Genomic DNA, 43,857 nt, shown 5'->3' with positions numbered 1-43,857 from the left:
TGAGACTCTAATTTTTTTGCGTCACTTCAATCTAAGAAAGAAGGTTCGCTGTTAGAACTCAATCTGTACGAGTGCCCACACAGATGATTGCTTCATATTTTTAAAGAACGTTGCGATGATTAAGCGCTTTGCTTTATCTCGCTAGGGCTGCGCATGTTACGCTTTCCTATTTTTTTGTCAACACTTAATTTTAAATAATTTTTTAAAGCTAAGTTTTACTTGACGCTGACTCGTTTCAGTTTGCTTTTCAGCGTGTTGCTCCGTGTCAGTGGGGTCGCATTATAGGGAGATCCTTTTTTTGATCAAGCCTTTTTTTGATCTTTTTGTTTGTTCGAATAAAAAAGCAGCAAAACTCGCATTATTTGTTATTTTTGTTTATTTTTAATGCTGTATTCTTCGTTATTTGCTGTTTTATTATTGCGAAGTTTATATATATCGCTAATATAGCCACTCGTTTTGTTAAATTAATGTTTATCCCCTGTTTATTGGTAGATCAATTATGAAATCATCAGATCAAAAGCCTTTTATAATCACCATTGCACTTGCTGTGATTGGTTTTCTTATATTGCAATTTGTATTATCTAACATTGCATTAAGCGCCCCTATCCTTTTTGCCGCAGGTATTCTTGTAGGTGGTTTTGCTGTCATTTTTACTTCTGGCGAGGCACAAGAAGCTAAACAAGAAGTAAAAACTAAAACTCTGTACGTAGGTAACTTACCTTATAAAGCCAATGAAGGCGTAGTACGAGAGTTATTCTCTGAACAAGGACAGGTTTTTAGTGTTCGACTATTAAAGGATAAAAATACAGGCAAACGTCGTGGGTTTGGGTTTGTTGAAATGGCAGAACTCGATGCTGATAAAGCAATCTCTGCTTTAAATGATCAAGAGTTCCAGCAGCGCACACTGAAAGTAAGAGCTGCAAAACAAAAGCAATACGACAATGAGGAAGAAATCGCTAGTCACTAAAACTGTTAAGGCTTATTAATTTAATGCTATGCTCATTAGGGCTAATTTTATCTGGAGCCGTTGCATAAAACTGCAACGGCTTTTCTATTAGTAAATCATTTGCATCTAGCATAGCAGGGCACTTGTTTACTTGAACTAATAACGATCTCACTCTCCTTGCAATCGCTTCTCCAGAATCAACAAATGTAACCCCTGAGCCATAAAAGCTTTTGAGATAAGGTGTGAGTATAGGAAAGTGCGTACACCCTAATACAATGGTATCAACCTTAGTCGCGATCCCTATACGTCGTAATTCAGTAGCGACCTCTTCCTCATTGATAGGCCTATTCCAATAAAGTGCTTCAGCAAACTTAACCAAGGAAGTAGAGTGATGACGGTCAACACGCGACCCTTGTGCAAACTGCTCTATCAAACCATGTGTATAAGCATTATTTGATGTGGCTGGGGTTGCTAACAAAGCAATGTGATTGGTGCAGCTAAAACGCACCGCAGGTTTAATCGCAGGCACGACCCCAACAATCGGTATCGTAGTTAAATGTCGCGTGGCGGCAAGTGCTGAGGTAGAGGCGGTATTACAGGCAATAACAATAATATCAACCTTGAGCTCTTGCGCTTCGATATACTGTACTAATGACGCTAACCGTGACCGAATCGTTTGTTCAGACTGCAAGCCATAGGGTAAAAGCGCATTATCCATGACATAGCTAAAATGTGCACTCGGTATGCTTGCTTTTATATGCTCCAGAACACTGGTTCCGCCAATCCCTGAATCAAATACGAGTATATGTGGTGACACGCTTGCGCTCCGCCGCTATCTATTAAGCGAAGTGTGCCACGCACGCAGCAGAAAATGAATCTCTAATTATTGTGCGCTATCTTCTTGCTTATTTAATTGATCAAAAAAGCCCTGCGCATAATCTAAGAATTCATTGAGTCTTGATTGACCTTGGTTCATCCATTCTAAAATATCAGGTAACTGACTCTCTATTCCAAATGCCTTACCACTTTCATTAATACTCTCAAGTTGCTTATCAAGCGGTTGTAGTGCTTTTTCTAAATCTTTCAGTGGATTACTTTGCTGATATTGGCTAATAGCTGCTGTGGTCTTCGTCTGCCTGAGGTCCATAGTGAAGTTTGCTATTTGATCGTTACCTATATTCAGCTCTTTCGCCTTTTCAAATGCATCATCATATTCACCACTGAAAAATGAATCACTGACATTACGAATGTCCTTCATCATTTCATTAATGGCTTTTTGTTCATCTTCATTTAAATCGCCATTCACACTAATGGAGAAGCTCACTTCTTGCTTGTTTTCTTCTGCATAAGCAAAGCCTTCGTTATTGCCTTCTTTGCTGTAGCTTGCTCCTTTATTCTGCGAGTAAGCATCACTGAACGAGATCACAACTTCATCACCTTCTGCAGTCGTGAAGCTATAATCTGCTTGATTTGATAAACTCGCATACTGCGCTGAAGTAACCGACATTTTATCTGGCTGAGGTTCAAATAATGACTTTCCAAATTCATCAAGTCCGCTAAAAATACCCTCTCTAGACTTTTCGATGCCTTCTTCAATCTCATTATTAAAAACACTGCTCTCTTTAAGTGCATCAGTGGCTTCATCAATCCCCATCGTTACACCCTTTCGAGCCTCACCTAGCATATTTCTGAGTTCATCATCATCTTTGCCGTCAGCTTTGGCCTTATTTACAGCACCTTTTACGAAATCTAAAACATTTTTTACGATAGATTCAAAATCAAACAGCGGCTTTTCTTTTTCTGGCTTCTTCTCAATACCCAACGCTTCAGCAAGTTTGTCATCTAAAAATTTCGCGGCCAATTTACTTTTATCGCCGGAATAACTATCTGCATTATTCTGAATAGTCGGCATAAATGGTTTGTTATTACCTGCTTTAAAGGAATTTGCAGGGTTAAGTAATTGATTGAGTTGTCCTATTTTCATAACGTGGCTCCACACGGTGAGACAAGTAGGCTGAAAAGCCAACCGTAATGACTTCGTTATCGGCCAGTTTATATAAACCTAAAGACTTTTAGTATAGAAAGTAAGCGCATTTTTTGCGATTCACTGGACAAATCGGCAACGACGCCTAAAATAGCGCGTCTCTATTTAGTAAGGTAATTCTGATCATGGCCGTCATAACAATTGATACTTCCACTTATGCCCAGCAGCTTGAAGAAAAGCAGCAACGCATTTCTCAACAATTCGCGCGTTTTGATACACCTGAATTAGAAGTATACGACTCACCAAAAACACAGTATCGACAACGTGCTGAGTTTAGAGTTTGGCATGAAGGTGACGATTTATACCACATCATGTTTGACCAAGCGACAAAGCAGAAAATCCGCGTTGATCAATTTGACCCCGCAGCCCCGCTTATCAGTGAGTTAATGGCGGTCATGATGGATAAATTACGCGACAATGAAATACTACGTCGCAAACTGTTTCAAATTGATTATCTATCGACACTGAGCGGTGAGATTCTTATTAGCTTACTTTACCACAAACCACTTGATGAACAGTGGCAAGCAGCAATGGAGACACTGCGCACTGAGTTAAAGCAAACTTATAAAGTTGATTTTATTGGTCGAGCTAGAAAGCAAAAAGTGATTTTCGAACATGACTATGTCACCGAACAATTGAACGTCAATGGGCAGACTTATACGTATCAGCAAGTAGAGAATAGCTTTACCCAACCAAATGCCGTCGTAAATGAAAAAATGCTTACCTGGGCACAATCACTGTGCGCACCATTAGAAAACGATTTACTCGAGCTTTATTGTGGAAACGGAAACTTTTCAATTGCGCTAGCAGGCAGCTTTGATAAAGTGCTCGCCACAGAAATATCTAAACCGTCCGTTCATTCTGCACAATTTAATATTGCCGCGAATAAAGTAGACAATTTAGACATCTTACGTATGTCTAGTGAAGAGTTTACCCAAGCAATGAAAGGCGAACGTAGCTTCTCACGATTAAATGGCATTGACCTTAAAGAATATAATTGCCAAACAATTCTTGTTGATCCACCCCGTGCTGGCATGGATGAACTGACCTGTCGCCTCGTCGCAAATTACGACAATGTTATTTATATCTCATGTAACCCAGACACGCTAGAACGTGATCTAGACTTACTCTGCGAAACGCACAAAGTGTCTCGCATCGCTATTTTCGATCAGTTTCCGTACACCCATCATGTAGAGTCTGGTGTATTTTTACAGCGCAAGTAAATCTGCTTTACCCCAGTACTTTGTTAAGTACTGGGAGTTGTTCTTCACTAAACACACGAATACCATTTTGCTCTAGAAGTTGAGCTGTCCAACCCATCCCTGTCACTTTGCGACCACTATGTGTCCCATCATAAATAATATTTCTGCCACAAGATGGACTCGACTCTTTCAACAAAGCAAACCGTATATTATTGGCTTGGCATTGAGCCAAAGCCAATTTAGCCCCTCGTGCAAATTCAGCTGATACATCAAGGCCGTTATTCGTGACTATGCGCGATTCAACAATCTCAGCTGGCTCTCTAGGAATTGGTAAGCCACCAGCCACTTCAGGACAAAATGACACCACTCTTTGCTGCGCAATAAGCTGAGAGATTAATGGGTGCCTCAACGTCTGTGTTTTGCCATCGTACCGCACTGGTTGGCCGAGCAAGCAGCTAGACACAAGCACTTTATCCAAAATTAATACTCCTAAAACAAAAAGCCCCGCTTATGCGGGGCTTTTTGAGTCTAACAAATTATTACTTCGCAGCAAGATAATTAATTAACTCACTAATTTGTTCTGGTGTCGTCGTTTTAGACTCACGCAAACGTAGTTTGTACTTACCATTAACCACAAAAGTTGGCACGCCAGTCAAAGCGCGCTTATCTTGCATTTGCTTTTGCATGCGCACCATTTTCGAAGCTTTAGTACGAACAGAAAAGCTCTTATAAAGCTTATCAAACTTGTCGCCATCTACCCCTTGAGCAACAAAAATATCTTTCATATCAGCCAGCTCATTAATCTTACCGCGTGTACCATGTAAATGAGTAAAAATAGCACTCACTATCTGATCTTTTTGTGGCAACACTTCTGCGGTAGCTAATGCATTGCTCATGATTTTTTGTACTTTTTCGTCTCGAGTCCCAACAAAATCTACATGGCTTTTCTTAAACTTTACACCATCATCTAATTTAGGCTTCACTTTCGCAATCAACGGCTCAAATGCATTACAAGCCGGGCAATAAAATGAAAAGTACTCAGTTACTTCTGGCTTCTTCGTGCCACGTTCGGAGATCACTTCATAGTGAACGCCTTCTTCAAATACTGCTGCATTGGCCAATAGTGGCATCATCATAGCAACCGCAGCCGCTTTAATTACCTTTAACATTCTTTACTCCAATTCTTATTTTTTCAGCAGGTGCTTTACAAGCTCATTAAGTTCTTCTTGGCTTTGTAGCTCACTCACGTTGATTTTGTATTTATCATTAACAATAAAAGTAGGAACACCTTTAAGTGCGCCTGCTTTTGAAAACTTCTCTTGCGCATCTTGCATCGCCGCTTCCTCGCTTATAATTGGCATTGTCGCCAGTGCCGCATCAAATTGCGCACCTGTAATACCATTAACTTCAAGCAATGTTTTTAGATCAGCAATATTATCTAAAGGTGCTTTTTTAACATGGATGCTATCAAATAACTTTGCTGCAATCTCATCACCTTTACCGACGCTTTTGGCGACAATATAGGCGTAGCTCAAATTACTTTGTACTTCGGCGGGTAAACCACCTAAAAAGTTAACATGGCTTTTTTCAAATACCGCACCTTTAGGTAAGTTATCCGCCAGAGCTTTCGCTATTGGTTCAAATTTAAAACAGTGTGGGCAGTAAAAAGAAAAGAACTCTGTCACCTTAGGAGATGCGCTTTTTTCAGTCGTCAATGTTTGGTAGTGCTTACCGTCAGTAAAATCTGCTGCCATCGCAAATAATGGTAAACAAAATAATAGGATGGATAGTTGTATCTTTTTTAACATCGGTCTCTCTCAAATTTATGGAATTAGTTTCAAAGCGGGTTCATTTAATGCCGCATATTGTTCTTTTAGTGCCAAGACCTGTTGCTCCCAATATTTGTCTGTCGCAAACCACGAAAAGTTCCGTGGGAACGCAGGATCTTGCCACCTTGTTGCCAACCAGCCCATATAATGCACCATTCTCATAGCCCTTAATGGTTCAATCAACCCTAACTGGCGCTGGTCAAAGCTGTGAAATTCTTCGTATCCACACAACATAGTATCTAATTGCATGGCTTTTTCTTGCCTATCACCATTGAGCATCATCCAAAGGTCTTGAATCGCAGGCCCTTGTCGACAATCATCTAAGTCAACAAGCAGTAATTTATCATTTGACCATAAGATATTGCCAGCATGACAGTCTCCATGCAAACGTATTTGTGCCGTATCATAATACGCATTCTGCGTTTTTTCTATGAGCTGATCTAAGATGGTTAAAAATGGCGTTTCCATATACGTCGACAGCAACTGGCTGGACAAAATTGCCTCGCGTGCACGCTCTAAATAATCTTGTGTGTTGATGGTCGGCCGGTGTGTAAACGTCTGACTTCCCGCCACACTGTGTAAACGACCAATATAACGACCTAACATCTCGAGTTGATCTAAATTATCCATTTCAAATTGGCGCCCACCCACACTTGGAAATAAGGTAAAGCGATAGCCCTGATACTCGAATAAAGTTTGCCCATCTCGCTGAATAGGGGCAACCACAGGTACTTCAGCCTCAATGAGACTCAGTGAAAATTGATGTTCTTCCTGTATTTGTTTATCACTCCAGCGCTGCGGCCGATAAAACTTCACCACATATCGACAATTGTCATCTGCTCTAAATTGATAAACGCGGTTTTCATAACTATTCAGTGCTAATAGACCCGACTCTGGATAAATCCCAATGCTCTCAATGGCATCTAAAATTAAGTCTGGTGTTAAGTTGGCAAAGCTAAATTCACTCATACTTCTCTCAAATATTAAAAAAGCGGGGTAAGCCCCGCTTTTATCTTATCACTATAGTGTACTGAATTATCGTCCTTTAAAGAAGTTTGTCTGCTGCGATAACTGTTGCTGAGGGTTATCAACTGGTGCAATAACAAATTCAAACTCTGTCACTGGCTTTTTCAGATCATATGGGTCAATGATCACCGATAAAGGCAGATTCATAGAACGACCCGCCTCAACCTGCAACACCAATTTGCCAATGACCTCATAGTTACTGAGCCCTTTTATCGACACAGAGTATGTTTGAGATGCTTGCGCTTTATTAATGACTTTCAGCGTATAAGTATTTTCTATCAGGCCCTCATAATTCACTCGATATAATTGGTTCCTGTCTCTAATAATATCGAGCTCCATCGGCTTACGCATCGTGATGTTTGCCACTAATGCGACGCACAACACCACTAAAATGAGTAAATAGCCCACCAGCTTACCTCGAACAGCTTTGGTTTGCTCAGATGAGTTTTCAAGATTACGTTCTGTGGTGTATGAGATGAGCCCCGATGCATAATTCATCTTTTCCATCACGCCATCACAAGCATCGATACATGCGCCGCAATTAATACATTCATATTGTAAGCCATTGCGAATATCGATACCTGTTGGGCATACTTGAACACATAGATTACAGTCAATACAATCACCTAACTCCAGCTCTTTGGGATCTTGCTTGCGAGAACGAGGTCCACGAGATTCGCCGCGTTTTTCATCATAGCTGACAGTAAAGGTATCTTTATCAAACATTGCAGATTGAAAACGTGAATACGGGCATATATGTAAGCACATGATCTCCCGCATCCAACCAGCATTACCATAGGTACATACGGTAAAAACAGCAATGCTCCATAGGGCATAACTACTTGCCGAGAGTGTTAACAGCTCAGGCAAGAGTGTACGAATAGGGGTAAAATAGCCTGCAAATGTGATCGCCGTGTACAGTGAAAAGAGCACCCAACAACTGTGTTTGGCCGTTTTTCGCCATAGCTTGTCAAAATTCATCTCGCGTTGATCGAGCTTTTTACGTTGATTTGCCTTGCCTTCGCACTTCTCTTCAAACCATATAAAAATAAAAGTCCAAACTGTTTGTGGACAGGTATAGCCGCACCATACTCGACCATAAAACGTGGTCACAAAAAACAGCGCAAATGCTGCAATCATTAAAATAAAAGCAAGAATAGTTAAGTCTTGTGGTAATAAAGTAAGGCCAAATATGTTGAACTTTTGCTCAAACAAATCAAATAATACCGCTTGCTGCCCATGAAAATTGATCCATGGCAGTAGCATAAACGCCAACATGCCAATAAACCCTATCCTCTGTCGTAGTAATTGGTGCAGACCTTTAACAGCACGAACATAAATACGATTACGAGGATTAAACCTATCCGGTTGGAGGTTATCCGGTTTTTGTATCTTAACCTCACTCGGGATATTCTTTACTTTGATTTCATTGTCCATCTCAGCTCCTTAAGCCGCTACGATCGACAGGCTACTTGCTACAGTGACCCTATTAATAATATGGATATTATAAGCAAGCTTAGTAAGTTATGGATATAAATTCACATAAGAATCACTAAACTAATCAGTAAAACTAACCAAAGGTAACGCTTTAGCCATTTACCCATAAACCTAAAGGCATTATTTTAATAAAGGAAATGTCTACTTCACTTGCTTTTAAAACACGCATTTTATTACACTGGTACCTGTTGTCATGTTACCGAGATCAAAGTTGCCATCGTTATGAAGAAATTTTTAATATTAGTCATTGTGATACTGGGCTTATTTACCATTGATCACCCGATGATCAAAGAACCCAGAGAGGCATTGCTAAATCAAGGGGTTGATATACTCAGTGAATCGAGCAAAGTGCAACGTAGCCCAGCAGCAAAACAAGCCAGAGATGTCATTAGTCGAACCTTATCACTCAGTGCAGAAGAGCAAAGCTATGTTGATAATGCATTGGCAACCGATGATAAGCTCAGAGCATTTCATTTACGCTACTGTAAAGAAAGTGATATGAACCTCTATCTGTATGGCCCTACGTTAATGCAAGTGTGTGATATCACCACGGATGCACTTCATCAAGCGAAGGGGATGTAATGGATTTTAGTCAGCTTAACAAAGCCCGAGCAGCTTCGTTTAACCAGCAAAAAGCACTGTTAAAAAAGTTAGGTCAGGGGAAGACAATTTTATGCGAAACATGTAGTAAACCCTTGTCTCTAGACTTGGCCACACAGGGCATCAAACAAGGTGTTGTGTGCTGCGCTAAAGGCTGCACACATATTGAATTAGAAATAGGCTAGAAGTCGCTCTCTGCATCATATAAACCACAGCTTAATGCGGCGGCTTCAATTAATTGTGCATAGCCATTGGCAAACTCACTTGCGAGTTCAGCCTGCTGCGCAATAAACTCCATCGGCACCGCCCCCGTTTTTTGGCAATATTCTCTTACCTGAGACTCCGCCAAGGAGAAAAAGCTTAACTGCTCTGTTGCCATTTGTAGCGCTTGTTTCAATTCATCGGGCAAGGTCTGTGCATTGAGTAACTTTTCATAATAAGGTTCCGCACCAACTAAGAACCCTTGGCTCCAATGTTGACGACATGTATAACTGCTTTTCTTATCCCACTCTAAGCGGTATTGCTCAGTGTAAACACGTTCACTAATATCATGATGAAATGCCATAAATGCAAACATGACATCCTCCGCTAATGCATTATCATCAGCGGTAATAATGGCTACCCATTGCTCTACTTCCACCGCATCAGGGGAACAAATCTGAGCGAATAAATAACCCGATACCTGCGCTAAATTAAAAGCGCCCTCTCGCATCGACAAATACTCAGTGAGTAATCGTTGATGTGCCTCAGTGTAATTGAATTCAAGCTCATTCATCATTATAAGTTCACCGGGTAACGGCCTTCAGCATCTGGCCGACCTAAAAACTTCACGGCATCATGCACTTCTTTTGGTAATGACGCTTGTGGCTTTATATTACCCGCAACTCTAAATTGAAAATGTTCGGCAAGCACAGCATCAGCTTGTAACCCTAAGTTATTATCAGGGTCCACAAGTACTGCAATATCACCTGATTTACAACTCAGCTCTCCACCTAATGCACCAATATCAAACCACCCACTTAACCCTTGTACGCTAATACCTGGACTACGTATTTCACCTGTTAGTGCCTGACAATACGGCATACCGGTACTAAACGTATCAATGTCTAATAACACGCGTCCTTTAGCTTGAACAGGCAAAGGCAATGTTACCTGTGACATCGCTTGCTCAACACTAAATCTGACTGTGGTATCCGCTAACGTGACAGATTCATTCATCAGACTGACAACAAATAGACCTTTTCCTGAAATCTCACTTTTATCTCTGGCATTACCAAAGTTGATATTGCCTTTTACATCGCCAAGGATCAGCGCACTGGCTTGCAGATCCCAACGCACATTATTCAGTTGGATATTATTTACACGTACTTCACTGACCTTCCCTTGCCACACAGTTCCCGTGATCACCCCCAATTTTAATGAAGGAGGAAGCTGCTTATCTACCAATTGGATAAACACAGCAGCAGGCATGCTGTACAGTGTAAACGCCAAAAATGCCACGACTAAGGTCAACGCTAAGCTAATTATTCTCTTCATCTTTTACTTCTCTAATACTAAGCGACTGACACGCACATACCCAGGCAAATCTCCCTGCGCAATATCCAGGTTCTCTACTTTTAAACCATGCTTATTCGTTAACTCATCAACCCACGCTATCAATTGGTTAAACTCAACAGAATCAATATTGACTCTCAACGCGCCATCACTTGGTTGCATTTTGCTGATGTTGATACTGTATTTACCACGGGTGCGATTCACCAATTGAGATAGGTTTACACGGCTGGTATTTTTAATAGAGGCGCTTGATTTTAATGTCCCAACGCTACTATTCACCCATGCCACCAACTCTTGCTGACGCTGTTTATCTTTGTATGCTTTATCAACACCTTCAGTTAATGGCCGAAAGACTCCCATCACTAAAATAAAAATGATAAAAATACCGCCAGCTAACAGCAATAAACGCTGCTCTTGCTCTTTAAGTGACTGCCACTGTTTTATAATTTGCTGCTTCATGACTCACCTCGTAAGCGGATCTCACCGATGACCACATCACCGTCATTGTTTAATGAGCCCTGCTGAACATTTAAACCACGCTGCTCTAGAATCGCTTTCACTTGGCCAAACGTTTGAAAACCACCTGCTTGAGCGCGAATACGTAATTCATTACGACGACGGTCATAGCGTAATGTCTCAGGCGTAAAGTCCTTCACTTCCCCATATACAGCCACAAAATGGTTTGTTAACTCTAAGAAGCCACCTTGTTCTGCGCCACTCAAGCCTGCTAATTCATTTTTTATTTGCTGACGTAATAAATGGGGGCGAACCACTTTACCTGGAAAAGCTTTTTTGTAAACATCAACAGCCTGAGCTCGGTAATCATCAGCCTGCGACTGATAAATTGCTAACTGCGTACTCTTCACAGCGACGAAAGACAGTACAGCAACCCCTGCTGCTATCACACCACTACGCCAATCACGCCACCATTGGGGCTGTTTTTTCGCGGCAGCAAAAACCCCTTGCTGTAAATTAAAGCTCTGATTTTTCATCTCTTTTGCAAAGATGGCCAAAGGCAAGTCATAGTCACTTTGTTTCGCCGTCTTCGGGGCTACATCAGGCACTGATTCTGCTGGACTATAGTGCTCAATATTATCAGGGGCTAATGCATGTAAGTAATCAGCGCCCCAATTTTTTTCTATTGCACTAATATGCCATTGACCAAAGCGACACAACCACTGATCCGCTAATTCCACCATCGCTAATGTTTTATGCTCTGGTTCAGGGAGCAATAAGGCATCTGGCGTAATACGATGCAGTTCAATATCAAAGTCAGCAAATAGCGAGATCCAGGCCTGTAACCAAGCTTGATCACACAAAGCAATTTGTATGCTGTGTTGCTCATCTTCTTGAACAGGCTTACCGATTGCAATAAACACATCATCGACATCACATGCCAGTTGCTCTTCAAGCATAAAGGGCAAAGCTTGCTCTAATTTACGGTTCCATTTGGTTGGTAATGCCACAGCTTTTAATTGCACTTGAGAGCTTGGCAGTAACAGCGCGGTTTCACGTGTTGCCGCTTTCTCTGTTAACTGAGATAACTCACCACCATTTGTTAATTCACCACTGGCAATTATCTGCTCATCGTGAGCCGAAAATATTAACCAATGTACCGAGTTTTGCTGAGACTGACCAACTCGGATCACCAATTTTTCTGTCACTGTACGCCTCCAAATTTGCGCGCTAAGATAGTCGCTTGACCTTGATTTATTTGTATAATTGAGGTCATAGTAAAAAGCCTTTCATCAAATTCAGCTTTCGCGCGTAACTTAAAATAATTACTATCTACGGTAAATAGCTTACTGGGTTTAGAGCCTTTGCCTGAACCTTGATTCGCCACTTCCGCATAGAATTCATCCACTGTATCAAATCCTTTTTCTGGACGTGCTGAAATAACTGCCTCAGCGCCAGATTCAGATAAACCATCAACTAATGCGCTTAGCAACAACGCTTGCTCCGATTTAACGGTATTCACATTAATATTTAACTCTGTATTACCCGGGATAACGCATACATAGGGCAATAGCTTTTTCATTACAAGCGGGTTAAACCCTTTAATGACTCTCAGTTCCGATACTGACGCTAATAAGTTATTAGCGGTTAAATAAGGGGTTTGTCGAGACATATATTCATCTTCTTCGGCCCCAGAGCCAGTCGTCATACTGTCTTTATCTAACCAGTCATACAGGCTATCGGCTAATGCATCTTCACTTTCTTCAAGCGGTAAATCTTCTATATTCTTCAATAGCTCTAATAGTGCAACATGTGCCGCGTTCGTTTTTACTGTGCTCCCTGACTGATTATCGTCTTTGGGCGCAGCCAATGCATTTAAGTTTAAGCAGGCTTGCAAGTCAGTAACTTCACCACTTAAAGTACCGTCATCAACAGGGTAAGGTACTTCTTCACGCGCCCACGCTTGGCCTAAATGTACTTTATCTGGGTCTTCTTTTTTTGTTTCAATCAGCACTTTTTTTATTAATTCTTCTGCACCATAGCTGTACCACTTGGCTTGCTGGTGTGACTGAATATTTTGTGCTCTTTGTACTTGCACCATTAAATTTGATGCCATTTCAGCGGCAATCGTGGCAGCCAAGGCGACAATAAAAAGCACAATAATTAATGCGGCACCACGCTGCTCTCTCATGAACGGTCTCCCGGTGTCCGCTGCCCATTATTTGAATTAGGGTCATTATTCGGGTTATTTCGACCGTTACCCGAAGCACTGCTGGCCTGTTGCTCTTTGCCATCACCCGGTGTTAGAAATAAGCGACGAATTGGCTCGGCATCTTTAAATTGAATAGTCACCGCGACGGCTAAAGGCAGTGCTTTTTTCTTCCAGTCTTCTTGCCATTTTTGTTTGTCATCTAAGAACTCAAATTTAAGCTCTTCAATATTTTTTAATACCACCTGCACTCGTGGTTCTGAACCATCAAGTTCATCCACATAAATTCGATAAATACGCTCTAAGTTATCATCGACAACGCGATAACCCACCGCTTGCAGCTCTGAGCGAGGTAATAAATTAATAGGGTTAGTCCAACCATCACGCACGAAAACAATCCCGTCGTATTGGCTATTCACCGCATAACGTCCGTGAATAATATAACTCTCGTTGTTATCGCCAGCTTCATTGCGTACTTCGCGCTTTGTCATTTGATTAAAATCTTGGTCCATCAAACGAAATGCTGTTTGCAACGATTCGAGCTCTCCGATGACTTCTTCTGAGGCTTCTTTGGCTCTAAGCGTTGAATTCAATATCTGATGAGTCGCTAAAATAACAAACGCTAAAATCCCCAGCGCCACCATCACTTCTAATAAGGTAAAACCGCGTTGACGCATTGTTATTTACCTTTCAACATAAAAGTCGTCAAATCATAAATGGAGTGTTTTAACTCTTCATCTTGATAAACCGTTACCGTCACTTTCACAAAGCTGGCATCTTCGGTCTTGGTTACTGACTGCTGCCAATACCACTTTTGCCCCGCGAGCTCTTCTTCGCCTTTTTTACCATTCTTGCCGCTCCACTTTTCACCGCTTGAACGCATCATCACCATTTGATTTTCGGCGACCCAAGACGCATAAGTTTGCTCTTCTAAAGAGCCAACATGGGTGATGTGTTCACCGGTGACTTGCATTGCAGCAATACCAGCCATCGCACAAATGCTCAGAGCAACCATCACTTCTAACAGCGTAAAGCCTGCTGATTTTTGCTTCATTCTGGTTCTCGGCGTAAGTTAACTGGTGCGATAAATTCACCTTCAATGAAATAATCACTTTCAGGGTCTTCATCTAACGTCAGGCTCAGCTGAAACGCACTGACCTCACCTGAAGATAAAAGTAATACTTGTGGCACTTTTAGCTTTTTAAGCTCCAGTAAACTGGCTTCATCGCCGGTGCCCATTAACTCCCGCCAGTTTGATTGTTCTAATAAATTATCTTGTGCCCAGTCGAGTCCTTCAATGGTTAAGTTAACTTTGTAATCATCTTCGAACTTGATGGGTTTATATAAGTCTTCCCCATCAAAGGTAACCCATTTATCCCCATCAAAAACCAAAAACTCGAGTGTTTTTTTGTCTAAATGAAACCCCAATTCAACCTGGTTTAAAACCGCAAACTCCGATGCCAAGTTGATCACACCATGCGTTCGAAGCGCCTTTTTTTCAAGCGCCTCTTCCATATTGCCATCCAAGTTATAGGTGACTAACTTGGTGGCAAATGCAATGATCGTCAGCACAACAAGGATTTCAATTAAGCTAAACCCTTGCTGACGTTTCATCGGTGTAAGGTGGTTTTTATTCATCATAATATGACAAGCACTTAAGACTGCTCTTCAGGATCCCAGTTACCGATGTCATCTTCAGTCCCCACTTCACCATCTGGACCCATTGAAAATATATCAATTTTACCCATCTCACCTGGGCTCAATAATTGATAAGGGTTACCCCATGGATCTTCTGGTAATTCAGAAATATATCCGCCTTCAGGGAAACGCTTTGGCACTGGATCTATGGTTGTTTCATTTACCAGCGCTTCTAGCCCTTGCTCAGTGGTTGGGTACTTTTTATTTTTCAACTTATACATGCTCATGGCATCTTCAAGTTGTTGAATATCTAAGTGCGCTTTATCTATTTGCGCTTCTTCTTGTTGACCCATAATATTAGGTGCAACAATCGACATGATCATTCCAATGATCACCAGTACTACCATCACTTCTAACAGTGAGAAACCACCTTGTTTTTTCACAATATATACCTCAATTAATTATTAGTTCTCTTATGTACTAAACGACATAACCACTATTTTTGACTACAAACCAATCGCTTGGTTCATTGCCATAATAGGTTGTAAAATTGCCATCACGATAAACAATACAATTATCGCCATGCTGGCTATCATGGCAGGCTCTAGCAACGCTAACGACACACTGACCATACTTTCAAATTCTCTGTCTTGGTTATTTGCAGCACGTTCTAACATTTGCTCTAGCTCACCAGACTTTTCACCACTGGCAATCATATGTAGCATCATCGGTGGAAACAATTTCGTTTGCTGCAAAGCTGCGCGTAGGCTCGCACCTTCACTTACTCGCGTGGCCGCTTCCGCGACTGCAAACTTTATTTTTTGATTCTCAAGGACCTTACCCGCAATCTTCATACCCTCTAACAAGGGCACCGAGCTTGATGATAAAATACTGAGTGTTCGTGCAAAACGTGCGGTATTAATACTTCGGCTGATCTTACCAATACCGGGTAAAATCATTATCTGACTGTCATACCAAAACCGAACTTTAGGGCGTTTTAGCGCTTGCTTTATACCAAATGTCCCGCCCACTATCACCACAAGACTTATCATCCAATAAGACTGAACAAAGTTACTTGCCGCCATAACCCACTCGGTCGTCCAAGGTAGTACTTGTTTTGACTTTTCAAAAGTTTTTAAAATTTGTGGTACCACAGTGCCCAACAAAACAGACACGATGGCGATTGCAAAAATAACCAAAATAGTTGGGTAGACCATCGCTTGGGTAATTTGACTGCGCATATGTTGGCGCTGCTCGGTATAATCAGCAAGACGATTGAGTACTTGGTCTAAGTGACCCGACTTCTCACCCGCAGCAACCATCGCGCGATACAAGTTATCAAATACATGGGGAAACTCAGACATACCATCGGCGAGGGTATATCCCTCAACCACTTTAGAACGAACTGACATGAGCATGCGTTTAAGGCGTGGCTTTTCACACTGCTCAGCCACCGCCATCACTGCGGCTTCAACTGGCAAAGATGACTGGATCAACGTCGCTAATTGACGTGTAACCAAAGCCAAATCCGCAACCGACGGCTTATAACCTTTAAATAACTGAAAGCCATCTGACGACTGTTGCTTATCTTTTTCTGCAGCAGGTGCGACTTCCAAAGGCATCAGCGCCTTTTCACGTAGCATCTGTCGCACTTGTTTTGCCGTATCGGCTTCTAGTATGCCTTTTTTTTCTTTGCCTTTGCCATCCAAAGCGCGGTATTCAAATGCAGCCATGCTTAACCTTCCTCGCGAGTCACTCGCAATACTTCTTCTAGCGTTGTCTTACCCGCTAATACGCGCGAACAACCATCTTGGCGAATACTTGGGCTATGTGTACGGATATATTTCTCTACCGCTTGTTCACCCTTACCATTATGGATCAGCTCTCGAATATGCTCATCGACAATCAATAACTCATGGATACCCGTTCGGCCTTTGTAGCCGTTGTAATTACACTCTTCACAACCAACCGCACGATAAATGGTAGTGTTCTCTCCCTTTGGAATGCCAAGTAATTCACATTCCCCATCATCCGCATAGTGCCCTTCTTTACAGTTAGGGCACAAGGTTCTCACTAAGCGCTGTGATAACACACCGAGTAAAGATGATGAAAGTAGGAAAGGCTCAACGCCCATATCTTCCATTCGGGTAATCGCACCTGAAGCGGTATTTGTGTGTAATGTTGACATCACTAAGTGACCAGTCAAAGATGCCTGAACTGCAATCTGACCTGTTTCTAAATCTCGAATCTCACCGACCATGACCACATCCGGATCTTGACGCAGTATCGCCCGTAAACCCCGAGCAAATGTCATATCAACTTTTGCATTAACTTGGGTTTGACCAATACCGGGGATCTCATATTCAATCGGATCCTCGACTGTGAGAATGTTACGGTCTTTGGAGTTTATTTGGCTCATACCTGCATATAACGTGGTACTTTTACCTGAACCCGTCGGGCCTGTAACCAAAATAATACCGTGTGGCTTAGCAATAATACCGGCAAACAATTCACGGTTTCGCTCAGTCATCCCTAAATCTTCGAGGTTTAAACGCGCATTATTTTTATCTAATAGACGTAAAACAACACGCTCGCCAAAGCTTGAAGGCATCGTTGATACCCGTACATCAACTGCTCGACCAGCTATACGTAAGCTGATCCGGCCGTCTTGAGGAATACGCTTTTCAGCGATATCCAGCTTCGCCATAACTTTAATACGCGATACTAACAACGAGGCCAATTTACGATTGGGTTTTAATACCTCTTTAAGCACACCATCAACCCTAAAGCGGATCACTAATGCTTGTTCAAAGGTTTCAATGTGAATATCTGACGCACCTTCTTTGATCGCTTCACTGAGCATCGCATTGATCAGTTTAATGATTGGTGCATCATCATCTGCCGCTAATAAGTCTTCCGTTTGTGGAAGCTCTTCCGCCAGAGAAAATAAATCAACTTCGTTGCCAATGTCTTCCATCATTTGCTGTGTTTCAGAACTATCACGTTGATAAGACTCTTCCAACAACAGTTCAAACTTATCATCATCTAGCTGTATTAGCTTAAAGCCACCACCAGCGACACGACGAACTTCCAATAATGTATTGACTGAAAGCTCACCCCGATAAAATACATTCAGCTCGTCAGGCGTTTCACTGAGTAAAACCCCTTCTCTTCGTGCATACGCAAACGGTAAACGCAAACGTCCACCTTGTTCGCTCTCATCTTGCACTGGCACCTCTGCACTTACTTCAGCCAGCGTATCAAGTTGGCCATCAGTCATTGCTTTCTTGCTCTTTCTTGTTCTTACCACTTAAGAATTCTTCGTACGTCGGTGGTAATACTAATGCGTCATCCCACTCAGGTAAAATAGGCGTATCTTCCGATGGCATCAATTGAATACCCGCTTCATTACGCTTGACTTGTTCGCTGCGAATAAAGTTATATTTAGCGTGGCTCAATTCATTCATGCTACGGCTATCACGTACAATCGTTGGCCGAATAAAGACTAATAAGTTACGTTTGCTCTTTTTCGTATTAGTTGATTTAAACAAGTGACCTATAAACGGAATATCTCCTAACAACGGCACTTTAGAAACACTTTCTTGAACATCTTCATCAATCAAGCCACCTAAAATAACCATGCCACCATCATCAGCAATCACCGTGGTATTAATCGCACGTTTATTGACGGAAATATCAACCGCTGTTGCCCCGCTAACACTCGATACTTCTTGTTCGATGGTCAACTGCACTGCACTGCCATCATTAATTTGCGGAGTTACTTTAAGTTTAATACCCACTTCTTGACGGTCTACGGTTTGGAATGGGTTAGAATTATTTTCACCCGGAGTTGAACCAGTAATGATAGGAACTTCTTGGCCCACAATCATCGATGCTTCTTCGTTGTCCATGGTGGTAATAGACGGAGTAGCTAGAATATTAGATTTCGTATCCGTTGAGATAGCTTGAACAATCGCGCCCCAGTCATTTTTAACAATACCCATAGCCAAGCCATTAACACCACCAAGCAATTGACCCAAAGGACCTAAGTCACCCTCTTCTGTTCGCACAGTGTTAGAAACCGCATTATCATCAGTACCAACAATGGTTCCTTTAACTTCTTTGTCTTGCGCCAACTTCGCAGCAACAGCTAAAGACCCCACAGGCACTGTGCTACCGTTATTAAATTGCAGCATACCGCCTTTTTCTGAGATCCACTGTAAGCCAAAGTTAACACCGTCACCTTCTTGTACTTCAACAACGATGGCTTCAACTAACACTTGCGCACGGCGAATATCTAGCTTTTCGATAACGGAAGTTAAAGAGCGCATGGTGTCTGGTTGCGCCGTGATAACCAGTGAATTTGAATCAGCATGCGCTTCAATACTGGTATCATTTCTATTATTACGAGAACGAGACGATTTATTATTACCGGCTTTATTCTCTTCTTGCAGAGTTTTACTCACCCCTTGTAGCACTTTAACTAAGTCTTCAGCAGTCGCATAATTTAGATAAAATACCTTGGTATTACCTTGGCTTTCTAGCTCGCCGTCTAAACGCTTGATCAAATCAGTCGCACGGCTACGCGCTTGAGATTCACCACTGACAATCACACTGTTGGTTCTGCTATCTGCAACCACTTTTGGGATCAAAAACTCAGGCACACTGTTTTTGCCCGTGCCTTTATAAATACTTTCAACTACTTTGACGACATCATCTGCCGTTGCATGCTTAAGATTAATGATCTCAACACGCTTATCACCTGCCTGGTCAACCGACCGGATAATATCTACTAGCCGATTCACCGATGCAGCGTGGCCAGTTAACATCATGACATTCGCAGAGCTAAAGTTTGTAACATGCCCACCGTCTTTTTGGTCACTAAATTGCCTGATCAACGGGCCTAACTCTTGAACGCTGACATTTTTAACACGAATAACGCGTGTTACCATGACATCGCCATTACCAAACTCTTGACCTTTAACAAGAGGCACGTTGCCCTTTTTGCCATCAGAGCTACGTACGACTTTAAGCACACCGCTGTCCATCTCCATGACAGAGTAGCCATATACTTCTAATACATTAAGGAAAAATTGATAATAGATGGTTTCATCCATCAACTCATAGCTGCGCACGTTTATATTGCCACGCACATTCGGGTCGATAATGATGGTTTTGTTTAAGTTTTTGCTGATAATGTAAATGAATTCATTGATGTCAGTCCCCTTAAAGTTTGCTGCATATTCAACAGCAGAAACTGACAGAGATATACCAGCGGCAAACATCAGAGCTGCATACTTAGCTAACCCTTTTTTGATTGTTGTGAGGTGTAGCTTATTACCCATTCTTTTAAACTCCAAAATTAGTATCTTTACAGGCTAAATTGCACCGACATAGTTTGTCCATCTCGTTCAACCGTTATGCTTGCATCTGAGCTATTCCGTAGCTCATTCATAGCAGACATAGCCTGTTTCATATCCGTGAGTTGATAGCCGTTTATTGAAACCGCTAAATCATTATTTTTGAGCCCCATTTCGCGAAAAAGTTCAGGGTCTTTTCCTGGACTTAATCGGTATCCTATGAGCTTACCGTCCTTCATTGCCCGAGAAATTCTTATATAATCAAATAATTTACCGGGCTCTTTTAATAATTCATCACGACGCTCTGCTAACTGTGATGCAGCACGTTCGCTAATTTGTCTATTTACAGGCGGTGTTTTATTTGCTTTTGATGCGACGGGCATCGCTACATTTTTTGAATACTCTATACCGTCTAACATCAATGTCTCAAATCGACCACTCACATCTAAAATGACACGATCTGGCAATACCCGAGACAGCTTGGCACGCGTACCTTGAATCGCTTCTTTCACTTCATAAGTAGATTGTCGACCTTGAGATTCAATAATCGCTAAGCCTGCGCCATCATCCAAACTCACCGCAACAATACCGGTCAACCGCACATTTAACGTTGTCTCAGGTGCATCGGAGATAATCGGTTCTGGCTTTGCTTGTGCTTTAGCATCCGCTCGGCCAAACAAATGCTGACCTATAATGCTTTGTGTATTGACCGTTTTATTGCCCGCAGCATAAACAGATGATTGGTTTGGGAGAGGCTGATTTACAGGCTGTGGCCATAACAACCAGAACATTTGTGATAACAGATAAGCAATATACACAACAACTAGCAGCACGACTGCACGACTCAGCTTAGCGTGGGGTAATGCCAATAAAGCTTTCTGTAACTGTTGTAGTTGTAATTCCATATGCGACTTTTTCTTATTCTACGGTAGCAGCCCAGTGTACCCTTTAAGCAAAAATTCAACAAGCATCCAAATATGACACTTTAAGTTACTCAGAATACACACTCAATGATGCAACTCAGACCCATCGTAAGACCTGCTTTGCAAACTTTTGTTCAATGCCAAAATATGTTAGATTTCGGCTATTAATTCACACTCTACATGGTTAATAAATTGTGACTAAAAATTCATCTGTATCAGACGAAAAAAACGTGGGAGTTAGACTCGACAAATGGCTTTGGGCCACTCGCTTCTATAAAACTAGAGCGCTCGCACGTGAAATGATACAGGGGGGTAAAGTACACTATAACGGCCAGCGCTGTAAACCCAGTAAAATCACAGAGGTAGGCGCTACGGTAAAGCTGGCACAGGGATTTGATGAAAAAGAAGTGACTATTTTAGTGCTTTTTGACAAGCGCCAAGCCGCGCCAATCGCCCACACGGCGTACCTAGAGTCGGAATCTAGTATCCGTAAACGCGAAGAAAATGCCATCGCAAGAAAAAACAATAGTTTTTTTGCTCCACATCCTGTTAACAAACCGGATAAAAAGCAAAGACGCGAACTGTTAAAACTGAAATCAAGCTAGGATTTAATCAATGCAACCCGATTTACTACATCGCTATATTTTTGACGAACTTGATGTTCGTGGCGAACTTGTCCAAATTTCACAGACCTTCAATGACATTCTCGCAGGTCATGACTACCCAGAGCCCGTGAAGCACTTATTAGGGGAATTGTTAGTCGCGACCAGTTTACTGACCGCAACGTTAAAATTTGAAGGCGACATTGCTGTGCAGCTACAAGGCGATGGTCCGGTAAAGTATGCTGTTATTAATGGTGACCACCAACAAAACATGCGTGGCATTGCACGTATGCAAAGTGAAGTAACCGGTAGCAGAATCTCCGACTTAATTGGTCATGGCCATATGGTCATCACAATTACACCGGTTAAAGGCGAACGTTACCAAGGCATTGTTCCGCTGACAAAAGAAACATTGGCAGAGTGTATTGAAGACTACTTCACCCAATCAGAGCAGCTCACGACTCGATTATGGTTTGCCACTCAAACCGCTACTGACGATGTGAAAGCCGCAGGTCTATTTTTGCAGGTTTTGCCTGTTAATAAAGAAAAATCTCAACAGGATTTTACCCATTTAGAGGCGTTAAGCCACACGGTAAAAGATGAAGAGTTATTAGAGCTAGATGCACAGACAGTGTTAACTCGTCTATATCATGAAGATAACCCACAATTGTTTGAGCCACAGGAAATCAACTTTGTTTGTGGTTGTAGCCGAGATAAAACCATTGCCGCATTAGTGAATGTTGGCCAAGAAGCGTTATTAGAAGATGTTCAAGCTCAAGGCGAAGTGGTCATTAGCTGCCACTACTGTCTGACAGATTACCGTTTCAATGAACAAGATATTCGCAATATTTTTAACTAAATATACGGTTGCACCTAAATTGAATACCAAGCCGTCAAAATGACGGCTTTTTTGTGTTCAAAAAATGATACCGGTGTCATTTAAATGTGACTTTCAATGACACCGGTATCATTGAAATTATTCAAGTTTTTTGGCAAATTAATGTGATTTCAGGCCCTACAAAGGCTCGAATATCTCAATATCATCTGTTACTATCAATTCAGCTTAAGGTTAGTAAGAACTCAGAGCTATCCCGTTCAATTCTCACATTTTAGGTAATAACATGACTTCAAGCGCTACTCGTTTTGTCGATTTAACTGCAGCTGAACTTGTCGAACTCGCCATCTCTCGCGGCGAAGGAACTTTGGCCGCAAACGGAGCATTCGTTGCAAAAACTGGTCGTCGCACTGGCCGCTCTCCAAATGACCGTTTTATCGTTAAAGAGCAAAGCACTGAAAATGATATCCAATGGGGAAAAGTAAACCGCCCATTCGATGCTGATAAATTTGACGCTCTTTGGACACGTGTTGAAGCACATGTACAAAGCGGTGACCACTTCGTCTCTCACCTTGAAGTGGGTGCTGATCCTGAGCACTATTTACCAGTTGTGGTTACCACTGAAACTGCGTGGCACCACATCTTTGCAAAAAACATGTTTATTGAACCTAACAAGTACAACAGTGCTGACTTACCACAATGGCAAGTTATGAATGTTCCTTCATTTGTTTGTGACCCTGAGCGTGATGGGACCAACAGTGATGGCACTGTGATCATTAACTTTGCCGAACGCAAAGTGCTGCTTGCTGGCATGCACTACGCAGGTGAAATGAAGAAGTCGATGTTCTCTGTACAAAACTTCTTGCTTCCTGCTAAAGGCGTGTTACCAATGCACTGCAGTGCAAACGTTGGTGAAGCAGGCGACACCGCGTTATTTTTCGGTTTGTCTGGTACGGGCAAAACCACATTATCAGCCGATCCAACTCGCTTCTTGATCGGTGATGATGAGCATGGCTGGGCACCGGGCAGCGTATTTAATATTGAAGGCGGCTGTTACGCCAAATGTATCGACTTATCGCAGAAAAATGAGCCGGTAATTTGGAACGCAATTAAATTTGGCACCATCTTAGAAAATGTTGTGTTAGATGAGAATCGTACACCTGATTTCAACGATACCAGCTTAACGCAAAACACGCGTGCAGCTTACCCGCTTGAGCATGTTGAAAAGCGTAAAGTTGAAAACCGTGCTGGCGAGCCAAAAGCAGTGGTATTCTTAACGTGTGACGTGAGTGGTGTTTTACCGCCAGTTTCTGTTTTATCTGAAGAAGCCGCTGCATATCATTTCTTAAGTGGTTATACCGCAAAGGTAGGCTCAACTGAGATTGGTTCAACGTCTGATATTGAGTCAACGTTCTCTACGTGCTTCGGCGCGCCTTTCTTCCCACGTCCTGCTGGCGTATATGCAGAGCTACTTATGAAGCGTGTACGTGAATTTGATGCAAAAGTATACCTTGTGAATACAGGCTGGACTGGTGGCCCTTACGGCATTGGTAAACGTTTTGATATTCCGACGACACGTGCTGTCATTGATGCGATTGTATCAGGTACTTTGGCCGGTGTTGAAACAACACACATTGAATCACTAAACCTAGACGTGCCAGTGGCAGTACCAGGTGTTGATACTAATTTGCTTAACCCAATTAATACGTGGGAAGACAAAGCCAAGTATGCTGAGTATGCTGCAAAATTAGCAGCAGATTTCCAAGAAAACTTTACCAAGTATGACGTCTCAGACGCCATCAAACAGGCCGGCCCTCGTAGCTAACTTGTTATAGAGTTTTACTAAAAACGCCCTCAGTGGGCGTTTTTTCGTTTATATACTAAACCTATTCTACACTCATCAGTCGTTAGTATTTCGCAATAAATAATTACAAGTGTGAATAAATACTGACATATCATCCGCGCTATTATTTGTTATCTGTGCCTAAAAAGTGGTAAAGCACGCGGAGTTATGGTTTGATTAAGCTTTGCTCAATCCTAATAAAAAGAATATGTCATGCTTGAAAACTTATCTTTGAGGAAAAAGATCCTCTTACTTATTGGCGGCACCATCTCCGTTTTACTTATCATCGCCTCAAGTTACTTTGTTAACCATATCGCTTCATTATCACGCAATAGTATTGAAAGAGAGGCGCAAAGCCATCTGTATTCAGAAAAGCTCTCTATGGAAGCATTTTTTGCACAATACGGTAAGTTAGTCACGACTTTTGCTAATAACACCAGCTTGGTTAATTTCTTCAGCCAATATGACCAAAGAGAAAGTAAGCTTGAAACTCAACCTGGTTACCTTGAAGTCAATAAAGACTTCGTTAACCTGACAGTGAACGATGATAATATTTTATCAACCTTCTTTGCCTCCGCCATCACAGGGGAATACTTTAAAGAAAACGAGCGGACCTCTCGTTTTTCTGATGGCCGTGAGTATTACGCATATAAACGTGGTTGGTGGCCAGAAGCCATGAAAATGGGTGGCTTACATGTTAGCCCTGTCTCAGTGGATGCCAATACGGGTGACGTCTCTGCGGTGATAAAAGAGCCTATCTATAATGATCAACGTCAACTCATTGGTATTGCCGGTATTGATTTGCAAATGGCCAACGTCAACGCGCTGGTAGAAGACATTCGATTTAATGATCAAGGATACGGATTTTTACTAGATAGTGATTTAAAAGTTGTGCATTTATCAGAGCAAACAGGCCATCAATTATCTATTACTGATGAAGGCCCCAATGGCAAAGAAGGATTGGATGGGTTAGAAAAGCAATTCAATAATACCTCTGGCTTTAATGCGCTCAATAGTGCAATAAAAAATAACGCTTCGGGCACCGCATATGTCATGTTTAAGGGAAATGAATACTACGTAATTTTTAATAGTGTGCAATTAGATAGCCCTATTCTCGATTGGCATGTTGGACTCATGATCCCTGTCAGCTTAATTAACGCGCCAGTAGAAGAAGCGGTCATGACCACGACTGTTTCGGTCATCGTTATTATCTTTATTATTGTATTAATGATTTTATGGGCCACACAGTTAATTACCAAACCCATTACCACATTAACAGAGACAATGAGAGAGATAGCCTCTGGTGATGGCGATTTAACACGCCGTATCAATATCGCCAGTAAGGATGAAGTGGGGCAATTAGCTCAGCACATGAATACCTTTATTGATAAATTACGTGCCATGATGCTAGATACCGCAGCTCAAGCCTCGCAGCTAGGCAACGCATCAGAACAACTCAGTGCCGTCTCATCCAGTACCAATCATGAAATTCAACAAGAAAAAGAGCAAGTTGATAGTGTAAGTGCGGCCGTGACACAAATGGCTGCGACTGTCACCGAAATATCACGCAATGCGCAAGAGACCAATCAAGCAGCTGAACTGGTGCAACGTATGACCAATGACGGCACCACTCGCTCAACTCAAGCACAGGCTGATATGACTAATCTAGCAACTCATATTGGTGAAGCTGCCAAAGTTGTCGCGGGGCTTGAGCAAGAGACCAGTAATATCGGTGCGGTGATTGATGTGATAAATAGCATCGCAGAACAAACGAACTTACTCGCGCTTAATGCAGCTATTGAAGCGGCAAGAGCCGGTGAACAAGGTCGTGGTTTTGCGGTCGTGGCTGACGAAGTACGTTCTTTGGCAAGTCGTACACAGGAATCGACTGACGACATTCAAAAGATGATCTCTAAGTTACAGCAAATAGCGCAACAAGCATCCACCATGATGCAACAAGGACAGCAGCAGGCTGAGGGGTCAGTATCGCAAACACAAGATGTACTCGACTCGTTGCAAGACATTTCAGGCTCAGTAACCACAGTACAAGATCAAAGCCATCAAATTGCCACCTCGACAGAGCAGCAAACCGTGGTTGCAGAAGACATTAACAGCAGCTTAAATGCCATCAACGATCTAGTAAATAGTACCGCTCATCACGCCCACACCTTGGCTGATGAAGCAAAGGACTTAAATGACTTAGCACGTGCTTTAAACAGCACGGTGAATCAATTTAAGCTTTAAATCCCCCCCACAACACATGCCAGCTTTTGGCATGTGTTGATTTGCGATAGATCAACACGCAGCCTCCACTTCTCTTTTACACTATTCATTTTTAGTAATAGTGAGTGCCGTCGTCATGAATACACCTACCTGGGATGATACCCTGATCAATAAATATAATGTATCAGGACCAAGATACACCTCTTATCCCACCGCATTATCTTTGCAAAGTGGATCCCAGCAAAGCGATTTACTCACTGCCATTGAGCGTTCGAGCAGCCATTCACTCTCACTGTACATTCATATCCCTTTTTGTCACCAGCTCTGTTATTACTGTGGTTGTAATAAAATAGTCACTCGTCATCAATCAAAAGCCGATGTCTATTTAGATCACCTAGAAAAAGAAATTCAATCGCAAGCACCTCTTTTTAAAGCGTATAAAATAGAGCAACTGCATCTCGGGGGAGGAACACCGACATTTTTAACTGCCACACAAATGACACGGTTAATATCGATATTAGAGCAACATTTTTACTTTCAAGATGATGCACAGCGGGGGATTGAGATAGACCCACGCTCTTTAGAGCAAAATATGTTGAAGACCTTACACAGGCTTAAATTCAACAGAGTGTCTTTTGGCATTCAAGACTTTAACGATGAAGTACAAGCTGCGGTCAATCGTCCGCAGCATGTTGATGATGTGATTGCCTTAGTACGTCAAGCGCGTGAACTCGGTTTCGCTTCAATTAATACCGATATGATTTATGGTTTACCTCACCAAACACCTGAAAGCTTTGCTGACAGCATCAAGCAACTCATTGCCCTGAGTCCTGATCGTGTCTCGGTTTTTAACTATGCGCATTTACCAGAGCGATTTGCTGCGCAACGTAAACTGAAAGACTCTGACATGCCAACCCCTCAGCAAAAGTTGGACATATTTAAAAATACCCTACTGCAAATGAATGAGGCGGGATATCAATTTATTGGCATGGACCATTTTGCCAAAAAAACGGATGAACTCGCCATTGCGCAAAACACGGGTAAACTGCATCGCAACTTCCAAGGCTACACAACACATGGAGAGTGTGACTTACTGGGTTTAGGCGTCTCGTCAATTTCACAAATTGGCAACGCCATACTACAAAACCATAAAGCACTAAAAAGCTATTATCAAGCGGTCTCTGAAACAGGCTGCGCACTGAGCAAAGGCATGATACTCAATGCCGATGATGTACTCAGAGCTGATATCATCAAACAACTTATTTGCCATTTTTCATTGCGTATTGCAGACATTGAACATGCCCATTCAATTCATTTTTTTGAGTATTTCGAACGGGAACTCAAAAGCTTACAACCCTTGGTAGATGATGGGTTAGTAATGCTGTCTGAGTCTCACATTACCATTACCCGCAAAGGTAACTTGTTCATTCGCATTATCTGTATGTGCTTTGATGTCTATTTACAAAACCAACTAAAAAGCAGCCGTTTTTCTCGTGTGATTTAAAAATGAAGTAAAAAAAAGCCCGTGTACATTACGCGGGCTTTTTGTTGTATTACTTCCTATTAAGCAATACTTTGCGTGTTCTTCATCACAGATGGTTCTGTTAATTTACCATTTTCCATCTTCAACAACCTATCAGCCAAATGGAAGTACTTGTCATCATGGGTGATCACCAATACCGTTTTGCCTCTGGCCGTGAGCTCTGGCAACAATTCCTTATAGAATACGTCTTTGAATAACGGATCTTGGTCGGCCGCCCATTCGTCAAATAAGTAAAATGCACGATCTTCCAAATAAGCAACAACTAACGCTAAACGCTTTCTTTGCCCCTGAGATAAGTCCCTGGTGGTAAACGCACCATCCTTAATAGCCACTTTATGATGTAAGTTTAACTTTTTAATAAGTGCATTACCTTTATCTTCTAATGCTTGATTAGCAACGCCCAATAAACGGTCAAATAAATAAAAATCCGTAAACACTGTGCTAAATAGTTGGCGGTAATTGTCTAAGCTTGGCGCCTCTATTATGGTGTTATCAACAGTAATATGCCCATTGTTAGCGGCATACAAACCACTAAACACTTTCGCAAAGGTAGTTTTTCCACTGCCATTGCCTCCGACTAAATAAATTAACTCTCCGGCATTAATCGTCAGATTTATAGGAGAAAGCGCAAAGACTTCATCACTTTGTTCATGGTAATAACTGTGGCTTAATTCTTTAACATGTAGCTGAGTGAAGCTGGTTATTTTTTGATTTGAATGCTGCTCTATTTGTTCAAGATCATCTTGAAACTCCGCAATCGTCTTGGCAGATGCTTTCGCTTCAAAAGCGCGCGGGATCGCTTCGAGCATAACCTCTAATGGGGTAAGCATGTATAAAAATAACAGCGCAAATCCTGACATGATCTTGCCACTATCAGATTCGATACCTGACAAGTAGTAAAGCGTCCCACCAATAAAAGCAAAAATACTAAACCCGCCCCAAGACGCGGCTAAATGGTAAATACTCGCCCCCGCGACTCGACGCGTTTTTAATTTATCAATGGCTTGGCCTAAGACTTCCTTTAAAAATACTTGCCGTTTGCTCTGATTCAATTTAAGTTCTTTTGCACCCTCGACAATCGCATCAAAGTGTACAAAAAGCTCATCTTGCAACCTTGCTGCTTCTGACACCTTTTTATACGCCTTCGCATTTGCCAAACTGTAACCTGCAGAGCCCAAAAATAAGGTTAATAAAGCAAATAAAAACACCTGCCAATCTAACCAAGCCATATAACCAAGACTACCCAGAACAATCATGGCATTCGTGAGTATGTTAGGTAGACTCTTGAAGAAGGTGGCCACTTTTAAACTATGCTCCGTGAGGCATGATTTAATTTTTGCGCCCCCTTGCCTTTCCATACTCTCTAATTTGGCAGAAATAACCAGCTCTGCAACCTGGCTTCTTATCACGGCCTGACTTTGTTCACTCAATTGTTCTGCAATGAGTTTAGAAAACAATTGCAAAGCCACTCCAGATATCGCCAAAATTGCAAAGTAGATAAACTTTTGATCTAGCTGGTCACTTTCACTATTAATAATCTCATTGATCAGTGCGACAAGCGATACACTGATCAACCCAAACAGCACACTACTCGCTGCGGTAGCGAAAAAGCGCCAACGCGTTTTCTTTATTAAATGCCCTAACACAATAAACCCTAACTTAGTTCAATTAAATACAAGACGAGGATCCAGTAAAAAAATTCAGTGTCAATTCGTCTTTGTCGTAGGAAGTTCAAGAATACATTTAAACTAAAGGCTCAATACCGTCATATGCTGCCCATTCTATCCCCTTATTTAAGCGGTCCTTTTGCCAATTATGGTAAAGGGGTTGGCTTACACACTGGACATACTGCGTTCACGCTTGATGAGCAAATGAAAAATGGTATGTTACATCATGAAATCAACAGTTTTGCGCAAAAAAAAGGGGTGATCAAATCAAGAAGCCAAGCCTCCGTTTGGCATATGCATTACACTTTGCAAATACTTCCCAGTATTATTGTCGCCCACAGTGTTTTACAGCAACCGCTGACGTTATCGTTAAAAAGCGTCTTTTGGCATACACAGTTACAACAACTGCAACTGCCAGATCAAGGGATAAGTTTATATGGGACAAATACAGAAACCCGCTACTCAGACCTAATTTTCAATCATTTAGCCCCGCTTCATGAGTGGTTAGAGCAGCATTTTTCGATCTCAAATAAAGTGCTTTGGAGTAATTGTACTTTTCGGTTCAACCAATTCTTACATGCCATTGAGCACGCACTCGGTCACTCAGAACACTTAGCAAACGAAAAGCGTATGTTGCTGAGTGAGCGTCATATCAATGGCCAGATTAATCCTCTTTGCAGTAAACCCATTATGCTTACAAACTCTCTCAGCACCTATCGGATCCGTAACCACTGCTGCTTATTACATGATGTCCCAAATAAATCTCACTGTAATGACTGCCCTAAATTACCACAGCATATTGCACACTACAGTGCTAATCGCGAGTAAGAGACTAAATCTTTTGCAATGACCCTCGTCTTGAAAAAATAATGTTTGCGTCAGATTACACCGTTAATCTGCGCACAGCTGTACCATCACGACAAGGTGACTTATGTATATGAAGCATGCTTTTGAAATGCCAGACCCCAACAAAACACTAAACTTTCAAAGTCAACGCGACTGTTTATTTATGTCTGGGGAACAATGTATTGTTACCCAAGGGATCAAAAGTCGTTTTACATCACCTATCAACAATACTCAGCAATTAGTTGAAACCGTGCAGCAGCAGCTCACCAAGCAACCAGAGGGTACTTTGGCGTTTGGTGTTCTCCCTTTTTGCAAAACACAACAAGCCCACTTCATCATCCCAAATAAAACCACACGCTGGGAAAGGCCGGCCATCAGCAGCTGGTTGAAGGCAGAGCTGAGCACCTTAAATAAAAAAGTAAATCACATAGAAGCTGTGACATATTTACAAAATCAAGCGCAATTCAAGTCATCAGTCAATGCTGCAAAACAGCTATTTTCCGAAACAACATTAGAAAAAATAGTCCTGAGTAAACAAGTCGATCTCACGTTTAAAGACCCAATAAACAAAGAGCTTGTTTTATCACAGCTGCTACAACAAAGCCGCAGTGGTTACCACTTTTCATTTCCTGTCAATGATCATACAACACTCATGGGGGTCAGCCCCGAATTGCTATTAGCCAAGCATGGCCCACATGTTTTAAGCAACCCATTAGCTGGATCAATCCCCAGAGCAGCATCAGCGCAGCAAGAGGCCAAGCATAAAAAAGCACTTTTTAACTCCCATAAAGATCGCTTTGAACACGCAGTCGTGATTGAAGATATGGAAAAGGTGCTTACCCCTTTTTGTAACACATTAGATGTGCCACTCGAACCCTCGCTATTAAGCACTGCAACTATGTGGCATTTATCTACCGAATTAAAAGGTGAATTACAAAACCAGCATACGCACATTCTTGATATCGCCAATAAATTACACCCATCGCCGGCTTTATGTGGCAAACCAACTCAAGCAGCCTACTCACACATTTTAGACCTTGAAAAACATAGTCGAGATTTATTCTCCGGCATTATTGGTTGGTGTGATCAACATGGCAATGGCGAATGGGTGGTGGTGATCCGCTGTGCCCAACTTGAGAAATACCAAGCTCGTTTATTTGCAGGTGCAGGTATCGTGTCGGCCTCAGAGCCAACTCTCGAATGGCAAGAAACAGATGCTAAATTAAAAACAATGCTGAATGCATTAGGCTTAACGCTTCAAGATATTCAGCAATTATCCAACCCTAAAGAGAACGCTGAATTATGAGCATTGAATACACTCCGTGGCCAACCGATTTAGCACAGCTATATCGTGAAAAAGGTTATTGGCAGGACAAGCCGTTAACTTGCTTACTTGATGAACAGCTCGTAACCAATGGTAATGGTATCGCACTCGCTGATGGTAAGCGCTCAATTAGTTACCAGCAGTTATCGCAGTATAGCAGCAACTTAGCCGCTAATTTGGCGCAAAAAGGCTTAAAACAGCACGATACGGCACTTATTCAGCTACCCAATTGTATTGAGTTTTATATTAGCTACTTTGCGCTACTTAAACTCGGTGTTGCACCGGTGTGCGCACTCTTTAATCATCAAAAAACTGAATTACAAAGCTACTGCGAGATTTTACAACCAGCCCTTATTATTGCCTCTTCAATGCATGAGTTATTTAACGATGATCAGTTCACTCATGAATTATTTAATCGCTTTAATTGCTTGAACACTGTGATAGTAGATCATCACAAAGGCAATAGTGAATTAAAACAGGCCTACTTACTAGATCAGCAATTCAATGCTCCCGCGTTAAACCCCAGTGACGTCGCTTTCTTTCAACTGAGTGGTGGCAGTACCGGTACGCCAAAGTTAATACCTCGCACCCACAATGACTACTTATACAGTGTGGTTGCCAGTGCTGAGATCTGCCAACTTGATGGCGAAACGCGCTATTTATGTGCCTTACCCGCGCCGCATAACTTTCCGTTAAGCTCACCTGGTGCACTTGGCGTATTCCACGCAGGGGGAAGCGTGGTACTCGCAGCGGACCCCAGTCCAACGAGCTGTTTTTCATTAATTGAGCACTACCAAATAACCCACACGGCATTAGTGCCGCCAGCGCTCCAGTTATGGCTGAGTCATGCGGTGCAAGCAGGGTATGACTTAACCAGTTTGCAGCTTATCCAAGTAGGTGGCGCAAAGCTGAGTATTAGCGTTGCTGAGCAAGTCGAACCAATTCTAGGTTGTCAATTACAGCAAGTATTTGGCATGGCTGAAGGTCTAGTCAATTACACACGCCATGATGACGACATATGGTCTGTCATAAATACTCAAGGCAAGCCCATTAGCCCGGATGACGAAATTAAAATTGTTGATGAACAAGGGAATGACGTTCCGCCAGGTACCGTTGGTAGATTGCTTACACGCGGCCCATACACCTTTAGAGGGTACTATAAATCTCCGCTTCATAATGCTGACGCGTTTGATGAAGAAGGGTTTTATAGCTCCGGCGATTTGATTAAACAGCTGCCATCAGGTCATTTAGTTGTAGAAGGTAGAGACAAAGACCAAATAAATCGCGGTGGTGAAAAAATTGCTGCCGAAGAGGTCGAAAACTTACTATTAGGTCATGATGACATTGCCCATGTGGCAATCGTGTCGATGCCAGACAGCACCCTTGGTGAGAAAAGCTGCGCATTTGTCGTGCTGCAAGAAAACCCAACAACCAAACTGTCTGCCTTAGTGCTGCGAAAGTACTTACGCCAATTAGGTATCGCTGATTTTAAAGTACCGGATAAGTTCCAATTCGTTGCAGCGCTGCCATTAACCGCAGTCGGTAAGGTCAATAAAAAAGCACTGCGTGCTACATTTGAACAACAATAAGATTAATTATGAGTATTCCAAAGTTAAGCCATTATCCATTACCACGAGAAGCACAACTGCCAGACAATCGCGTTGATTGGCAAGTTGATCCGCAACGCGCTGCGTTACTTATCCATGATATGCAGCATTATTTCATTAATTTTTACGGTGAAAATAACCCTCTAATCGATGCCGTTATCGCCAATATTCAAGCATTAAAACATTATTGCTATGAGCATGATATTCCTGTTTATTACACCGCTCAGCCTATTAAGCAAGGCACTCAGGAACGCGGTTTATTACGTGATATGTGGGGGGATGGCCTACAAGACCCAACGCAGCAGCCTGTCATTGATGCACTTGCCCCAACGGACAAAGACATTGTGTTAACCAAATGGCGTTACAGTGCATTTCAAAAGTGTGATTTTGAAGAACGCTTAATAAACTCAGGCCGTGACCAATTACTCATCGTTGGCATTTATGCGCATATTGGTGTGATGACCACCGCCGTTGATGCCTTTATGCGTGATATTAAACCATTTGTCATAGCCGATGCCGTTGCTGACTTTAGCTATGATGAACACCAAATGGCGCTGAATTTCGTTGCACAGCGCTGCGGAAAAGTCGTCAATACTGCGCAAGTATTAGGTGAAGAAACATTAGATTTAACCTCTCTTGACGGGCTTAAAGCGCATATCCTGCCACTTATCGACTGTGAACCAGATGAATTTGATGAATTCGAAAGCCTGATTGACTATGGGTTAGATTCAGTGCAAGTCATGAACCTCATTGCATTATGGCAACAACAAGGTATTGAGACTAACTTTATCGAACTGGCGCAAATTCCAACCCTTTCTGCATGGGTTGAATTGCTGGAAGAACGCAAGGACGACTAATGACCCATACAATAGCAAACCCTCTGCCACTGACGACATCTCAGCATGCCATGTGGTTACTCCACACCATTAGTGGCCGAGGTGAGTTATTTAATGTTGCTGAATGTATGGTGTTCAAAGGTAAAGTTGCAGCAACGACGCTGCAACATGCTTTCAATCATGTTTGGCAAGCCAGTAATACCTTAAGTTGTCGCTTTCCCCATGATGCAGATTACACACCCTCGCTACAACCAACACATAACCCCCCTGTTATCGAGATCATTCAACTTGAACATGATATTGAACACATTGCTGAATATGCTCAACAATTTATGGCTCCAAAGCTCTCTCAGTCATTTGATTTATCATCGCAGCCACTAATGCAGTTGCAACTCCTTAGAGGAGAATCTCAAGATTATTTGATGATTTTAGCGCACCATTTATTACTAGACGGCTATGGATTTGGCCTATTTAGCCAGGCATTGAGTCGCAGCTATAACGCACTCATGAAAAATAAAGCGCTGCCAAATTTACGCTTTTCTGATCAACAAACCTTGCTTGAGGCACAGCAACAAACCGCCTATTTAGCAACGGTTGATTCGGCACGCGAAACATTAAACCAATGGCTTGATAATATAGGCGAAGTTCACAGCTTTAGCGACAGTAAAGCCGACGTCACTACCGCAAATAAACGAACCAGTCAGCAATTTACGCGCACTCAATGGCAAACCATTCAATCAGCCGCCTCGTTAATTAATTCAAGTAGCTCAGAAATACTATTAGCTGCGATCGCGGCCGCACTAATTGCTAAAACTCAGCATTATCATGTCACACTCGGCCTTATTATGATGAACCGCCAATCAATGGCGGAGCTCTCAGCCCCTTGCGTGCAAAGCAATGTATTACCTTTACCACTGAACGTCTCACCAGACATGACATTGCAAAACATCACCGCATTAGTGAACCTGCAGATAAAAGAGTTAAAACAGGTGCAAAGCTACCGGGTAGAGTCTTTAAAACGTGACCGACAAAAACAAGGTAAATCATTGACCGTCTTTGGCCCAACCATTAACTTGCTGCCGTTTTCGAGTAATCCGAAATACGCAGGCATTGAAACCCATAGCCATATTCTCAGTGCGGGCACCACTGATGATATCATGCTGCAAATTCACTTACTGGGTGATACCCCTGCGAACATTGACTTTGATGTGAATGAAGCACGGTATCAGCCAAGCCACGTCAATGCCATCCAATCACAGGTTTTTGACGCCGCGATACGCTGGGCAAATCAGCCGACTTTAATGTTGTCTGAGCTTATAAAATGCCTTTCGCAGGAGCCTGAATATGTCGTTTGATACACAGTTAAAGACCGAATACCATGACAAAGTCGTGTGGGTAACCGGTGTAGGTCAAGGGATTGGGCTCAGCGCTGCGCAGCATTTCGCAAAGTTAGGGGCCAAAGTCATCGGCTTTGATAAACACTTCAGCGACACCGCTTGTTTATATAAATCTGTGCAGTGTGATTTAGCAAAGTTAACGGAACTAGAAGCAACGTTAAGTGAATTGATTGCTCAAGGCTTGGCACCTTATAATTTGATTAATGTCGCAGGTATTTTAGAGTTCGAAACCATTGAACAGCTCTCTCTCGCTCAATGGATGCAATGCCAAACCATTAATAGCAGTGCCGTTTTTTTATTTATAAAAGCCTGTTATGAACACTTTAAAACCACACAACAAGGTAGCATCGTCACGGTGGGCTCAAATGCAGCGAATACCCCTAGACAAAAAATGGCAGCCTATTGCGCATCCAAAGCGGCGGTTACTCAGTTGACACTCACTGCGGGATTAGAGCTTGCTAATTATGGCGTACGCTGTAACGTGATAGCTCCTGGTTCCACGCTCACCCCGATGCAAACGAGCATGTGGCTAGATGAGTCTGGTGCTAACAATGTCATCGCAGGTTTTGCCCAAGAATATAAACTGGGGATCCCATTACAAAAAATTGCCACCGCGGATGAAATAGCGCGCAGTATTATTTTTGTTGCGTCACAGCTTTCCTCACACACCACCATGCAAATACTCACGATTGATGGCGGCGCGACTTTTTAAGCCTATTAAATTCAGTTTCTCATTAACAAAAAAGGAGGCATATGCCTCCTTTTGTGGATGTCACTCTCTGACGGTCTTAGAACCGATAATTTATCTGTGCAGAGTAATTGCGAGGCGTGCTAGCCCTGCGACTAAACCATGCCACTTTACTTTCATACTCTTTATCAAACGCATTATTAATATTCGCTTTGATACTTAAGTTATCGGTCACGTCATAGCTGGCAACTAAACCAACGACAGTGTAAGACTCTAACTCTGGATAATCAAAACCTTTACGAGGAACGAGGATAAAGCCATGCCTTTCTCCCGTCCAATTAATAAAGCCACCGACCGTTAGCCCTGCTAGCGAGCCATCAAACTCATAGTCAGTATTAAACTTAGCCACTTTATCAGGCACAATTTTAGAAATACGGCCTTCATTGTTATCTGCTAGGCTCAGATTGCTATACGCAATTGATGCACGCCATTGGTCATTAATATAGCCACTGATTTCAATTTCATAGCCCTTCGACTCAACACCATCAACCGCTCTATAAATACGGGCTGCTGCTGCACTTGTATCATTGATAGCAAAATTTTCTTGGTTAATCTTAAACAGTGCGACATCAACATTTAAATTACCATCAAGTGATGAATAACGTGCCCCTATCTCCTTATTTTTACCGACGGCTGGATCAAGTAAATCGCCATTTTTATCGAATACCATTTGGAGTTCAAAGATATCGGTATAACTGCTATATACAGAAACCGCTTCTGTTACATCATAAGTGGCACCAACATATAGACTGGTATCACTGTTGTTAACCCAATCACTAAAGATATCGCCAGCGCCTGCACGTGAGTCAATATCTTTATAATTTGCACCCAATAGAATATTTAGCGGTTCAGCCAGACTCAGATTAGCAGCAATACGGTAGTTCTTAGACTCTTGCTCTGAATTAGTGATAGATGGTTCAGAAAACACAGGCATTGGAATGCTTGCACTACTGCTAGGATCATTCGCATTTATAGTAGGAGCGGCCTGCGGAAATGCACGTTTTTCAATTTCTGTAAAGCTGGCATCTGCGGCACTAAACGTCACATGGTGTTCACGATCTAAAAGCGTAAAGTTACCTGTTAGGTTGAGTTCAGCACGCTCACTTTCATTCTCGCGGTCAGAGTGGTTTATGAAGGAACGATATAACCCAGACTCAACATCTGGTAATGAATCGCCACTAAAAAATATCCCATCTGACTCAACATCTGAGCGATGGTAACGACCCTGAATGGACCAATCGTCATTCAAAGTATATTGTAGCTCAACCATTACGTTATCTTGATTGACATCTTCATACACCCAGCTCGGGGTATCATTGTGACTGGCATTACCATTAAATGCAGAGCCATCGCTATAGCTAAATGGTAAACCACTTGAAAACTCGTCTAGTTCATCTTCTTGTTGCGACCAGAATAGTGAAGCCGAAAGGTCATCAGTTAGCTCAGCGCTGATTGTCCCATAAATCACTTTACGTGCACTATTAACACGCTCTTGAAAAGAGTCTGCAGTTTCATAAACCGCAACCGCACGTGCTTTTACAGAACCATCATTGGTCAGCGAACCTGTCACATCACCTTCTACTCGACGCTTACCCCAAGAACCTAGCTCAGCATTTACGTAACCTGAAAAGCTCTCTTGTGCGCGTTTTTGAATAAGATTAACAGTCCCTGACGGCTGGCCGACTTCTTGTAGCATACCCGTAGAGCCTCGGATCACTTCAACCGTCTCAAACATGCTGGCATCAAGCAATGAACTTTGAAAAGAGCGCCCCGCCGAAACCATACCGTCAACTAAATAACGGTTCATCGCAAAGCCTCTTGCATACGTAAAACGGTCACGCCCAGAAGGCGAAGGATCTGTATGAATTGCCGCACTGTGCTCTAACGCCTCACCTACAGAGTTTAAGTCATACAATGCGATATATTCAGCATCGATTAAAGAAATCGATTGCGGTGTATCACCAATGGCAAGCGGTAATCCCGTTGCACCAATATTACGGTAGTGTTTGCCCAGTACTTCTATTGTTTCAATGTCGTTTACTTCGCTACTCACATTGACGTTATCCGACGCATAAACAGAGGTGCTGAGTAATGCAGCAATACTTATGGCGATTTTTGAAACTCTTGTCATTTGACCCTCATCATAATTAAATATTAACCATCCTTTGACGACGTGACGTAATTACAGGAACAAAATTCATAAAGGATCGACAAAAAACCACTTAATTAACAGTGGCATATCATTTAAATCACAAGAACCGAAAATATTTTACTATATTACCTAATACCTTCTCTTTAAAAGAGTTTATTAGCGCATGTTCAGAAAGCACCTAGACCAAAGCAATGGCTCTGAAGACACTGACTCACCTTTCATCTACACAAAATGCTGCGAGCACTTGTTGATAAATCATCGCTAAGTCACCGATATCAGCAAGTGATGCTGATTCATTAACTTGATGAATATTATCATTGCGCAACCCAAACTCAATCACTTCAGTATGGCGTGATGCGATAAACCGCCCATCCGATGTGCCGCCATCCGTTGTCAATATGGGTTTAATGCCAACTGTATTTTCAATCGCTGCATTCAGAGTGTTTACAAACTGGTTCGCTTTATTAAAGTAAGGTGCACAAGGTCGCTGCCATTCAATTTCATAGCGAATGTCGTCACTGAGCAATGCTTTTTTTATCAATTGCTTAAGAGAGTGTTCCGAATGTAAACTACTATAGCGAATATTGAAGCAAATATCGGTTGTACCGGGTACAATATTATCTACAAACTCCCCGCTATTCAGCTGAGTGATCTGTAAGCTAGTCCCAGGCATTGTGATCGACCCAGTATCCCACTCTAATGCCAATAAACGTTGACTCAGCACAATAGCGCCATGCGCTGCGTTTTGACAATTATGAGGATAAGCAACATGCCCTTGCTGCCCGAATACGCGAATATGACCAGATAAGGAGCCTCGTCGACCAATTTTAACCGTATCACCCAAACGTACCTTGCTCGAAGGCTCACCAACCAAGCAATAATCCGGTAAATGTGCTGTACCCAAGGCATTTAGCTTATCCATAATACACGATGTACCATGTTCCGCTTCCCCCTCTTCATCACACGTTATAAGCAGCATAATTTTGCCTTTATTGCACTGTGATAATAGCCCCTCTACAGCGGCAATAAAACAGGCTATACCCCCTTTCATATCCGCAACACCTCGGCCATATAAACGCTCTGATATAATATTGCCAGCGAAAGGCGGGCTGGTCCAAAGCTCTATAGGTCCGGCAGGCACAACATCTAAATGGCCAGCAAACGCAAACGTTTTACCTTGGCCAAATGTTTGCGTTGCGATTAAGTTGCGTACACCATGTTGAGTTACCTCTTGGCACGTGAACCCTAGTCTTTTTAGGTACTGACAAACATAATCAAAGCTGCCTGCATCATCTGGCGTGATAGAAGGGAATCGCACTAAGTGCTGTGTGAGCTCAATCGCTTTATTTTTAAGTGACAAATTATTTAGTTCGATATCACAAACGCTGGTCATAATTCTTCGCTAATCGCTGGTAGTAAATCGTCTAAAGCATGCCATCAACTTTTCGTATGCACATACTTTGTGTGTTTAGATCCTCTAGACGAAGCAACGACAAATAAAGTTAGACTATCGTCATTATTCCTAAATAAATTCTATCTAATAACGCGATTGCATCGCGATAAAATGAAAAGCCACAAAGAAAATAAGGAAAACCTAAATAATTATCATAAACCTTCGTCTCATGGTGACTACTAATAGCTACAGCAGCATGCAAATGCGCTTTGATGAGGCAAACATGAAATTATACGACGTTATAGGGATAGGATTTGGTCCAGCTAACCTAGCTTTAGCCATTGCGTTACAGGAACAGGGTAAGCTAACCGACAAGGTGTGCTTTATCGAAAAACAAGCTGATTTCTTATGGCATGGTGGGATGTTACTTGATGACACGACAATGCAGATTTCTTATCTGAAAGATCTCGTAACACAAAGAAACCCGACCAGTCACTTTAGTTTCACTAACTTTTTGCATCATCAAAATAGACTAGATAGCTATATTAATTTAAAGACGTTTTATCCATCAAGGTTAGAGTTTAACAGTTATTTAAGCTGGGCTGCATCCCACTTTAACGACTACTGTCACTATGCGGAAGAAGTGACTGATATCAGCCCCATCATCGAACAAAATGGGGTTGAATTTTTAGCAATCACCACGCGCAACGGTGAAGGTCATGAGCAAACTCGCCATGCCAAAAATATCATTTTAAGCCCTGGTGGTAATGCAAAAATACCTGACGTATTTAATGATGTATTTCAACATGAAAATGTATGGCACTCATCTCAATATTTAATGAATAAAGACAAAATCAAGCCTGGCGAAAAGGTCGCAGTGATTGGCGCAGGCCAAAGTGCAGCTGAAATATTCGTGGATGTGCAAAATATCTCCCACCAACCACAAGTCGACTTAGTGTTTCGCGCCGGAGCTATGAAACCGGCTGATTCAAGCCCGTTTGTCAATGAGATCTTTGACCCTCGCTACACTGATTTAATGTACGAAAATACACCAGAGCAACGCAGTGCATTTTTAACTGAATTTAGAAATACAAATTATGCTGTTGTTGATGAGCCATTACTCGATGACATATATGGTCGTTTATATACTCAGAAATTAAAAAACGAAACGCGTTTCTCCATTAAAAATAACACCCATGTAGATGCTGCTGCAATAGCAGGTGATCAAGTAAACCTAACGCTTCGCCATGCTCAACAAAGAAGTTACGTAGAGAAATATGATCATATGATACTCGCGACGGGCTACCAGTATTCATCTCGACCGCCGCTTTTAAAATCGGTCACGCCGTGGTTAGAAGACGATATTGCGCGAGACTATCAATTACGCACTGTCGATACCTTCAAACCTAAAATCTTTACCCAAGGTATCAACGAAGCAACGCATGGTATTAGCGATTCACTCCTGTCTATTTTAGCTATTCGTTCTGCAGAAATAGCAGATGCACTCAATATCAGTTAATTTTATCTCAGAGTAATCCAATAACATGATATTGGATTACTCCCCTGTCTCTTTCTTCTGAAATTATCAATGTCACTTGTCTTACTATACTGACTTAACCACTCTTTTTTAGTGCGAAACCACACCTGCATTAAGCAAATAGTTAACTCTTGCAACGAATCAAAAACTTAGGGGCTGTTGATCTTTCAGGTTCATTTTTGCAGCAGCTTGATTGGCTTTTATACAAGACAAAGGCTGCGTAGCATGGTTACTCCATGTGAGTCAGCCGATAACATAGTAGAAAAGTCAATCAAGCGCTGCCTACCGGTTCTTTTGAGCGCCCTTTTCTCTTTGTTGCTTAATATTCGCTTAGATTACTAGGCCACACATTAAGCGCCGTGATAAAAGCACGCTCAAAGAGAACGAAAATAGAACAGCAAAGATCAACAGCCCCTAGTAACAACACAAAATTTCACAATATCAATTTTTCATACCAAGTACCTTTAACATAAGAAAACGTTACTTGGTTAGCAAAGTAAAGCTGCAATTTCACCATACTTAAATGCCGCGCAAATAAAAAGTGCCGTTATCAAAGACAGAGCGGCACTTCCCAATTAGTATTTATTACACTATTTACTGTTCAATATTATTTAACATAGTCCTTTCAATGCTATCCAATAACTCTGAACTAATCACAATCTCTTGATGATCGTAGTCTAAGCGAGTATCCGGTAACGATTGCTTCAAACCAGTATAATATCGTGACACTTTGTCAGCTGAACTCTCCGTTGACCACCAACAGTGCACTGTTTCAGGAGTGACCACCTTATACTCTACAGGCTGTCGTGCAATAACATGTAAATGATAGGAAACTTCAATTAACCTGACTAACTCTTCTGCCGGTAAATCAATGAACTCAAGACTGAAACAGCTCTTATACTGCATTAATAAGTTAACCAATGGCGCAACATCTTCAGAACCCGTCGCAACATAGTCACGTAAAAGCAGTTCAATTTCGTCTTTACACTCAACAACAGACTGCATTACCCAGTCTGTGATCCACTGACGCCATGTTAAAACGTGACTATATTGTTGCTCAAATGGACTCCAACTATCTATCAGCTGCACGGTAGCAACCGTGTGGCCAAGCTCGCAAAGCTTATTTGCAACCAATAGCGTAATCGGAGCACCCAGTGACCAACCAGCTAAATTGAAAGGACCCGAGTTCTGATAGCTCAAAATTGCAGTGGTGTAATGATTGGCTAATTCCTCTAGGTCTGATGTTTCATAAAAAGCAGTATCTGGCGCAACTCCTAAACAATTCACCTGACCTTCAAGCCTTTGCGCCAGAGGGCGGTAAGCCATTGTTAAACCAGTGCCTTCATGTAAACAAAATAGATTTGGGGCTGCTTTATTGTGCGAGTTCAGACTATGTATACTCTGTATCGCATCATCTAATAACGCAACCGCTAACGACTTCAGATCTGAGGCTTGCCATAATACTCTAATATTGAGCGGTAAATGGTGTCGCTGTTGCCACTGACTGATCACTTTTAAACCATTAATTGAGTCACCGCCTAATTCAAAGAAGTTATCGTCCCGCCCAACTTGCTCAACACCCAACACCGATTGCCAAATCTGCGCCAATAACACCTCCAACTCGCCTTCTGGTGCTGCATAAGCTATCTCGCTTTGGAGTTGTGCCTTTGGTAATGCCTTTCTATCTATCTTACCGTTACTATTCGTTGGCAGCGCCGCTAATGCCATTAACACACTCGGGACCATATAATCGGGTAATTGCTGAACTAACTGCTCTTTTAGCGCCACCACATCCAATATGTGCTCATCATGCCCAGATACATACCCAACCAAACGCTTGCCTGAAGGGGTATCATCCGCTATAACCACCGCTTCATTCACACCCGCTGACTTACGTAATAAAGACTCTATCTCTCCGAGTTCTATTCGAAAGCCTCGAATTTTAACTTGATGGTCAGTACGTCCCAAGTACTCCATTTGGTTATCTGCATTCCAGCGTACCAAATCTCCCGTACGATAT

General features: G+C 42.1%; 40 protein-coding genes. 16 read left to right on the top strand and 24 right to left on the bottom strand.

Annotation, left to right across the window (positions count from 1 at the left end; genetic code table 11):
* Window positions 1-499: 499 nt before the first annotated feature.
* Entirely contained in the window at window positions 500-967 is a 468-nt protein-coding gene (locus tag BGP78_RS00375) for an RNA-binding protein (protein ID WP_119859550.1), read from the top strand.
* On the opposite strand, the gene murI is transcribed toward BGP78_RS00375, so the two are convergent.
* Both murI and BGP78_RS00365 read right to left on the bottom strand, forming a co-directional pair.
* Window positions 957-1,763 (bottom strand): glutamate racemase, encoded by an 807-nt coding sequence (gene murI, locus BGP78_RS00370; RefSeq protein ID WP_119859549.1) that lies wholly within the window; start codon window positions 1,761-1,763, stop codon window positions 957-959. The two genes, BGP78_RS00375 and murI, sit on opposite strands and share 11 nt — an antisense overlap.
* 66 nt (window positions 1,764-1,829) lie before the next feature.
* Window positions 1,830-2,930 (bottom strand): DUF5610 domain-containing protein, encoded by a 1,101-nt coding sequence (locus tag BGP78_RS00365; protein ID WP_119859548.1) that lies wholly within the window; start codon window positions 2,928-2,930, stop codon window positions 1,830-1,832.
* A 185-nt stretch (window positions 2,931-3,115) separates the two neighbouring features.
* Between BGP78_RS00365 and trmA the strand changes: the two genes are divergently transcribed.
* Window positions 3,116-4,213 carry a tRNA (uridine(54)-C5)-methyltransferase TrmA gene (gene trmA / locus BGP78_RS00360; RefSeq protein WP_119859547.1) on the top strand — a complete coding sequence of 366 codons (1,098 nt, stop codon included), beginning with the start codon at window positions 3,116-3,118 and terminating at the stop codon, window positions 4,211-4,213.
* A gap of 7 nt (window positions 4,214-4,220) precedes the next feature.
* On the opposite strand, the gene BGP78_RS00355 is transcribed toward trmA, so the two are convergent.
* The 5 genes from BGP78_RS00355 to ccoG all read right to left on the bottom strand — a co-directional run bounded on the left by BGP78_RS00355 (window position 4,221) and on the right by ccoG (window position 8,484).
* Window positions 4,221-4,670 (bottom strand): DUF523 domain-containing protein, encoded by a 450-nt coding sequence (locus BGP78_RS00355; protein WP_119859546.1) that lies wholly within the window; start codon window positions 4,668-4,670, stop codon window positions 4,221-4,223.
* 61 nt (window positions 4,671-4,731) lie between these two features.
* On the bottom strand, window positions 4,732-5,361 hold the full coding sequence (locus BGP78_RS00350) for a thiol:disulfide interchange protein DsbA/DsbL (RefSeq protein ID WP_119859545.1): 630 nt from the start codon (window positions 5,359-5,361) through the stop codon (window positions 4,732-4,734).
* A gap of 15 nt (window positions 5,362-5,376) precedes the next feature.
* A complete protein-coding gene (locus BGP78_RS00345) occupies window positions 5,377-6,000 on the bottom strand; it encodes a thiol:disulfide interchange protein DsbA/DsbL (RefSeq protein ID WP_119859544.1) in 624 nt (207 codons plus the stop codon).
* 15 nt (window positions 6,001-6,015) lie between these two features.
* Window positions 6,016-6,990, bottom strand: a complete 975-nt coding sequence (locus tag BGP78_RS00340) for a serine/threonine protein kinase (protein WP_119859543.1) — start codon at window positions 6,988-6,990, stop codon at window positions 6,016-6,018.
* 66 nt (window positions 6,991-7,056) lie between these two features.
* Window positions 7,057-8,484 carry a cytochrome c oxidase accessory protein CcoG gene (ccoG, locus tag BGP78_RS00335; RefSeq protein ID WP_119859542.1) on the bottom strand — a complete coding sequence of 476 codons (1,428 nt, stop codon included), beginning with the start codon at window positions 8,482-8,484 and terminating at the stop codon, window positions 7,057-7,059.
* A gap of 282 nt (window positions 8,485-8,766) precedes the next feature.
* Here ccoG and BGP78_RS00330 point away from each other — a divergent pair, with 282 nt between their 5' ends.
* Together BGP78_RS00330 and BGP78_RS00325 are read left to right on the top strand one after the other, a co-directional pair.
* Entirely contained in the window at window positions 8,767-9,126 is a 360-nt protein-coding gene (locus tag BGP78_RS00330) for a hypothetical protein (RefSeq protein ID WP_119859553.1), read from the top strand.
* On the top strand, window positions 9,126-9,329 hold the full coding sequence (locus BGP78_RS00325) for a hypothetical protein (protein WP_010365407.1): 204 nt from the start codon (window positions 9,126-9,128) through the stop codon (window positions 9,327-9,329). The genes BGP78_RS00330 and BGP78_RS00325 overlap by 1 nt, the downstream gene beginning before the upstream one ends.
* Here the strand turns inward: BGP78_RS00325 and BGP78_RS00320 are convergent.
* The 13 genes from BGP78_RS00320 to gspC form a co-directional block, all read right to left on the bottom strand.
* On the bottom strand, window positions 9,326-9,922 hold the full coding sequence (locus BGP78_RS00320) for a UPF0149 family protein (protein WP_259386056.1): 597 nt from the start codon (window positions 9,920-9,922) through the stop codon (window positions 9,326-9,328). The two genes, BGP78_RS00325 and BGP78_RS00320, sit on opposite strands and share 4 nt — an antisense overlap.
* Complete coding sequence (locus BGP78_RS00315; RefSeq protein ID WP_119859541.1) at window positions 9,922-10,680, bottom strand: type II secretion system protein N; 759 nt, start codon at window positions 10,678-10,680, stop codon at window positions 9,922-9,924. Before BGP78_RS00315 ends, BGP78_RS00320 begins: the two co-directional genes overlap by 1 nt.
* Before the next feature lie 3 nt (window positions 10,681-10,683).
* The gene (gspM, locus tag BGP78_RS00310) at window positions 10,684-11,157 is read right to left on the bottom strand and encodes a type II secretion system protein GspM (protein WP_119859540.1); all 474 of its coding nucleotides are present in this window, start codon (window positions 11,155-11,157) and stop codon (window positions 10,684-10,686) included.
* On the bottom strand, window positions 11,154-12,362 hold the full coding sequence (gene gspL / locus BGP78_RS00305; RefSeq protein WP_119859539.1) for a type II secretion system protein GspL: 1,209 nt from the start codon (window positions 12,360-12,362) through the stop codon (window positions 11,154-11,156). Before gspL ends, gspM begins: the two co-directional genes overlap by 4 nt.
* Window positions 12,359-13,345 (bottom strand): type II secretion system minor pseudopilin GspK, encoded by a 987-nt coding sequence (gene gspK / locus BGP78_RS00300; protein ID WP_119859538.1) that lies wholly within the window; start codon window positions 13,343-13,345, stop codon window positions 12,359-12,361. The genes gspL and gspK overlap by 4 nt, the downstream gene beginning before the upstream one ends.
* The gene (gspJ, locus tag BGP78_RS00295) at window positions 13,342-14,040 is read right to left on the bottom strand and encodes a type II secretion system minor pseudopilin GspJ (RefSeq protein WP_119859537.1); all 699 of its coding nucleotides are present in this window, start codon (window positions 14,038-14,040) and stop codon (window positions 13,342-13,344) included. The genes gspK and gspJ overlap by 4 nt, the downstream gene beginning before the upstream one ends.
* Before the next feature lie 2 nt (window positions 14,041-14,042).
* The gene (gspI, locus tag BGP78_RS00290) at window positions 14,043-14,417 is read right to left on the bottom strand and encodes a type II secretion system minor pseudopilin GspI (RefSeq protein WP_119859536.1); all 375 of its coding nucleotides are present in this window, start codon (window positions 14,415-14,417) and stop codon (window positions 14,043-14,045) included.
* Window positions 14,414-15,004 (bottom strand): prepilin-type N-terminal cleavage/methylation domain-containing protein, encoded by a 591-nt coding sequence (locus tag BGP78_RS00285; protein ID WP_259386054.1) that lies wholly within the window; start codon window positions 15,002-15,004, stop codon window positions 14,414-14,416. The genes gspI and BGP78_RS00285 overlap by 4 nt, the downstream gene beginning before the upstream one ends.
* Before the next feature lie 14 nt (window positions 15,005-15,018).
* The gene (gene gspG, locus BGP78_RS00280) at window positions 15,019-15,444 is read right to left on the bottom strand and encodes a type II secretion system major pseudopilin GspG (RefSeq protein WP_119859535.1); all 426 of its coding nucleotides are present in this window, start codon (window positions 15,442-15,444) and stop codon (window positions 15,019-15,021) included.
* A gap of 63 nt (window positions 15,445-15,507) precedes the next feature.
* Window positions 15,508-16,734 carry a type II secretion system inner membrane protein GspF gene (gspF, locus tag BGP78_RS00275; RefSeq protein WP_119859534.1) on the bottom strand — a complete coding sequence of 409 codons (1,227 nt, stop codon included), beginning with the start codon at window positions 16,732-16,734 and terminating at the stop codon, window positions 15,508-15,510.
* A gap of 2 nt (window positions 16,735-16,736) precedes the next feature.
* A complete protein-coding gene (gene gspE, locus BGP78_RS00270) occupies window positions 16,737-18,281 on the bottom strand; it encodes a type II secretion system ATPase GspE (RefSeq protein ID WP_119859533.1) in 1,545 nt (514 codons plus the stop codon).
* Complete coding sequence (gene gspD / locus BGP78_RS00265) at window positions 18,274-20,346, bottom strand: type II secretion system secretin GspD (protein ID WP_119859532.1); 2,073 nt, start codon at window positions 20,344-20,346, stop codon at window positions 18,274-18,276. The genes gspE and gspD overlap by 8 nt, the downstream gene beginning before the upstream one ends.
* Before the next feature lie 26 nt (window positions 20,347-20,372).
* Window positions 20,373-21,266: a type II secretion system protein GspC gene (gene gspC / locus BGP78_RS00260; protein ID WP_119859531.1), complete on the bottom strand. Its 894-nt coding sequence runs from the start codon at window positions 21,264-21,266 to the stop codon at window positions 20,373-20,375.
* A 212-nt stretch (window positions 21,267-21,478) separates the two neighbouring features.
* Here gspC and hslR point away from each other — a divergent pair, with 212 nt between their 5' ends.
* From hslR to hemN, 5 genes are all read left to right on the top strand, one after another.
* Window positions 21,479-21,889 (top strand): ribosome-associated heat shock protein Hsp15, encoded by a 411-nt coding sequence (gene hslR / locus BGP78_RS00255; protein WP_119859530.1) that lies wholly within the window; start codon window positions 21,479-21,481, stop codon window positions 21,887-21,889.
* 10 nt (window positions 21,890-21,899) lie between these two features.
* The gene (gene hslO, locus BGP78_RS00250; protein ID WP_119859529.1) at window positions 21,900-22,745 is read left to right on the top strand and encodes an Hsp33 family molecular chaperone HslO; all 846 of its coding nucleotides are present in this window, start codon (window positions 21,900-21,902) and stop codon (window positions 22,743-22,745) included.
* A gap of 262 nt (window positions 22,746-23,007) precedes the next feature.
* A complete protein-coding gene (locus tag BGP78_RS00245; RefSeq protein ID WP_119859528.1) occupies window positions 23,008-24,546 on the top strand; it encodes a phosphoenolpyruvate carboxykinase in 1,539 nt (512 codons plus the stop codon).
* Window positions 24,547-24,777: 231 nt separating this feature from the next.
* Entirely contained in the window at window positions 24,778-26,808 is a 2,031-nt protein-coding gene (locus tag BGP78_RS00240) for a methyl-accepting chemotaxis protein (RefSeq protein ID WP_119859527.1), read from the top strand.
* 115 nt (window positions 26,809-26,923) lie between these two features.
* The gene (gene hemN / locus BGP78_RS00235) at window positions 26,924-28,291 is read left to right on the top strand and encodes an oxygen-independent coproporphyrinogen III oxidase (RefSeq protein WP_119859526.1); all 1,368 of its coding nucleotides are present in this window, start codon (window positions 26,924-26,926) and stop codon (window positions 28,289-28,291) included.
* 59 nt (window positions 28,292-28,350) lie between these two features.
* Here the strand turns inward: hemN and BGP78_RS00230 are convergent, their stop codons facing one another.
* A complete protein-coding gene (locus BGP78_RS00230; RefSeq protein WP_119859525.1) occupies window positions 28,351-29,976 on the bottom strand; it encodes a cyclic peptide export ABC transporter in 1,626 nt (541 codons plus the stop codon).
* 123 nt (window positions 29,977-30,099) lie between these two features.
* Here BGP78_RS00230 and fhuF point away from each other — a divergent pair, with 123 nt between their 5' ends.
* The 6 genes from fhuF to BGP78_RS00200 all read left to right on the top strand — a co-directional run bounded on the left by fhuF (window position 30,100) and on the right by BGP78_RS00200 (window position 36,719).
* Complete coding sequence (fhuF, locus tag BGP78_RS00225) at window positions 30,100-30,825, top strand: siderophore-iron reductase FhuF (RefSeq protein WP_119859524.1); 726 nt, start codon at window positions 30,100-30,102, stop codon at window positions 30,823-30,825.
* Window positions 30,826-30,928: 103 nt separating this feature from the next.
* Window positions 30,929-32,149 (top strand): isochorismate synthase MenF, encoded by a 1,221-nt coding sequence (locus tag BGP78_RS00220; RefSeq protein ID WP_119859523.1) that lies wholly within the window; start codon window positions 30,929-30,931, stop codon window positions 32,147-32,149.
* Window positions 32,146-33,756 (top strand): (2,3-dihydroxybenzoyl)adenylate synthase, encoded by a 1,611-nt coding sequence (locus tag BGP78_RS00215; protein WP_119859522.1) that lies wholly within the window; start codon window positions 32,146-32,148, stop codon window positions 33,754-33,756. The genes BGP78_RS00220 and BGP78_RS00215 overlap by 4 nt, the downstream gene beginning before the upstream one ends.
* 8 nt (window positions 33,757-33,764) lie before the next feature.
* Window positions 33,765-34,631 carry an isochorismatase family protein gene (locus BGP78_RS00210; protein WP_119859521.1) on the top strand — a complete coding sequence of 289 codons (867 nt, stop codon included), beginning with the start codon at window positions 33,765-33,767 and terminating at the stop codon, window positions 34,629-34,631.
* Window positions 34,631-35,965: a condensation domain-containing protein gene (locus BGP78_RS00205; RefSeq protein WP_119859520.1), complete on the top strand. Its 1,335-nt coding sequence runs from the start codon at window positions 34,631-34,633 to the stop codon at window positions 35,963-35,965. Before BGP78_RS00210 ends, BGP78_RS00205 begins: the two co-directional genes overlap by 1 nt.
* On the top strand, window positions 35,955-36,719 hold the full coding sequence (locus tag BGP78_RS00200) for an SDR family NAD(P)-dependent oxidoreductase (protein ID WP_119859519.1): 765 nt from the start codon (window positions 35,955-35,957) through the stop codon (window positions 36,717-36,719). The genes BGP78_RS00205 and BGP78_RS00200 overlap by 11 nt, the downstream gene beginning before the upstream one ends.
* A gap of 76 nt (window positions 36,720-36,795) precedes the next feature.
* Here the strand turns inward: BGP78_RS00200 and BGP78_RS00195 are convergent, their stop codons facing one another.
* Window positions 36,796-38,886 carry a TonB-dependent siderophore receptor gene (locus BGP78_RS00195; protein ID WP_119859518.1) on the bottom strand — a complete coding sequence of 697 codons (2,091 nt, stop codon included), beginning with the start codon at window positions 38,884-38,886 and terminating at the stop codon, window positions 36,796-36,798.
* 232 nt (window positions 38,887-39,118) lie between these two features.
* Window positions 39,119-40,300 (bottom strand): succinyl-diaminopimelate desuccinylase, encoded by a 1,182-nt coding sequence (dapE, locus tag BGP78_RS00190; protein ID WP_119859517.1) that lies wholly within the window; start codon window positions 40,298-40,300, stop codon window positions 39,119-39,121.
* Between the two features lie 283 nt (window positions 40,301-40,583).
* On the opposite strand from dapE, the gene BGP78_RS00185 reads away from it, so the two are divergent.
* Entirely contained in the window at window positions 40,584-41,819 is a 1,236-nt protein-coding gene (locus tag BGP78_RS00185; protein ID WP_171044390.1) for a lysine N(6)-hydroxylase/L-ornithine N(5)-oxygenase family protein, read from the top strand.
* Between the two features lie 612 nt (window positions 41,820-42,431).
* On the opposite strand, the gene BGP78_RS00180 is transcribed toward BGP78_RS00185, so the two are convergent.
* On the bottom strand, window positions 42,432-43,857 hold a 1,426-nt coding region (locus BGP78_RS00180), incomplete at its 5' end, for a thioesterase domain-containing protein (RefSeq protein ID WP_147386042.1).

Source organism: Pseudoalteromonas sp. MSK9-3, assembly GCF_003590335.1.
Classification (GTDB): domain Bacteria; phylum Pseudomonadota; class Gammaproteobacteria; order Enterobacterales; family Alteromonadaceae; genus Pseudoalteromonas.
The sequence above is the reverse complement of the archived record's forward strand: the minus strand, read 5'-3'. Positions and strand labels throughout refer to the sequence as shown.

Coding starts and splice junctions, on each gene's coding strand:
- BGP78_RS00375 (WP_119859550.1), top strand. CDS start 500: ATGAAATCATCAGATCAAAAGCCTTTTATAATCACCATTGCACTTGCT.
- BGP78_RS00365 (WP_119859548.1), bottom strand. CDS start 2,930: ATGAAAATAGGACAACTCAATCAATTACTTAACCCTGCAAATTCCTTT.
- trmA (WP_119859547.1), top strand. CDS start 3,116: ATGGCCGTCATAACAATTGATACTTCCACTTATGCCCAGCAGCTTGAA.
- BGP78_RS00350 (WP_119859545.1), bottom strand. CDS start 5,361: ATGTTAAAGGTAATTAAAGCGGCTGCGGTTGCTATGATGATGCCACTA.
- BGP78_RS00345 (WP_119859544.1), bottom strand. CDS start 6,000: ATGTTAAAAAAGATACAACTATCCATCCTATTATTTTGTTTACCATTA.
- BGP78_RS00340 (WP_119859543.1), bottom strand. CDS start 6,990: ATGAGTGAATTTAGCTTTGCCAACTTAACACCAGACTTAATTTTAGAT.
- ccoG (WP_119859542.1), bottom strand. CDS start 8,484: ATGGACAATGAAATCAAAGTAAAGAATATCCCGAGTGAGGTTAAGATA.
- BGP78_RS00330 (WP_119859553.1), top strand. CDS start 8,767: ATGAAGAAATTTTTAATATTAGTCATTGTGATACTGGGCTTATTTACC.
- BGP78_RS00325 (WP_010365407.1), top strand. CDS start 9,126: ATGGATTTTAGTCAGCTTAACAAAGCCCGAGCAGCTTCGTTTAACCAG.
- BGP78_RS00320 (WP_259386056.1), bottom strand. CDS start 9,922: ATGATGAATGAGCTTGAATTCAATTACACTGAGGCACATCAACGATTA.
- BGP78_RS00315 (WP_119859541.1), bottom strand. CDS start 10,680: ATGAAGAGAATAATTAGCTTAGCGTTGACCTTAGTCGTGGCATTTTTG.
- gspM (WP_119859540.1), bottom strand. CDS start 11,157: ATGAAGCAGCAAATTATAAAACAGTGGCAGTCACTTAAAGAGCAAGAG.
- gspK (WP_119859538.1), bottom strand. CDS start 13,345: ATGAGAGAGCAGCGTGGTGCCGCATTAATTATTGTGCTTTTTATTGTC.
- gspJ (WP_119859537.1), bottom strand. CDS start 14,040: ATGCGTCAACGCGGTTTTACCTTATTAGAAGTGATGGTGGCGCTGGGG.
- gspI (WP_119859536.1), bottom strand. CDS start 14,417: ATGAAGCAAAAATCAGCAGGCTTTACGCTGTTAGAAGTGATGGTTGCT.
- BGP78_RS00285 (WP_259386054.1), bottom strand. CDS start 15,004: ATGATGAATAAAAACCACCTTACACCGATGAAACGTCAGCAAGGGTTT.
- gspF (WP_119859534.1), bottom strand. CDS start 16,734: ATGGCTGCATTTGAATACCGCGCTTTGGATGGCAAAGGCAAAGAAAAA.
- gspE (WP_119859533.1), bottom strand. CDS start 18,281: ATGACTGATGGCCAACTTGATACGCTGGCTGAAGTAAGTGCAGAGGTG.
- gspD (WP_119859532.1), bottom strand. CDS start 20,346: ATGGGTAATAAGCTACACCTCACAACAATCAAAAAAGGGTTAGCTAAG.
- gspC (WP_119859531.1), bottom strand. CDS start 21,266: ATGGAATTACAACTACAACAGTTACAGAAAGCTTTATTGGCATTACCC.
- hslO (WP_119859529.1), top strand. CDS start 21,900: ATGCAACCCGATTTACTACATCGCTATATTTTTGACGAACTTGATGTT.
- BGP78_RS00245 (WP_119859528.1), top strand. CDS start 23,008: ATGACTTCAAGCGCTACTCGTTTTGTCGATTTAACTGCAGCTGAACTT.
- BGP78_RS00240 (WP_119859527.1), top strand. CDS start 24,778: ATGCTTGAAAACTTATCTTTGAGGAAAAAGATCCTCTTACTTATTGGC.
- hemN (WP_119859526.1), top strand. CDS start 26,924: ATGAATACACCTACCTGGGATGATACCCTGATCAATAAATATAATGTA.
- fhuF (WP_119859524.1), top strand. CDS start 30,100: ATGCTGCCCATTCTATCCCCTTATTTAAGCGGTCCTTTTGCCAATTAT.
- BGP78_RS00220 (WP_119859523.1), top strand. CDS start 30,929: ATGTATATGAAGCATGCTTTTGAAATGCCAGACCCCAACAAAACACTA.
- BGP78_RS00215 (WP_119859522.1), top strand. CDS start 32,146: ATGAGCATTGAATACACTCCGTGGCCAACCGATTTAGCACAGCTATAT.
- BGP78_RS00210 (WP_119859521.1), top strand. CDS start 33,765: ATGAGTATTCCAAAGTTAAGCCATTATCCATTACCACGAGAAGCACAA.
- BGP78_RS00205 (WP_119859520.1), top strand. CDS start 34,631: ATGACCCATACAATAGCAAACCCTCTGCCACTGACGACATCTCAGCAT.
- BGP78_RS00200 (WP_119859519.1), top strand. CDS start 35,955: ATGTCGTTTGATACACAGTTAAAGACCGAATACCATGACAAAGTCGTG.
- BGP78_RS00195 (WP_119859518.1), bottom strand. CDS start 38,886: ATGACAAGAGTTTCAAAAATCGCCATAAGTATTGCTGCATTACTCAGC.
- dapE (WP_119859517.1), bottom strand. CDS start 40,300: ATGACCAGCGTTTGTGATATCGAACTAAATAATTTGTCACTTAAAAAT.
- BGP78_RS00185 (WP_171044390.1), top strand. CDS start 40,584: ATGAAATTATACGACGTTATAGGGATAGGATTTGGTCCAGCTAACCTA.